Origin of the sequence: Actinoplanes sp. NPDC023936 (assembly GCF_040639325.1) — a bacterium.
Taxonomy (GTDB): Bacteria; Actinomycetota; Actinomycetes; order Mycobacteriales; family Micromonosporaceae; genus Actinoplanes.
Map to the genome: position 1 here is coordinate 51,206 of NZ_JBEZZR010000036.1, position 46,714 is coordinate 97,919.

Annotated in this window: 41 protein-coding genes; 18 read left to right on the plus strand and 23 right to left on the minus strand. The window is 72.1% G+C overall.

Features of this window, described 5'->3' with window-relative positions; all coding sequences use genetic code 11:
• Positions 1-256: 256 nt before the first annotated feature.
• Positions 257-481: a hypothetical protein gene (locus AB0F72_RS33315; protein ID WP_360439864.1), complete on the minus strand. Its 225-nt coding sequence runs from the start codon at positions 479-481 to the stop codon at positions 257-259.
• Between the two features lie 149 nt (positions 482-630).
• Between AB0F72_RS33315 and AB0F72_RS33320 the strand changes: the two genes are divergently transcribed.
• Positions 631-1,422, plus strand: coding sequence for an NAD-dependent deacylase (locus tag AB0F72_RS33320; RefSeq protein ID WP_360439867.1), 792 nt, complete (start codon positions 631-633; stop codon positions 1,420-1,422).
• Here AB0F72_RS33320 and AB0F72_RS33325 read toward each other — a convergent pair.
• From AB0F72_RS33325 to AB0F72_RS33340, 4 genes are all read right to left on the minus strand, one after another.
• Complete coding sequence (locus AB0F72_RS33325) at positions 1,367-2,839, minus strand: long-chain fatty acid--CoA ligase (protein WP_360439870.1); 1,473 nt, start codon at positions 2,837-2,839, stop codon at positions 1,367-1,369. The two genes, AB0F72_RS33320 and AB0F72_RS33325, sit on opposite strands and share 56 nt — an antisense overlap.
• 6 nt (positions 2,840-2,845) lie before the next feature.
• The gene (locus AB0F72_RS33330) at positions 2,846-3,304 is read right to left on the minus strand and encodes a MaoC family dehydratase (protein WP_360439873.1); all 459 of its coding nucleotides are present in this window, start codon (positions 3,302-3,304) and stop codon (positions 2,846-2,848) included.
• Positions 3,301-4,188, minus strand: coding sequence for an amidohydrolase family protein (locus AB0F72_RS33335; RefSeq protein WP_360439978.1), 888 nt, complete (start codon positions 4,186-4,188; stop codon positions 3,301-3,303). Before AB0F72_RS33335 ends, AB0F72_RS33330 begins: the two co-directional genes overlap by 4 nt.
• Before the next feature lie 92 nt (positions 4,189-4,280).
• Complete coding sequence (locus AB0F72_RS33340; protein ID WP_360439981.1) at positions 4,281-5,177, minus strand: SDR family oxidoreductase; 897 nt, start codon at positions 5,175-5,177, stop codon at positions 4,281-4,283.
• Positions 5,178-5,323: 146 nt separating this feature from the next.
• Here AB0F72_RS33340 and AB0F72_RS33345 point away from each other — a divergent pair, with 146 nt between their 5' ends.
• Positions 5,324-5,758, plus strand: coding sequence for a MarR family transcriptional regulator (locus AB0F72_RS33345; RefSeq protein ID WP_360439876.1), 435 nt, complete (start codon positions 5,324-5,326; stop codon positions 5,756-5,758).
• A 603-nt stretch (positions 5,759-6,361) separates the two neighbouring features.
• On the opposite strand, the gene AB0F72_RS33350 is transcribed toward AB0F72_RS33345, so the two are convergent.
• The 3 genes from AB0F72_RS33350 to AB0F72_RS33360 are packed head-to-tail and all read right to left on the minus strand — an operon-like array spanning position 6,362 to position 9,926.
• Positions 6,362-7,723 (minus strand): amidase family protein, encoded by a 1,362-nt coding sequence (locus tag AB0F72_RS33350; RefSeq protein WP_360439879.1) that lies wholly within the window; start codon positions 7,721-7,723, stop codon positions 6,362-6,364.
• 44 nt (positions 7,724-7,767) lie between these two features.
• A complete protein-coding gene (locus tag AB0F72_RS33355) occupies positions 7,768-9,474 on the minus strand; it encodes a CocE/NonD family hydrolase (RefSeq protein ID WP_360439882.1) in 1,707 nt (568 codons plus the stop codon).
• Complete coding sequence (locus tag AB0F72_RS33360) at positions 9,474-9,926, minus strand: DUF3237 domain-containing protein (RefSeq protein ID WP_360439885.1); 453 nt, start codon at positions 9,924-9,926, stop codon at positions 9,474-9,476. Before AB0F72_RS33360 ends, AB0F72_RS33355 begins: the two co-directional genes overlap by 1 nt.
• An 87-nt stretch (positions 9,927-10,013) precedes the next feature.
• Here AB0F72_RS33360 and AB0F72_RS33365 point away from each other — a divergent pair, with 87 nt between their 5' ends.
• Entirely contained in the window at positions 10,014-10,646 is a 633-nt protein-coding gene (locus AB0F72_RS33365) for a TetR family transcriptional regulator (RefSeq protein WP_360439888.1), read from the plus strand.
• Here AB0F72_RS33365 and AB0F72_RS33370 read toward each other — a convergent pair.
• Genes AB0F72_RS33370 through AB0F72_RS33390 form a run of 5 tightly spaced genes read right to left on the minus strand, consistent with a single transcriptional unit; the run spans position 10,588 to position 15,698 of the window.
• A complete protein-coding gene (locus AB0F72_RS33370; RefSeq protein WP_360439891.1) occupies positions 10,588-11,364 on the minus strand; it encodes an ATP-binding cassette domain-containing protein in 777 nt (258 codons plus the stop codon). The genes AB0F72_RS33365 and AB0F72_RS33370 overlap by 59 nt on opposite strands.
• Positions 11,361-12,308 carry an ABC transporter ATP-binding protein gene (locus AB0F72_RS33375; RefSeq protein WP_360439894.1) on the minus strand — a complete coding sequence of 316 codons (948 nt, stop codon included), beginning with the start codon at positions 12,306-12,308 and terminating at the stop codon, positions 11,361-11,363. Before AB0F72_RS33375 ends, AB0F72_RS33370 begins: the two co-directional genes overlap by 4 nt.
• On the minus strand, positions 12,305-13,129 hold the full coding sequence (locus tag AB0F72_RS33380) for an ABC transporter permease (RefSeq protein ID WP_360439897.1): 825 nt from the start codon (positions 13,127-13,129) through the stop codon (positions 12,305-12,307). The genes AB0F72_RS33375 and AB0F72_RS33380 overlap by 4 nt, the downstream gene beginning before the upstream one ends.
• Positions 13,126-14,067, minus strand: coding sequence for an ABC transporter permease (locus AB0F72_RS33385; RefSeq protein ID WP_360439900.1), 942 nt, complete (start codon positions 14,065-14,067; stop codon positions 13,126-13,128). Before AB0F72_RS33385 ends, AB0F72_RS33380 begins: the two co-directional genes overlap by 4 nt.
• On the minus strand, positions 14,064-15,698 hold the full coding sequence (locus AB0F72_RS33390) for an ABC transporter substrate-binding protein (RefSeq protein ID WP_360439903.1): 1,635 nt from the start codon (positions 15,696-15,698) through the stop codon (positions 14,064-14,066). Before AB0F72_RS33390 ends, AB0F72_RS33385 begins: the two co-directional genes overlap by 4 nt.
• Positions 15,699-15,878: 180 nt before the next feature.
• Between AB0F72_RS33390 and AB0F72_RS33395 the strand changes: the two genes are divergently transcribed.
• The 4 genes from AB0F72_RS33395 to AB0F72_RS33410 all read left to right on the plus strand — a co-directional run bounded on the left by AB0F72_RS33395 (position 15,879) and on the right by AB0F72_RS33410 (position 25,690).
• Positions 15,879-18,140, plus strand: coding sequence for an EAL domain-containing protein (locus AB0F72_RS33395; RefSeq protein ID WP_360439906.1), 2,262 nt, complete (start codon positions 15,879-15,881; stop codon positions 18,138-18,140).
• A gap of 465 nt (positions 18,141-18,605) precedes the next feature.
• The gene (locus AB0F72_RS33400) at positions 18,606-20,204 is read left to right on the plus strand and encodes an MFS transporter (RefSeq protein WP_360439909.1); all 1,599 of its coding nucleotides are present in this window, start codon (positions 18,606-18,608) and stop codon (positions 20,202-20,204) included.
• A gap of 11 nt (positions 20,205-20,215) precedes the next feature.
• On the plus strand, positions 20,216-20,818 hold the full coding sequence (locus AB0F72_RS33405) for a TetR/AcrR family transcriptional regulator (RefSeq protein WP_360439911.1): 603 nt from the start codon (positions 20,216-20,218) through the stop codon (positions 20,816-20,818).
• A gap of 48 nt (positions 20,819-20,866) precedes the next feature.
• Entirely contained in the window at positions 20,867-25,690 is a 4,824-nt protein-coding gene (locus AB0F72_RS33410) for a DUF4011 domain-containing protein (protein WP_360439914.1), read from the plus strand.
• On the opposite strand, the gene AB0F72_RS33415 is transcribed toward AB0F72_RS33410, so the two are convergent.
• Positions 25,641-27,449: a polysaccharide biosynthesis protein gene (locus AB0F72_RS33415; protein WP_360439916.1), complete on the minus strand. Its 1,809-nt coding sequence runs from the start codon at positions 27,447-27,449 to the stop codon at positions 25,641-25,643. The two genes, AB0F72_RS33410 and AB0F72_RS33415, sit on opposite strands and share 50 nt — an antisense overlap.
• 145 nt (positions 27,450-27,594) lie before the next feature.
• On the opposite strand from AB0F72_RS33415, the gene AB0F72_RS33420 reads away from it, so the two are divergent.
• Genes AB0F72_RS33420 through AB0F72_RS33465 form a run of 10 tightly spaced genes read left to right on the plus strand, consistent with a single transcriptional unit; the run spans position 27,595 to position 38,492 of the window.
• Positions 27,595-28,992 carry a polysaccharide biosynthesis tyrosine autokinase gene (locus AB0F72_RS33420; protein WP_360439918.1) on the plus strand — a complete coding sequence of 466 codons (1,398 nt, stop codon included), beginning with the start codon at positions 27,595-27,597 and terminating at the stop codon, positions 28,990-28,992.
• Positions 28,989-29,762 (plus strand): TylF/MycF/NovP-related O-methyltransferase, encoded by a 774-nt coding sequence (locus AB0F72_RS33425; RefSeq protein ID WP_360439921.1) that lies wholly within the window; start codon positions 28,989-28,991, stop codon positions 29,760-29,762. The genes AB0F72_RS33420 and AB0F72_RS33425 overlap by 4 nt, the downstream gene beginning before the upstream one ends.
• 1 nt (position 29,763) lies before the next feature.
• Entirely contained in the window at positions 29,764-30,573 is an 810-nt protein-coding gene (locus tag AB0F72_RS33430) for a transketolase (protein WP_360439924.1), read from the plus strand.
• Positions 30,570-31,541, plus strand: a complete 972-nt coding sequence (locus tag AB0F72_RS33435) for a transketolase C-terminal domain-containing protein (protein ID WP_360439927.1) — start codon at positions 30,570-30,572, stop codon at positions 31,539-31,541. The genes AB0F72_RS33430 and AB0F72_RS33435 overlap by 4 nt, the downstream gene beginning before the upstream one ends.
• Positions 31,516-32,625 carry a DegT/DnrJ/EryC1/StrS family aminotransferase gene (locus tag AB0F72_RS33440; RefSeq protein WP_360439930.1) on the plus strand — a complete coding sequence of 370 codons (1,110 nt, stop codon included), beginning with the start codon at positions 31,516-31,518 and terminating at the stop codon, positions 32,623-32,625. The genes AB0F72_RS33435 and AB0F72_RS33440 overlap by 26 nt, the downstream gene beginning before the upstream one ends.
• Positions 32,626-32,629: 4 nt before the next feature.
• Positions 32,630-33,625 carry a glycosyltransferase family 2 protein gene (locus AB0F72_RS33445; RefSeq protein WP_360439933.1) on the plus strand — a complete coding sequence of 332 codons (996 nt, stop codon included), beginning with the start codon at positions 32,630-32,632 and terminating at the stop codon, positions 33,623-33,625.
• Positions 33,622-34,659: a DegT/DnrJ/EryC1/StrS family aminotransferase gene (locus AB0F72_RS33450; protein ID WP_360439936.1), complete on the plus strand. Its 1,038-nt coding sequence runs from the start codon at positions 33,622-33,624 to the stop codon at positions 34,657-34,659. The genes AB0F72_RS33445 and AB0F72_RS33450 overlap by 4 nt, the downstream gene beginning before the upstream one ends.
• Positions 34,652-35,956, plus strand: a complete 1,305-nt coding sequence (locus AB0F72_RS33455) for a GNAT family N-acetyltransferase (protein ID WP_360439939.1) — start codon at positions 34,652-34,654, stop codon at positions 35,954-35,956. Before AB0F72_RS33450 ends, AB0F72_RS33455 begins: the two co-directional genes overlap by 8 nt.
• A complete protein-coding gene (locus AB0F72_RS33460; RefSeq protein WP_360439942.1) occupies positions 35,953-37,248 on the plus strand; it encodes a hypothetical protein in 1,296 nt (431 codons plus the stop codon). The genes AB0F72_RS33455 and AB0F72_RS33460 overlap by 4 nt, the downstream gene beginning before the upstream one ends.
• On the plus strand, positions 37,245-38,492 hold the full coding sequence (locus AB0F72_RS33465) for an O-antigen ligase family protein (RefSeq protein WP_360439945.1): 1,248 nt from the start codon (positions 37,245-37,247) through the stop codon (positions 38,490-38,492). Before AB0F72_RS33460 ends, AB0F72_RS33465 begins: the two co-directional genes overlap by 4 nt.
• Before the next feature lie 416 nt (positions 38,493-38,908).
• Here AB0F72_RS33465 and lexA read toward each other — a convergent pair whose 3' ends face one another.
• The 9 genes from lexA to AB0F72_RS33510 form a co-directional block, all read right to left on the minus strand.
• Complete coding sequence (lexA, locus tag AB0F72_RS33470) at positions 38,909-39,532, minus strand: transcriptional repressor LexA (RefSeq protein WP_360439948.1); 624 nt, start codon at positions 39,530-39,532, stop codon at positions 38,909-38,911.
• 35 nt (positions 39,533-39,567) lie between these two features.
• Entirely contained in the window at positions 39,568-39,966 is a 399-nt protein-coding gene (locus tag AB0F72_RS33475; protein ID WP_360439951.1) for a hypothetical protein, read from the minus strand.
• A 127-nt stretch (positions 39,967-40,093) separates the two neighbouring features.
• Positions 40,094-40,426: an MFS transporter gene (locus AB0F72_RS33480; protein WP_360439954.1), complete on the minus strand. Its 333-nt coding sequence runs from the start codon at positions 40,424-40,426 to the stop codon at positions 40,094-40,096.
• Positions 40,423-40,992 carry a helix-turn-helix domain-containing protein gene (locus AB0F72_RS33485; protein WP_360439957.1) on the minus strand — a complete coding sequence of 190 codons (570 nt, stop codon included), beginning with the start codon at positions 40,990-40,992 and terminating at the stop codon, positions 40,423-40,425. Before AB0F72_RS33485 ends, AB0F72_RS33480 begins: the two co-directional genes overlap by 4 nt.
• 90 nt (positions 40,993-41,082) lie before the next feature.
• On the minus strand, positions 41,083-42,042 hold the full coding sequence (locus tag AB0F72_RS33490) for a branched-chain amino acid ABC transporter permease (protein WP_360439960.1): 960 nt from the start codon (positions 42,040-42,042) through the stop codon (positions 41,083-41,085).
• Positions 42,039-42,899 (minus strand): branched-chain amino acid ABC transporter permease, encoded by an 861-nt coding sequence (locus AB0F72_RS33495; protein ID WP_360439963.1) that lies wholly within the window; start codon positions 42,897-42,899, stop codon positions 42,039-42,041. Before AB0F72_RS33495 ends, AB0F72_RS33490 begins: the two co-directional genes overlap by 4 nt.
• The gene (locus tag AB0F72_RS33500) at positions 42,896-43,576 is read right to left on the minus strand and encodes an ABC transporter ATP-binding protein (protein ID WP_360439966.1); all 681 of its coding nucleotides are present in this window, start codon (positions 43,574-43,576) and stop codon (positions 42,896-42,898) included. Before AB0F72_RS33500 ends, AB0F72_RS33495 begins: the two co-directional genes overlap by 4 nt.
• The gene (locus AB0F72_RS33505; RefSeq protein ID WP_360439969.1) at positions 43,569-44,348 is read right to left on the minus strand and encodes an ABC transporter ATP-binding protein; all 780 of its coding nucleotides are present in this window, start codon (positions 44,346-44,348) and stop codon (positions 43,569-43,571) included. Before AB0F72_RS33505 ends, AB0F72_RS33500 begins: the two co-directional genes overlap by 8 nt.
• Positions 44,345-45,502, minus strand: coding sequence for an ABC transporter substrate-binding protein (locus AB0F72_RS33510; protein WP_360439972.1), 1,158 nt, complete (start codon positions 45,500-45,502; stop codon positions 44,345-44,347). The genes AB0F72_RS33505 and AB0F72_RS33510 overlap by 4 nt, the downstream gene beginning before the upstream one ends.
• A gap of 95 nt (positions 45,503-45,597) precedes the next feature.
• On the opposite strand from AB0F72_RS33510, the gene AB0F72_RS33515 reads away from it, so the two are divergent.
• On the plus strand, positions 45,598-46,401 hold the full coding sequence (locus tag AB0F72_RS33515) for a PaaX family transcriptional regulator C-terminal domain-containing protein (protein ID WP_360439975.1): 804 nt from the start codon (positions 45,598-45,600) through the stop codon (positions 46,399-46,401).
• Positions 46,402-46,714: the final 313 nt, after the last annotated feature.

Consider the following 46,714-nt stretch of genomic DNA (forward strand, 5'->3'; position numbering starts at 1 on the left):
AGCACCGAACCCACCCGAGCGTGTGGAATCCGGGCACCCTCCGCACCCCAACTCCACACACAGCACCGAACCCACCCGAGCGTGTGGAATCCGGGCACCCTCCGCACCCCAACTCCACACACAGCACCGAACCCACCCGAGCGTGTGGAATCCGGGCGCGCTCCGCACCCCAACTCCACACACACGAACCGGCGCCACCGAGCGTGTGGAATCCGGGCGCGCTCCGCACCCGAAGTCCACACGCGGGAACTGGGGGTCAGGATCTCGTCAGCCAGGTGATCATCATGATCAGCAGGAACAGGGCGCCCGCCGCCAGCGTCACCACGGCGACGAGCGTGCTCACCTCGGACTCGGAGCGTTCCGGTCGCGCGCCCGGCGCGGTCAGACCCTCCACCGCGGACCACACCCACGCGCCGGCCACCCGCATCCGCCGCTTCCAGTGTCGCCGGGAACGCGTGGCCCGGGCAGGCGTCAACGGCATTCCACTCCGGACATATGACCACACCTCCACGCACCGCCTCACTCGTCCGGTCAACGACCCATGTGCGGATCAGTGATGCGGGCCGCCGTGTCGCACTGCGACACTTCCGAGCGCAGACAGTGAAAAGCGGGGACAGCGAAAGGGGACGCATGGCCGACATCGTGCAGGCCGCGAAACTGCTGGGCGACGCCCGGCGGGTGGTGGTCTTCACCGGCGCGGGCATCTCGGCGGAGAGCGGCGTGCCCACCTTCCGGGACGCGCTCACCGGCTTGTGGGAGCGGTTCGACGCGCAAGCGCTCGCCACCCCGCAGGCGTTCCAGGATCAGCCCGACCTGGTCTGGGGCTGGTACGAGTGGCGCCGCCACCGGGTCAGCACCGTGACGCCGAACGCCGGGCACCAGGCCGTGGCCGCGATCGAGAGGCTCGTCCCGGACACCGTCGTGATCACGCAGAACGTGGACGACCTGCACGAACGCGCCGGCTCACGGGACCCGGTGCATCTGCACGGCAGTCTTTTCGCACCCCGTTGCTCGGGCTGCGGCGAAGCCGTTGCGGTGCCGGCAGCCACGGAAGAGCCGGACGAGGGACGCCGGGTGCGGCCGCCGACGTGCGTACACTGCAATTGTCTTGTTCGTCCGGGTGTGGTGTGGTTCGGTGAGGCGCTGCCGGAGGCGGCGCTCGAAGCCGCGGCCCGCGCCGCCTCCGCGTGTGACGTCCTGCTGACCGTCGGGACATCCGGGAGGGTCTATCCGGCCGCCGAGATCCCCCGTCTCGCGGCGCGGGCCGGCGCCGCTGTCGTCCAGGTCAACCCGCATCCCACTCCGATGGATCCGGTAGCGCTGGTCAACCTCCGGGGCAGCGCCGCCCGGATCCTGCCCGAGCTGGTCACGAAGGCCTGGCCGGAGCCGGCAGCGGACGATCCCGCAGCGGCGCCTTCCTGACCTTGTTGGACCCGGTGCGCGGCAGGTCGTCCACGATGTCCACATAGACCGGAATCTTGTATTTCGCCAGCCGCCCGGCCAGGAACGCCGGCACATCCGCGGGTGCAAGATCAAAACCTTGCGTGGGTACGACGAAAGCCCGCCCCACCTCACCCCACTTCTCGTCCGCGACCCCGATCACGGCCGCCTCCGCCACGCCGGGATGCTCGAAGATCGCCGCCTCCACCTCAGCCGGGTAGACGTTCTCCCCGCCGGAGATGTACATGTCCTTGGTCCGGTCGACGATCCGGAAGTGCCCCCGTTCGTCGACGACCGCCAGGTCCCCGGACCGGAACCAGCCACCCGGCTCGAACGCGGCGGCCGTCGCCACCGGGTCGTTCCAGTAACCGGGCGTCACGTTGGGTCCGCGCACCAGCACCTCGCCCGGCTCACCCGGCGGCGCGGCGCACCGGACGTCCGCGAAGAACACCGGCAGGCCCGCCGAACCGACATGCTCGCGACTTTCCCGCGCTTCCAGGAACGTCGCTCCCGGTGCGGTCTCGGTCATCCCGTACCCCTGGCAGAAGGCCAGGCCCCGCTCCTGATACGTCCGGATCAACGCCTCCGGAACGGAGGCGCCGCCGGTCATCAGGCTGCGCACCGACGACAGGTCGGCGGCCGGCCAGCGGGGTGACCGGCTGAGCCCGGCATACATCGTGGAGACGCCGAACATCCAGGTCACCCGGTGCCGGGCGATCAGGTCGAAGCAGCCGTCCACGTCCCAGCTCGGCATGATCACCGACGTGCCGCCCTTGAGGAACGTCGGCAGCAGGCACTGGTTGAGCGCGGCCACGTGGAACAGCGGCGCACTGACGAGCGTCACCTCGTCGGCCGCCACGTCCACGGCGACCAGCAGGTTGTAGCAGTTCCAGACGATGTTGCCGTGGGTGAGGGTGGCGCCTTTGGGGTGGCCGGTGGTGCCGGAGGTGTAGAGGACGCAGGCGACGTCGTCGAGGTCGACGGGCTCGTCGAAGGGCTCCGGCGTACCGGTAGCGGCAAATTCCTCGTACGCCGATAAATCGATCTTGATCGGTAGCTTCGACGGCGTCGGGATCGCGTGGATCAGCGCCACCGCGCCACTGTGCTCCAGCTGGTAGCCGATCTCCGGCGGGGTGAGCCGGACGTTCAGCGGCACGAAGATCGCGCCGAGCATGTGCGTCGCGAACATCGTCTCCACGAAGGCCGGGTGGTTGGGACCCAGATAGGCGACCCGGTCCCCCCGCTTCACCCCGTCACGGCGCAACGCCGAGGCCAGCCGGCAGATCCGCTCGTACAGGGCGGCGAACGTGACCGGCCGATCCTCGAAGATCAGTGCCGTGTGGCCGGGCGACATCGCCGCCCGGCGCCCCGGCCACGATCCCAGTCCGTGGTCGTTCACGGTGGGTCAGGCGTAGTGCCGGTAGACCGGCTGCGCCACGCACGCCGGCTTCGACGAGCCGTCCACCTCGACGGTGAAGTCGAACGTGCTCTGCACACCGTTGCCGGGCACGTCCTCGACGCTGACCACCCGGGCGGTCAGGCGGATCTTGGAGCCGACCTTCACCGGGGTCGGGAAGCGCACCTTCTCCAGGCCGTAGTTCAGGCCCATCGTGACGCCCTCCACCGTGAGCAGCGAGCTGAACAGCGGGATCACCAGCGACAGCGTGAGGTACCCATGGGCGATCGGCCCGCCGAACGGGCCCTGGTTGGCCCGCTCCACGTCGACGTGGATCCACTGGTGGTCGTCGGTGGCGTCGGCGAACGTGTTCACCCGCTCCTGGGTGATCTCCAGCCACTCGGACGAGCCGAGCTCCTGGCCGACGAGCGCCTTCAGTCCGTCGAGGCCGTTCACGGTCGTGGTCATTTCTCGTTCTCCGTTCGATGCGCTGGAAATAGCAGGCGTGCGGCATTGGTTTTGAGGATCTTGGGCCGTACGGCGGGCTTGATCTCGAGCTTCTCGAAGTCGGCCAGCCAGCGGTCCGGGGTGAGGACCGGGTAGTCCGAGCCGAACAGCACCTTCTCCTGCAGCAGGCTGTTCGCGTACCGGACCAGCTGCGGCGGGAAGTACTTGGGCGACCAGCCGGACAGGTCGATGTAGACGTGCTCCTTGTGGGTGGCGACGGCCAGGGCCTCGTCCTGCCACGGGAACGACGGATGGGCCAGGATGATCCGCAGGTCCGGGAAGTCGACGGCGACGTCGTCGACGAGCATCGGGTTCGAGTACTTCAGCCGGATCCCGCCGCCACCGCGCACGCCGGCACCGATCCCGGTCTGTCCGGTGTGGAAGAGCGCGACCGCGCCGAGCTCCTCGATCGCCTGGTAGAGCGGATAGGCGAGCCTGTCGTCCGGCGCGAAGCCCTGGATGCTCGGGTGGAACTTGAAGCCGCGGACGCCGTACTCCTCGACCAGGCGGCGCGCCTCCCGGACACCGGCCCGGCCCCTGTACGGGTCGATGCTCGCGAACGGGATGAGCACGTCGGCGTGCTCGGCGCAGTCCTCGGCGATCTCCTCGTTCGAGATCCGCGGGTGCCCGGTGGCATGCTCGGCGTCGACAGTGAAGACCACCGCGGCCATCCGCCGGGACCGGTAGTAGTCAGCGGTCTCGGCGATCGTCGGCTGCCGGTGGCCGTGCGCCTTGAAGTAGTCCTCGGACGCGCCGAGCAGCGCGGGGCTCAGCGACCCGCGGCCGTCCCGGCTGACCTCGGCGTGGGTGTGCACGTCGAGGGCGACGAGCTGCTCCAGGTTCACAGCGGCGCCCGGGGTGGTCTTCTCGGAGCTCGTCGGGGCGCCTGGGGTGCGTTCCTCGGGGCTCATCGCGCCCGGGGTGGTCTTCTCCGAGCTCATCGGGGCGCCTGGGGTGCGGGGATGCCGTAGGTCTCCGGCGCCGAGCCGACGCCGGTGGCCCAGCTGTCGGCGATGGCCGCGGCGCTCCAGCCGCCGTCCGCGAACGCGACGCTCTTCTCCGCCGGGTGCGACCAGAGCGCCAGCCGGTCCCCGCCGATGCCGATGGCCTGGCCGGTGACGTCCTTCGACGCCTCCGAGGCGAGAAAGACGATCAGCCCGGTGACGTCCTCGACGGTGCCCAGGCCCTCGTCGCGGCGCAGCCAGGCCGGGAACGGGGTGCCGGTCCGCTCGGACTCCTCGATCACCGGGGCGAACGCCGGAATGGTCTTGGTCATCTCGGTGGCGGCGACCGGCACGACCGCGTTGACGGTGATGCCCGCACGACCGAGTTCGAGCGCCCACGTACGGGCCATCGCGGCGATGCCCGCCTTCGCCGCCGCGTAGTTGGTCTGACCGAAATTGCCCCGCTGCCCGGCCGGCGAGGAGATCAGGATGAGCCGCCCGCCGTCACCCTGCTCGCGCATCCGGATCGCGGCGGCACGGGCACACGTGAACGTGCCGCGCAGGTGCACGCCGATCACCGCGTCGAAGTCCTCGTCGGACATCTTCCAGAGCACCCGGTCACGCAGGATCCCGGCGTTCGTGATCAGCACGTCGAGCCGGCCGAAGGTGTCGACCGCGGCACTGACCAGCCGGTCCGCGGTCTCCGCGCTGCCGACCGCGGCGGCCACGCCGATCGAGCCGGGCACCTCGGCCACAGCGGCGTCGACCACCACCGGGTCCACGTCGTTGATCACGACGGACGCGCCGGCCGCCGCGAGCGCCTTGGCGTACGCGAGGCCGAGACCGCGCCCGCTCCCGGTGACAACGGCGACCCGGCCACCTAGATCGATGCCGTTCAGATCCATACCCATCAACCTCTCGCACGGACGGGCGACACGCCAGTCCCCGGCTCGCCGCTCCCTATCAACAGGAATCCTGTCGATCTAAAGTCTTGATGACGATCAGGTTTCCTGTCAATGGGGTAATCTGACGGTCCGTGCACGAACAAGGGGTGACCGCCATGCCGTCGATGCTCTACCTCGTCAAACAGCTTGAGCTGGCGGTCCGCGCCCGCCTCGACGAGGTGGTCCGGTCGTCCGGCATCACGGCACTGCAGTACACGGCGCTGACAGTCCTCGAACGCCACGACGGCCTGTCCGCCGCCCAGCTGGCCCGCGACTCGTTCGTCACAGCCCAGTCGATGGCCGACATGGTCCGCGCCCTCGAATCCCGAGGCCTGATCCGCCGCGAACGCAACACCGGCAACCGGCGCGAGCTGCTGATCCGTCTCACTCCGGAGGGCCGCGCGCTGCTCGCCGCGGTCAGCGACCCGGTGGCCGAGCTGGAGAATCGCATGACCAGCAAGATGTCCCCCGCCCAGACGGCCGACTTCCGGCAGTCCCTGATAACCGGATGGCAGTCCCTGACCTGACCGCTCCCGATCCTGACCGCTTTCGATCCTGACCGCCCGAGCCGGCCCGCACCACCGCGCAAATCGCCAGTCCCACCGCGCCCGCGACCCGCCCTCGCCGCGCCGCGCCCCGGATCCGCCCGGCCCGCCATGCGCCGAGATCCGAGCCGTAGCCGACGCAGGTTCCCGGGCCGAACAACATGCCTGCACTACGGCTCGCCCACCCCAGCCGTAGCCGACGCAGCTTCCCGGGCCGAACAACATGCCTGCACTACGGCTCGCCCACCCCAGCCGTAGCCGACGCAGGTTCCCGGGCCAAACAACATGCCTGCACTACGGCTCGCCACCCCGAGCCGTAGCTCACACAGGTTCCCCGCCCGAACAACCTGCCTACGCTACGGCTCGCGGAACCCAGCCGTAGCTGACACAGGTACCCGGGCCAAACAACCTGCCTGCGCTACGGCTCGCGAGCCTCGCCGCCCGCCGAACCAACCAGCCGGACCAGCCAACCAGCCAGCCGGACCATCCAGCCGGACCAGCCGGCCGGACCAGCCGGCGGGCAGCGCTGCCCACACGACACCGGGCGCCAGCCGGACCAGCTGGATGGCCGGGCGGCGGCGCTGGTCAGGACGGGTCGATCGGGGTCACCGCCGGGAACGCCGCCTCGATGTCCCGGGCCGCCGCCAGCGCCACGTGTTCACCGTTCTGGCGGGCGAGAACCTGCACCCCCAGCGGCCTCCGCCCGTCCACCCCGGTCGGGACGGCGACGGCCGGCAGACCGAGGAAGTTGGCGGTCACCAGCAGACGGTGCGAGCGCCACAGCTCGGTAGCCGCGGCCGGCCCGCTCAGGTCGTACCCGATGATGGGCATGGCCTGCGTGGTGACCGGCCCGAGCACGACGGGGTATCGGGCGTGGAACGCCCGCCAGGCCGCCGCGTGCACGAAACGTTCCGCCCACGCGCCCTGGTAGGCCGCCGATGTGTCGAGTAGCTGCACGTCCGCGATGTTGTCCCGGAAGTAGCGGACCGTCCCCTCGGAGAGTGGTCCCGGGAACACCCCCGGCGTGAGCAGCATCGGCGCGTTCTCGGTGGACGACAGCTGCCGCCACAGGGTCGCGCACCTGTCGATCGCGGGCGGCTCGGCCTCCTCGACCTCCCACCCGGCCGCGGCGAGGGCGTCGGCCGCCGACCGCACGGCGGCGGCGACGATGGGGTCGACTCCCCAGCCCGCCGGATCCGCTGTCACTGCCACCCGACGAATGCCGTCATATCCGGAAAAATGGGGAACGGTCAGCGACAGCGGGTCGAAGTCGTCCGCCCCGTGCATCACCGAGAACAGCAGGTCCAGATCGTCCACACTCCGAGCGAGCGGCCCGTTCACCGCCATGTGCTGCAGCGACAACGGCAGCGGCTCGACCGTGCGCGACGGCGCCGGCACCCGTCCCGCCGACGGCCGCAGCGCCACGATCCCGGCCGCGTGCGCCGGCAACCGCAACGACCCGCCGTAATCGTTGCCGACCCCGGCCGCGGCCATCCCGGTGGCGACGGCGACCGCGTCCCCGCCGCTGGATCCGCCCGGGACGCGCGCCGGGTCCCACGGGTTGATCGTCCGTCCGAACAGGTCGTTGTCGGTGTCCCAGCGCAGCCCGATGTCCGGCATGTTCCCCCGGCCGGCCGGGATCGCCCCGGCCGCGAGCAGCCGGTCGACGAACGTGGCGTTGGCCGCCGGGACGGCGTCGGCCGCGAACGGGAGCCCGGACGTGGTCGCCGACCAGGTGAGATCGATGTTCTCCTTCACGGTGATCGGCACACCGGCGAGCGGACCGGCCTCGTGTCCGGAAGCGATCCGGTCGTCGAGGGCCGCCGCGGCTTCCCGGGCGCGGGCGTCGAGTGTCACCGTCACCGCGTTGACCGACGGGTTCACGGCGGTGATCCGGGCCAGGTGCGCCTCGACGACCTCGGCAGCGGTGAAGCGCCCGTCGCGCACGCCAGCCGCGATGGTAAACGCTGACATTTCGGTAAAAGTCATTGTCAAGCCGCCTTCTCCAGCACGGTAACTGTCAGGAACGTCGAGCCGACATGCAGCCACTGCCGATTCGGGACCGTCTTGCCGGCCAGCCACCGATGCTCCCCGGTCCCCGGCGCCGGCACGAACTCCGGCGCGTCACTCGACGCCAGCGTGAGCCGTAGCGCGTGCCCCGCCGCGAGCCGGTATCCGAGGTGGCCCATGTCGATCGTGACGGCGAAGGCCGTACCCGGGTCAATGATTGTTTGTTGTCCGCGAGCGATCATCCTGGCCGATCCGTCGGGCGCGACGTCCAGCAGCCGGGCGAAGAGATCCATCTCCGGACCGTCCGAGCCGGTCACGGCGTCGAGACGCACCGGGCCGGCGAGGTCGAGCGGCGCCGGGACGGCCGACGACGAGAACACCAGCACGTCCGGGCGCGCGGCGAGGTCACGCTCGTCGGGGCACTCGGCGAGGAACGCGAACGCGTCACCCACCGGCGAGGGCACCGGATCAGCGGCGTCGTGCGTCCAGGAGACGATCTCCGCGGACCCGGCGGACCCAGCGGACCCAGCGGCCCCCGCGGACTCCGCGGACCCGGCGGGTGATGGCGGCGAGAACGTGAGGGTCCCGCCGGGCGCGTCACCCACTGCCGCTTCCCCGCCGGCCAGGCGCCACCGGCGAGGGTACGCATCCTCGGGCGGCCACTGAGCGCAGGAGCGGAACGACGCGTCCCCGGACCCGGCCAGCTGCCAGCGCACCCCGGGCAGCTCACGGTCCTCCCCGCGCAGGAACACGTCGAAGAACTCCACGGCCGGGTCGAGATAGCGGGGCAGGAACGACGGGTCGGTGTTCGGCACGCCGGGAGTGAAATGGCTGTTGTTCTCGTGGTCGATCGCCTCGAGGCGCAGGTACTCGTTGCGCGCCCAGGCCGGCCGCGCGGCGATCTCCCGGTGGTCCGACCACTGCCACGGCGCGCAGTTGTCCCACCAGCCGATCGTCATCAGCACCGGCACGGCGGGCGCGTCGAACGGGCTGCCGGCCGGGAACCGCCGCAGGCTGACCGGGTACGGGAACCACAGGTCGTAGGAGGCGGACCGGCTGCCGACCGCGGTGAAGAACTCCTCGACCTGCGCCGCGAGGGGCCGCTGCGACCAGTCGATCTGCCAGTCCAGGATGTCCCGGTCGTGGAACATCGACAGCGGATAGAACCGGTGCACCGACATCTCCACGTCGCGGGTGCGCCGGCCGGGCGCCGGGATCGGCAGCTCGCCGAGCCGGGTGCCGGTGACCCGGGGGACCATCGCCCGCAGCGCCCGATGCCCGGTCGACGCCGCCGCCCACTGGGTGAACCCGTAGTAGGAGTCGCCCCACATCCCGACCGTGCCGTCCGACCAGTCCTGATTGATCACCCAGTCCAGGGTGTCGTACCCGTCGTAGGCCTCGTTGACGAAGAGCAGCGTCTCGCCCTCGGAGCGGAACTTGCCGCGCACGTCCTGCACGATCATCCGGTATCCCCGCGCGGTGAAGTAGGCAGCGATCCGGGACATGAACGTGTACTCGCCCGACTTGTCGTACGGCAACCGGGTGAGGATCGCCGGGCCGGGGCCACAGTCCGGGGCCGGCAGGTAGACGTCGGTGGCGAGCCGCACCCCGTCGCGCATCCGGACCATGTGCTGGGTGGCGTCCGGCGACACCGGGCCGGGCCCGATCCGGGAGAAGGAGACGCTCATCAGAGCACCTCGAAGAACCGGATGCAGACCTGGCCGCGCTCTCCCCGGGCCAGCCCGACGAACACTGTCGACGCCAGCCACGCATGAGCCGGAGCGGCGGTCTGGAAAACCGGCGAAGTGCGGTAATAGTATGAGGTTTCCGGCAGGTCCTCGCCGGCCTCCACCCGCGCGTCCACCTCCGGAGACGCCCGCCAGAAACCACGGTTCCGGATATCGATCACCGAGCCGTCGGAGGCCTCCAGCAGATAGTGCGCGTCGAGCGACGTCACCTGGCCCCGCGTCGTCGACCAGTCACCACCGCCGGCCAGCACCCGTCCGGAGAGCTTCGGGCCGGACACCGTCCCGCCGGTGATCGGGGTGAAATACATGCCGTCACCGATGTCCAGCGACGCGGCGACATCGACTCGCGCCTCGAAGGCGAAGACCAGCTGGGGATCGGGGAGCTCGAACATCAACGTCCTCGTTTTCTTTTCGGAAATGACAATCAACTAAGCTGAGTCACCGGAGCGGGAGCACCGGAGCTGACGAGGGGAGCCGGGATGGGACGCCCGAGCATGGCGGCCGAACGGACCGAACAGATCATGCAGGCCACCGGCCGGTGCCTGCGGAAGAACGGCCTGGCCGGCACCACGCTCGAACGGGTCGCGGAGGAGTCCGGGCTGAGCCGCAGCCACGTCCGGCACTACGTCGGCAACCGGGACGACCTGCTGCGCGGCTTCGCGGCCTGGCTCTACACCGGCTATCAGGCCGAGTTCATCGACCGGATCGCCGGCGCGCCCGACCGCGAGAAGCTGGCGATCATGATGGATTACCTGTTCAGCATCGGCTTTCTGCCGATCAGCGACGACGACACCGTGATCCGCGAGCTGATCACGGCGGGGATCGCCGACGAGAGCATCCGGTCCACCATGCAGAGCCACTACACGCGGGCGATCCAGGCCGTCGAGGACGCGATCGCCGCCGAGCACCCGGCGGCGATGCCGGGAGCGCGGCGCACTGTCGCCTACGGAGTGTGGTGCCTGGCGATGGGCAACTCGATGATGGCCGAGCTCCAGCTCCCGGTCGCCTCCGGCGGCCTGGTCCGCACCGCTGCCGAGGCGCTCCTGGAAAGGCTCAGCCACGGGTCACCGCCCGCGCCGGCGTCCAGCCGGGACGCGGCACCGACGCGATGAGCCGCCGGGTGTACTCGTCGGACGGCGTGTCGAGCACGGTGGCGACCGGCCCCGACTCGACGACCCGGCCCCGGCACATCACCACGACGTCCTCGCAGACGTGCCGCACCACCGACAGGTCGTGGGTGATGAACAGGTAGGCGACCCCGGTCGCCGCCCGCGCGTCAACGAGCAGGTTCAGGATCTGCGCCTGGATCGACACGTCCAGCGCGGCGACCGCCTCGTCGAGCACCAGCAGCTTCGGGTTCGCGGCGAGCGCCCGGGCGATCGCCACCCGCTGCCGCTGCCCGCCGGAGAGGTGCCGCGGCAGCGCAGTCCCGAGCCCTTGGCCGAGCCCGACCAGGTCGAGCAGCTCGGCGATCCGCGCGGCCCGGCCGCGCCGGTCCCGAGCGCGATCATGGTGGGCCAGGACCTCGTCGAGGCAGTCGCGCACGGTCTGCCGGCGATCCAGGGAGAGGTACGGGTCCTGGAACACCATCTGCACGACGGATGCCCGCTGACGCCGTCCCAGGCCGGCCCTGCCGTCCAGCAGGACCGAGCCCGAGGTGGCCCGTTCCAGGCCGGTGACGATCCGGGCGCACGTGGTCTTCCCGGAGCCGGACTCCCCCACCACCGCGAGCGAGCCACCGGCCGGGACGGTGAAGCTCACCCGGTCGACCGCGACAAAGTCCTTGAAGACCTTCCGCAGGTCACGGATTTCCAGAAGCGGCGTGCTCACGAGTCCTCCCGAACCAGGTGACAGGCGGCGAGTCCGGCGCCGATCGGCAGCAGCACCGGCCGCTTGTCACGGCAGCCGTCCGTGGCGAGCGGGCATCGGTCGGCGAAGACGCAGCCGGCCGGCGCGGTCAGCGCGGACTGCGGCACTCCGGGCACGGTCCGCAGGCGTTCGCCCGGCGGCACGGCGCCGGGCCGGGATTCCAGGAGCGCCCGGGTGTACGGGTGACGCGCCCCCGCGTGCAGCTGACCGGCCGGCAGGATCTCCACGACCTCCCCGGCGTACATCACCGCGATCCGGTCGCAGACCGCCGCTGCCAGTTCCAGGTCGTGGGTGATGAACAGCAGCGCGGCGGACCGCCGGTGCCGCTGCTCGTTGAGGATCGCCACCACCTCCTCCTGGGTGGTGACGTCGAGGGCGGTGGTCGGCTCGTCGGCGAGGATCAGCTTCGGCTCGGTCAGCAGGGCGGCCGCGATCACCACCCGCTGCAGGAGGCCGCCGCTCAACTCGTACGGACGCTGGCTGAGCCTGCGCTCCGCGTCGCCGACGCCGACCTCGGAGAGCAACCCGGCAGCGCGCCGCGTGGCCTCGGTCCGGCCGATCCCCTGGTCCCGCAGGACCTCGGTGAGGAAGTCACCGACGGTCCGCACCGGGTTCACCGTGGCGCGCGGGTCCTGGAAGACCATGGCGACGTCCCGGGACCGGAAACGCCGCAGCTCAGCGGGGCTCATCGCATGCACGTCGATCCCCTCGAACCGCACCGACCCGTCCACGGTCGCCCCGTCCGGCAGCAGCCGCACCACACTCTTGACCGTCATCGACTTGCCCGATCCGGACTCGCCGACGAGACCCACGGCCTCACCGGCCCGCACCGAGAGCGTCACGTCCCGCAGGATGGGCCGCTCGCCGAGCCGGACACCGAGGTGCTCGAAATCCAGCAGCGTCATCGCACGTCACCGCCGAACCGCAGAGCGAGCCGTTCGGCGACGGCGGTGAACGCCACCACCGTGATCACCACGGCGATCGCGGCGTAGAGGGACTGCTGCGGGAATCCGGCCAGGATCGACGGCTGACCGTTCGCGATCATCAATCCCCAGTCCGCGGCCGGTGGTTGCAGCCCGAGGCCGAGGAACGAGATCGAGGCGAGGTCGATCATCGCGTACCCGAAGCCGATCGCGGCCTGGACCAGCAGCAGCGGCGCGAGGTTCGGCAGCAGGTGCCGCCGGCAGATGTGCCAGCCGGAGAAGCCCTGCACGCGCAGCGCCTCGATGTACGGCAGGGAGCGCTCGCGCAGCGCCGCCGCCCGCATCACCCGGGCGATGACCGGCACGAACGCCAGCGACAGCGCCACCACCGGCGTGATGAAGCCGGTGCCGAAGAGCGCGGCCACGGTGATCGCCAGGACCAGTCCGGGGAACGCGAACAGCACGTCGAGCGCCCGGGAGACCAGGTTGTCGAACCAGCCGCCGAACCAGGCGGCGGCGACCGCGAGAGCGGTGCCGGCCGTCCCCGCGGCGAGCACCACGACGAGCGGCCCGAACAGGCTGGTCCGGGCGCCGGCGACGAGCCGGGAGAACAGGTCGCGGCCGAGGTCGTCGGTGCCGAGCGGGTGCGCGGCGGAGATCGGCGCGTAGGCGTTGAGCGGATCGACGGCGTTCGGGTCGTGCGGCGCGATCCACGGCGCCAGCAGCGCCGTCGACGTGGCCAGCACGCAGACCACCGCGGCCACCGGCAGCGCCCGGCGCGGCGTCTTCACCAGGAGTTTCATCCGCGCTCCCTCAGCAGACGTGGGTCGAGCACCGCGTTGAGCACGTCGACGAGCGTGTTGACCAGCACGAAGACGGCGACCAGCAGCAGCGCGAGGGCCTGCACCACCACCATGTCCTGCCGGGCGGCGCTCTGCACCAGCAGCGAGCCGAGCCCGCTCACCCCGAACGCCTGCTCGGCGACGGCGGTGCCGGCGAAGAGCCCGGCCACGGTGACCCCGGAGACCGCGAGGATCGGCGGCGCCGCGTTGCGCAGCACGTGCCGGCCCAGCAGGTGCCCGCGGGGCAGGCCGCGGGCACGGGCGGCGGCCACGTGGTCGGAGGCGAGCTCGGCGCGCACCTCGGTCCGGGTGATCCGGCTGACGTAGGCCAGGTAGCCGCCGCTGAGCGCGAGCGCCGGCAGCGTGAGGTGGTGGATCCGGCCGGCGAACCCGGTCCCCGAGCCGTAGACCGGGAACCAGGCGAGCTTCGTGGCGAACACCCAGATCAGCAGGATCGCCGCGACGAACGCGGGCGCCGCCATCAGCACCGTCGTGGTCACCGTGAGCACGCTGTCCACCCGCCGGCCGGCCACTCCCGCGACGAACCCGGAGGAGACGCCGAGAATCAAGATCAGGAGACTGGCGCACGCGACCAGAAGCGCCGTGGTCGGCAGTCGTGCCGCGATCAAACCCGTGACCGGCTGCTTCAGCACCATCGAGTCGCCCGGATCACCGGTCAGCAGCCCGGACAGCCAGTGCCAGTACTGCGCCAGGAACGGATCGTCGAGGTGGTACCGGGCCCGGATCTCGGCCAGTGCCGCCGGGTTGGGCTGGTGCCCGCCGGCGAGCAGGGCGGCCGGGTCGCCGGGCGCCAGGTACAGCGCCCCGAAGATGACCAGGCTGGCGACCGCCACGGTGGCGACCAGCGCGGCCAGCTTGCGCCCGAGGAACCCGATCACGCCGCCCCCACGAGCGCCGCCCACGGTGAGCTGATGTAGGAGAAACTGGCCGGCGCGCCGGTGATCCGCTTGTTCAGGTAGAGCCGGTTGTAGGAGCCGGCCAGCGTGATCTGCAGCTTCGCCGGCCCGTAGATCGCCTGCGCGGCCACGAACTTCTGCGCCGACACCACCGGGTCGGTCGCCGAGACGGCCGCCTCGATGTTCGCGGTGACCTCGGGGTTCTCGTAGTTCGTCCAGTTGAACGTCTCGCCCTTGAGCACGAAACCCGGCGCGTAGTAGAGCGCGCCCGGCACTTCGAGGTACCCGGTGGTCGCGATCAGGTCGATGCCGGCCCGCAGCGACGGGTCGTAGAACATCCCGGCGTACTCGGCCGGCTGCAACTGCTTGATGGTGATGTTCAGGCCGATCTGCCGCGCGGCGGCCTGCGCGATCGTGGCCGTCTGGAGCAGCGACTGGTCGCCGGCGGCCGTCGCGATCACCAGATCGGTGCGGCTCGGGGCGGCCTCGGCGACGAGCTTCTTCGCGGCCTCCAGGTCGGCCGCGGTGGTGTCCGGCAGCGCCGCGTACCCGGCGTCGTAGACGTCCTTGGCCGGGCTGCCGTGCCAGGAGAGCGGCGGGGTGAAGGTCTTCAGCGGCGAGCCCGCGCCCTTGAGCACGCTGGTGATGAAGCTGGTCTTGTCGATCGCCAGGTCGAGGGCCTGCCGGATCCTCGGGTCGGCGGCCGGCCCCTCGGCGGTGACCGGGCCGAGGCTGAACGACTCGGTGCTCGGCCCGAAGTAGAGCGTGCCGGTGCCGGAGCGCTGAAGCGCGGCGATGCTGCCGACCGGCGCGCCGTAGACGCCGTCCACCTCGCCGGCGAGCAGCGCGCTGGTCAGCGTGCTGCTGTCGGTGAGCGGGACGAACGTGAACGTGGCCGCCTTCGCCTTGCGGCTGGTGTCCCAGTAGCCGTCGTACCGCTTCAGGGTGATCTTCTGACCGCTGCTCCACTCGCCGAGCTGGTACGGCCCGGTGCACATGAGCCCGCCCGCGGCGGTGCCGAACCCGGCCCCGGCCTTACCGGCGAACTTCTCCTGGATGATCGCGCCCGGCACACCGGCCATGTCCGGTACGAACTGCACGTCCGGCTTGCGGAACGTGACAGTGACCTCCAGCGGCCCGGTCTCGGCGACGGTGGCGACGTTGGCGTAGACGTGGGCCGCGTAGGAGCCCACCTTCGGGTCCATGTTGCGCTTCAGGCTGTAGGCCACGTCGGCGGCGGTGAGCGGCGAGCCGTCCCAGAACGTCACGCCGTCGCGCACCGTGATGACAACGGTGGTGGGGCTCTTCTGGGTCACCGCGCTGGCCAGGCCCGGTGCGGTGGAGAAGTCCGGCTCCAGGCGCAGCAGGCTCTCGCAGAGATTCGTGACGACCGTGTTCGCCGAGTAGTCGCCGGTGCGGGCGGGATCGAGTGAGGACGGCTCGCCGGACGGCAGCGCCCAGGTGACCGTGTCGACCTCGCCGGTCGCGGCCGGTGTGGTCTCGACCAGCTCGACGGCGCTCGCTCCGGTCGAGGGCGCCTCGCCGCTGCCCGAGCAGGCGGTCAGAGTCAGGCCGAGGAGCAGGGCGGCACCGGTTCTATATACAGGCTTCAATGCAACTCCCGGAACGAATGCGCGGCGTTGACCGCCTCAGGCTTCCGCTCCGGCTATAGATTGTCAATCCTGGAAATCAACTATTAACTGCCCCTGTACAGCCAGCTACAACGCGGTAGTCTGCGCTGACGAAGAACTCTTGTCACTCCGCGCGCCGCCGCGACGGCCGATCAGAACGGCATGGGTGCGACGCAGTCCGCCGGACTGGTCCGGCATCTGTGGTGGATCTACCTGGTCGTCACGTCGGCGGCCGCTGCCGGGTACCTGATGGCCCCGCTCAACGCCGCCACCCGGTGGATCTACGTGGCGGTGAACGGCACGGCCCCGATCGCCACCTGGTACGGCCTGGTCCGGCACGCGCCGCACCGGCGGCTCGGCTGGCAGCTCATCGTGGCCGGGCTGGCCGCCTCGGCCCTCGGCGACGTGCTCTTCGCGAGCTACCCGGCACGCGGCCTGACCGCGCCCTTCCCGTCCGCCGCGGACGCGCTCTACCTGCTCGGGCACCTCGCGATCGCGGCCGGCGCGGCGGCCCTCGCGGCACGCGCCGGCCGGACCGCGTTCATCGACGCGGCGATCATCGTGACGCCGCTCGCCAGCCTCGCCTGGATACTCGTGCTGGACCCGATACACACCCTCGGCGGCACCCCGCTCGCCCAGTTCGTCGCGATCGCCGCGCCGGCCAGCACGCTCTTCGTGGTGTACTGCGCGCTTGCCCTGGCGCTCGGCATCCACCTGCGCACGCTGGGCGCCCGCGCCCTGCTCCTCGGCCTGCTCGCCTGGTTCGTCTCGGACACGCTCTACACCCAGCAGAGCCTGGCCGGCACCTACGCCGAGGGCAGCCCGCTGGACCTCGGCTGGATGGCGATGCCGATCCTGATCGCCACGGCCGCCCTGCACCCGTCGATGGTCGTCACCACCCCGCGCCGCTCCGCGCTGGTCATGCTCACCGTGCCGCGCGCGGTCACGCTCTTCAGCGCCTCGCTCGTGCTGCCCACCCTGCACCTGTTCTGGAACCCGGAGCCGGACACGCCGCTGATCGTCGGCGCCTCGATCTCGATGTCGCTCGTCGCGATCCGGCTCATCTCACCGATCCACGAGCTGGCCCGGCGCGCCGCGCACGACCCGCTCACCGGCCTGGCCAACCGCAGCCTGCTGATGGACCGGCTGGCTCTCGCCCTCAGCTCCCTGCCGGCCGGCGGCGCCACCCGGACCGGCCTGCTCTTCTGCGACCTGGACCACTTCAAGATGGTCAACGACAGCCTCGGCCACGACGCCGGTGACCAGCTGCTGGTCGCCATCGCCGACCGGCTGCGCGACACGGTCCGCAGCGACGACCTGGTCTGCCGGCTCGGCGGCGACGAGTTCGTCATCCTGATGCCGGCGGTGACCGAGGAGGAGGCCGACGACATCGCCGCGCGGATCGCCGACCGGCTGGCCGAGCCGCTGCGCCTCACCGACGGCAGCGAGTTCTTCGCGTCGCTCTCGATCGGCCTGCGCACCACCGGCGAGAGCGGCGACGACCCGGACGCGCTGCTGCAGGACGCCGACATCGCGATGTACCAGGCGAAGTCCTCCGGCCGGGGCCGGACCGTCCGCTTCGACGTGCGGACCCGCGCGGAGGCGGCACGACGGCTGCGCCGGGACGCCGACTTCCGCCGGGCGCTGCACCACCCCGGCGAGCTGTTCTGCGTCTACCAGCCGGTCTACCGGGTCGACGACGGCCGGCTCAGCTCGGTGGAGGCCCTGGCCCGCTGGCACCACCCCCGGGACGGGGTCCTGCCGCCGGCCGAGTTCGTGCCGATGGCCGAGGCGACCGGGATGGTCGCCCCGCTCTTCGCGGCCGTCCTGGAGCAGGCCCTGCACGAGCAGCGCACCTGGTACAACCGGACCGGCGGCTGGATCCCGATCGCGGTGAACCTGTCACCGCGCCAGCTCGACGCCACCACCACCGAGGCGGTGCTCACCGCGCTGCGGCGGGCCGGCACCCCGGCCTTCGCGCTCACCCTCGAGCTCACCGAGACCGGCCTGGCCGAACCGGAGACGGTGGAGGCCGCCCTGGGCCCGCTGCGCCGCGCCGGGGTGAAACTCGCGGTCGACGACTTCGGCACCGGGTACTCCTCGATGGCCCGCGTCGCCGACCACGGCTGGGACATCGTGAAGATCGACCGCACGTTCGTCTCCGGCATCGCCTCCGACCCGGCCCGCCGCTCCCTCGCCGACGCGATGGTCGGGATGGCGCACGCCCTCGGCATGGTCTCGGTCGCCGAGGGCGTGGAGGACCCGGCGGACATGGCGGTCCTGCGCGAGCTGGGCTGCGAGTACGCCCAGGGCTTCCTGCTGGCCCATCCGCTGGACGCGACCGAGATCCTCGACCACATAGCGGCCGCCGAGCAGAACCGCCTGGCCCTGACCGCCGCCGCCCACCCGCCACCGCACCACTGACAACCTCCGCGTGTGGAATTCGGGTGCGGAGCGCGCCCCAACTCAACACGCAACCCCGGGTGCCACCCCGCGTGTGGAGTTCGGGTGCGGAACGCGCCCCAACTCAACACGCAACCCCGAGTGCCACCCCGCGTGGGGAATTCGGGTGCGGAACGCGCCCCAACTCAACACGCAACCCCGAGTGCCACCCCGCGTGGGGAATTCGGGTGCGGAACGCGCCCCAACTCAACACGCTGCGCCTGGCGCCGGGGCCGGCGGCGGGTCGCGCCGGGCCGTGGTCGTCAGTCGCGGGGTGCTTCGGGACTGGTGGGGCTGCGGGTGGGGACTGCTCGGCGCGTACCGGAAAGGAGGTTGTGATGGGGGTTACTTTCGATACGAGACCGTTCCGTTTCGCTGGACGGCTGGTAGGTTGCGTTGTGATACGGAACAGTTCCGTATCGGAAATGGTTTCGGGGGCGCCAGTCCATGAGTACCCACGTTCAACCTCAGGCCGGGCATCCCCGGCGCTGGGCCATTCTCGGCGTGCTGGTGATCAGCCTGCTCGTGGTCGTTCTCGACAACACCGTGCTGAACGTCGCGATGCGCACGATCGCCGACCCGGAGCACGGCCTGGGCGCCAGCCAGAGTGAGCTGGAGTGGGCGATCAACTCGTACACCCTGGTCTTCGCCGGGTTGCTGTTCACCGCCGGCATTCTGGCGGACCGGCTGGGGCGCCGGATCTCGCTCGTGTTCGGCCTGATCGTTTTCGGCCTGGCGTCGCTGTTCTCGGCGTACGCCACGAGTCCCGACATGCTGATCGCGGCGCGTGCCGTGATGGGCCTGGGCGCCGCGGCCGTCATGCCGGCCACCCTCTCGATCATCGCGAACGTGTTCGATCCGAAGGAGCGCCCGCGCGCCATCGGCGTCTGGGCCGGCGCGGTCGGCCTGGCCGTGGCGATCGGCCCGGTGCTCGGCGGCGTGCTGCTGGAGCACTTCTGGTGGGGCTCGGTCTTCCTGATCAACGTGCCGATCGTGGTGGCCGGTGTGGCGCTGGTGTTCGTGCTGGTGCCGGAGTCGCGGGACCCGAAGCCGAACCGGATCGACGTGTTCGGCGTGCTGCTCTCGATCGTCGGCCTGACCCTGCTCACCTACGGCGTGATCAAGGGCGGTGAGGACGGTTTCGGCGAGCCGCTGGCCTGGGGCACGCTGACCGCGGGTGTGCTGATCATGGTGGCGTTCGTGCTCTACGAGCGCCGGATCACCTTCCCGTCGCTGGACGTGCGGCTCTTCCGGAACCGCCAGTTCTCGGCGTCGACCGGCATCATCGGCCTGGTCTTCTTCGCGGCGATGGGTTCGATGTTCTTCGGCGCGTTCTACCTGCAGATGGTCCGCGGTTACGGCCCGCTCGCGTCCGGCGCGCTCTTCGTGCCGTTCGCGCTCGGTCAGATGATCTTCGCGCCGCTCAGCGCGAACATGGTCAAGAAGTTCGGCCCGAAGGCGGTCAGCACTGTCGGCCTGGTCCTGGTCGCCGGCGCGCTGGCCCTCTGGGTGTTCATCGGCGCCGAGACCCCGATCTGGATCGTCGCGGTGGCGTTCTTCGTGCAGGGCGTCGGCATGGCCAACGTGATGCCGCCGGCCACCGAAGCGATCATGTCGGCGCTGCCGCGGGAGAAGGCCGGTGTCGGCTCGGCGGTCAGCAACACGATCCGCCAGCTCGGTGGCGCGCTCGGCGTCGCGGTCCTCGGCGCGGTGGTGTCCTCGGTCTACCGCAGTCACCTCGAGGCGCCGGCCGGGCTGCCGGACGCCGCCGCCGACCTGGCCCGCGAGTCGATCGCCGGCGCCTACGCGGTCGCCGGGGAGGCCGGATCCGCCGCGCCCGCGCTGCTGACCGGCGCCAACGAGGCGTTCGTCACGGCGATGCACTACGCGTCCGTCGGCTCGACGGTGTTCGCGCTGCTCGGCGCCCTGGTCGCGGCCCTCTGGCTGCCCGGCAAGCGCCCCGCGGACGAGCCGGCCCCGACCGTGGCCGAGAGTCTCGCCGAGGAGCCGGGCCTGGAACTGGCCGGCGCGGAAACCACTCGGTAACAATGAACGCCATGAGCACCAGCACCGACGCCGGCCAGGAGCGCAAGGCTCCTGGCCGGCCCCGTAACGCCCAGGCCGACGAGGCCATCCTCGACGCGGTGCTGGCGCTGATCAGCGACGGGCAGAGCGCCGCCGCCGTCTCGATCGAGGCGGTGGCGGCGAAAGCCGGCGTCGGCAAGGCCACCATCTACCGCCGCTGGCCGAACAAGGAGGCGCTGATCGCCGACGCGGTCCGCGCCATGAAAGGCCCGCTGCCGGAGCTGGCCGGGGAGTCGGTCCGGGAGGATCTGATCTCCCTGATCAAGGCCAACCGCACGCCGCGCGCCCTGCGCTACGGCAAGGTCACCGCCTGCCTGCTCCCCGAGCTGATCAAGGACGACGGGCTGGCGCGGATGCACCATGCGGTCGTCGAGCCGCGGCGCGAGGTGATGCGGGAGGTGCTGCGGCGCGGCGTCGCGACCGGCGAGCTCCGCGCCGATCTGGACGTGGAGATGACCGCGCTGATGCTCTCCGCCCCCTCGATGATCCAGTCGATGCTGCGCCTGCAGGACCTGGTGCCGGACGAGGGGTTCGCGGAGAAGCTGGTGGACGCGGTGCTGGGCGGGGCCCGCTAGTTCCTGATTCGCCAGCGAAAAAGGGTTCACTTACGTTGCAATCGGTGCATGAGAGATGACCCGTCCGAATCCGCACAGGCTCGGACCGAGGTTCGGGCGGCGCTGCACGCGTGGCGGGACAGCCTCGTCGACCTCGGTGACACCAACCGGCTGATCAACTTCCCGACCGACCACCCCGACCTCGTCGAGATCGTCGGACCGGAGCCCGCGGCCCTGGTCCGATCGCTGCACGCCGGCGCCGAGTGCCCGCTGGCCGGCACCGGCGCCGACCCGCAGCAGCACGCCGCCACGGACGACCTGCTGCGCACCGAGATGCCGGACCTGGCGCTCGACGCGGCGCTGCGCCGGATGCTGAAGAAGTCCCGGCAGGAGTACCTGGACCGGGGCGTGTCAGTGCTGCACCTGGTGCTCGGCCTGCTGCGCTGGCGGGACGAGGAGGAGAACCCGTTCGCCAGCCCGATCCTGCTGATGCCGGTGGAGCTGGTCACCGCCGGTCCGGGCGACCCGCCCCGGCTGCGGCTGCGCGACGACGAGACAGTGGTCAACCCGGCGCTCGCGATCCGGCTGCGCCGCCTCGGCATGGAGGCGCCGGCCGTGGACGGGCACGCCGAACCGGACGTGTCCCGGGTCTGGGACGGGCTGCAGAGCGCCGTCGCGCGCCGCCGCGGCTGGCACGTGGAGCGGACCGTGCTGCTCTCCTGCCTGACCTTCCACAAGGAGGCGATCTACCGGGACCTGCTGGTCAACGAGGACCGGATCCTGTCGCACCCGGTGGTGCAGGCGCTGGCCACCACGAGCGGGCGGCAGACCGGCACGTTCCGGTTCGCCCCGGTCCCGCCCGCGGTCGTCGACCGGGTCGCCCCGCCGGAGCACGTGCCGCTGGTGCTGGACGCCGACGCGTCGCAGCGGGCCTGCATCGCGGCCGCCGTCGCCGGGCACAGCTTCGTGATGGACGGGCCGCCCGGCACCGGCAAGTCGCAGACCATCGCCAACATGATCGGGTGCCTGCTGCACGCCGGTAAGCGGGTGCTGTTCGTCTCCGAGAAGGCCGCCGCGCTCGACGTGGTGCACCATCGGCTCGTCGAGGCCGGGCTGGACCGGTACGTCCTGGAGCTGCACGGGCACAAGGCCGGGCGCAAGGAGGTGGCGACCGCCCTCGCGGCCGCCCTGGACGACGGGCCCGCGCCGGTGGACGGCCTGGACGCGGCCGACCGGCGGGGCACCCGGGAACGGCGGGAGCAGCTCAGCGCGTACGCGACGGCGATGAACGAGACCCGGGCGCCGCTCGGCCGCAGCCTGCACAACGTGCTCGGGGTCTGCGCCCGCCTCCAGGACGCCCCGGCCGCGCCGGTCCCGGTGATCCAGCCGGACGCGGTGACCCCGGAGTCGGTACGCCGGGTCATGCAGGCCACCAACCGGCTCGCCACCGCCTGGCGCACCGTTGTCGACCGCGACGATCTGCCCTGGCGCGACGTGGTCACCCGGGATCCCCTCGACCCGGCCCTCTCCGCGGCGGAGAGCGCGCTGGCCGGCCTGACCCGCGCGGTGCACGCCGACCGGGTGCCGGTGGAGGCGTTCGGGCTGAGCGGCACCGAGGACGCCGGGACGCTCGCCCGGCTCGCCGCGCACGCCGCCGCGCGTCCGCCGCACGTCCGCGACGAGTGGCTGACCGCGCCCGCCCTGGACGACCTCCGGCAGGCCGCCGAGGCGCTGGGCCGGGACCTCACCACGGTCCGGGCGGCACGGGAGGCGGCCACCCGGCGGGCCGGCGCCTCCTGGTCGGCGCTGCCCGAGGCGGCCGGGCTGCCCGAGGTGCCGGACCTCAGCGGGCTCACCCCGCCGGCGGTCGACCTGGAACCGCTCACCGCCGCCGAGGCCGACCGGCACGCCAAGCTCTGCACCGAGGCCGCCGACACCCTGGAACGCCACCGGGCCGTCGTGGACCGGATCACCGCGAAGCTGGGCCTGCCGAACGCGGTGAAGGTCGCCGACATCGGCCGGGTGGCGACGATCGCCGAACTCGGCGGGCGCCCGCACCGGCCCGAGCCGTTCTGGTTCTCCCCGGGCGTGGCCGGCACCGTCGCGGCCGGTGCGCCGGCGCTGCGCCGGGCCCTGGAGAACCTGCTCGCCGCGGAGATGCGGGCCCGGCCGTTCTTCGCCGAGGCGATCCTGACCCAGCCGGTCGAGGAGCTCGCCGACCGGTTCGCCCGGGTGCACCGGGGGTGGCGCAAGCTGCTCGGGGCGTACCGGCGGGACCGGCGGATCATCGCGGCGTTCGTGATGCCCACGGCCGCGGTGCGCGACGCGCTGCCCCGGCTCGAGACGGCGGTGGCCTGGCAGCGGGCCCGGCAGGACCTGACGGCCGCGGAGTCCGCCTACGGCGCCGCCCTGGGCCGGTACTGGCAGGGGCCGGGCACCGACTTCCCGGCGATCGACGAGGCGCTGGGCGTCGTGGAGACGGCGTTGCGGGCCGCGCCGCCGGCGTCGGTTCCGGCGGTGGCCGCGTACGTCTGCGCCCCGGACCCGGACCCCGAGCTGATCCGCCTCGCGACCGCGGCCCGGGACGCGGTGCTCGCGAAACAGGCCGGCCTGCCGGACCTCTCCCAGGGGCCGATCGACGCGGCGATCGAGTGGCTGCGGGCGAACGCCACGGCCCTCGCGGCGATCGCGGCGACGGTGCACACCTACGACGTGGCGACCGGGCGGACCCTGGACTACGCGGAGGTGCGGCGGCTGAGCCGGCTCCGGCAGGAGGTCGCCGAGGCGGAGGCGTCGATCGCCGGGAACGCCGGGAGCTACGTGGCGGCGTTCGGTGACGCGTACCGGGGTGGGGAGACCGACGAGGCCGCGCTCGCCGCCGCGGTGCGGTGGACGGCCGCCACCCGTGCCCTGCTCACCGGCGCCGACCAGCCACTCACCGCCGCGCAGGCGAAAGCGCTGCACGACCTGCGGCCGGTGACCGGGCTGGACCGGCTGGCCGAGCAGTGGACCCGGGCCCGGCAGTCGGTGCTCGACGCGTTCGGCCCGGCGCGCCGCGCGGAGCTCGCGGCCGAGCTCGGCGACCCGGACCGGGCGGCGGCGTTCCTGCGGCGGATCCGCGGCGACGCGGACGGCCAGGAGGAGTGGTTCGCCGCCCTGGACGCCCGTGCCGTGCTCAGCGGCCACGGGCTGGACCCGGTGGTGGAGTTCTGCGCGGACCGCCGGCTCGACGCCGAGCAGGTGCGGCCGGCCGTGGAGCGAGCGCTCTTCCGAGCCTGGGCGGACGCGGTGATCCAGGCCGACCATCGGCTGCGCCCCTGGCGGTCGGGCGACCGGGACCGCCTGGTCGCCGAGTTCCGCGCGCTGGACAGCAGGCTCGCCGCGGCGGCCGTCGGCGACATCGCCGAATCCGTCGCCGCGCGCCGGCCGGACGGCGACAGCCCGGCCGCCGGCCTGCTCCGCCGCGAGGCCGTGAAGGCCAGCCGCCACCTGCCGGTCCGCGAGCTGATCGGCCAGGCGCGGGAGCTGGTGCTCGGTCTGCGGCCGTGCTTCCTGATGTCGCCGCTCACGGTCAGCCAGTCGCTGCCCGCGGACATCCGCTTCGACGTGGTGATCTTCGACGAGGCGTCCCAGGTCACCCCGGCCGACGCGATCAACTGCATCTACCGGGGCGCCGCGCTGATCACCGCGGGCGACGACCGGCAGCTGCCGCCGACCAGCTTCTTCGACCGGACGCTGGGTGGGGCCGAGGAACCCGAGCAGGAGCTCGCGGTCCTCGACTTCGAATCGGTGCTGGAGCTGGCGAAGGGCTGCGGCGCGTTCGCCAGCCTGGGCCTGAACTGGCACTACCGCAGCCGGCACGAGGCGCTCATCGCGTTCTCCAACCACGCGTTCTACCAGGGCCGGCTCAGCGTCTTCCCGAGCGCGAACACCGGCGGGCCGGACACCGGCGTCACGCTGCTGCCGGCCGGCGGGGTCTACCGGCGCAGCAGCACCCGGGACAACCCGGTCGAGGCGGACCGGGTGGCCGAACGCATCGTGCACCACTTCACCACCCGGCCCGGCCTGTCGCTCGGCGTGGTGACGTTCTCGGTGGCGCAGGCCGAGGCGATCGAGCGGGCCGTCGAGGTGGTCGCGGCGGGACGGCCGGAACTGGAACGCATCCTCGACGACGACCGCCTGCACGGCTTCTTCGTGAAGAGCCTGGAGGCGGTGCAGGGCGACGAGCGGGACGTGATGATCTTCTCGATCGGGTACGGCTACGACGAAGCCGGCAAGATCAGCGCGAACTTCGGGGCGCTGAACCGGCCGAACGGCTGGCGGCGGCTCAACGTGGCGATCACCCGGGCCCGGTACCGGGTGGAGATCGTCACGTCGATCCTGGCGCGGGACGTGCCGGAGACCGACAACGAGGGCGTCCGGCTGCTCGCCTCGTACCTGGAGTACGCCGAGCGGGGACCGGCAGCGCTGGACGTCGCGGTCCCGGCGGCGCCGGCCGACGGCGCGGACGGCCCGTTCCAGGAGTCGGTCATGGACACCCTGCGGTCCTGGGGTTATCCGGTGCAGGCGAACCTGGGCTGGGCCGGTGGGCGGGTCGACCTCGGCGTGCGGCGGCCGGACCGGCCGGAGTTCGGGTACCTGCTCGGGATCCGGTGCGACGGGGGCGCCTACGGCGGATGCACCGCCGCCCGGGACCGGGACCGGCTCAGTGAGCAGGTGCTGCTCGGCCTCGGCTGGAACCTGCACCGGATCTGGTCGATCGCCTGGTACCGGGACCGGGCCGGCGAGGAGGCCCGGCTGCGCGCGGCTCTGGAGGTGGCCGCCGGCAGCCCGCGGGCCAAGCTCACCGAACGGCGGAACCTGGTCGCGGTGCCGTCGCCGGCCGGCTCGTGAGCTCGTCGAGCTGGGCGATCAGCTGTTCCGGACCGGCCGCCGGGTCGATCCGGAACAGCTGCGCGGCGTCCAGCGGCGGCACCGCGACGTGCGAGATCAGCGGGTGGAACGGGCGGTCGTCGTGCTCCCCCGCGCCGAAGAGCGTCTCCGCCAGCTTCTCCCCCGGCCGCAGCCCGGTGTAACGGATCTCCACCGGGCTGCGGGCGAGCTGGACCATCTGCCGGGCCACCTCGGCGATCCGGACCGGGTCGCCCATCTCCAGCACCAGGGCCTCACCGTCCCGGCCGATCGCGGCGGCCTGGATGACCAGGTGCACCGCCTCCTGGGTGGTCATGAAGTACCGGGTCACGTCGGGGTGGGTGACGGTCACCGGCCCGCCGTCGGCGATCTGCGCGCTGAACGTGGTGAAGACCGAGCCCCGGCTGCCGAGCACGTTGCCGAAGCGGACGCTGAGGAACATCCCGGGCCGCCGGCTCGCGGTCCACGCGGTCAGCCGCTCGGTGATCCGCTTGGTGTAGCCGAGGACGCTCGTCGGGTCGGCGGCCTTGTCGGTGGAGATGTTGACGAACCGTTCCACCTCCGCCGCCGCGTCCAGCACGTTGAGCGTGCCGAGCACATTGGTCTTGAGCGCCTCGCCGGGATGACGCTGCAGCAGCGCGAGGTGCTTGAGCGCGGCGGCGTGGAACACCACCTGCGGCCGGCGGGTCCGGAAGATCGTCCGGATCCGCTCGGCGTCGCGCAGGTCGGCCAGGATCACCGCCGGGTCGTCGAGGCGCCCGAGCGGGTCCAGCGACAGCTGCACGGCCTGCAACGCGCTCTCGTCCCGGTCCAGCATCATCAGCTCGGCCGGCTCGAAGCGGTGGATCTGCCGGCACAGCTCGGAGCCGATCGAGCCGCCGGCGCCGGTCACCAGCACCCGCTTGCCGGTCAGGTACCCGGCGATGGCGTCCAGGTCGGTCTCGATCTGGTGCCGGCCCAGCAGGTCGGTGACCTGCACGTCGCGGATGTCGTCGACGGCGACCGGGTGGTCCATCAGCTCGCTCATCGACGGCACCACCTTGAAGGTGGCGCCGGCCGCGACGGTCCGGTCCCGGACCGCGCGGACCAGCTCGGCCTCGGCGTTGGCGACAGCGAAGACCAGCAACCCCGCTCCGGTACGGTCGAGGACGGCCGGAATGTCGTCCCGGGCGCCGAGCACCGGCACCCCGGAGATGTGCAGGCGGCGTTTGCGCGGGTCGTCGTCGATCAGCCCGACCGGCAGGTACCGGCTGTTCGGGTCGTGCAGCATGGAGCGCACCAGCAGCGTCCCGGCCTCACCGGCGCCGAAGAGCAGCACGGGCGCGGCGGTGCGCTGGTCGGGCCGGCGACGGCGCTGCCGCCGGGCCCGCTGCGCGTAACGAACGGCGAGCATGAGTACGAGGGCGACCGCCCCGCCGGCGAGCGGGGCGAGCGGCGGCACGGGCCGGCGGGAGATCAGCACGTCGAGCACGAGCAGCACGGCGGCGGTGCTGCCGGTGGTGATCGCGGCGGCGCGGACCTCCTCGAAGCTCGCGTACGGGTACCGGCCGCGGTACAGGTGCCGGGTGTGCCCGATGGCGAGCTGCAGGACGACGGCGAGCGCGGCGGCGAGCAGGAAGCCGGTGAGCCGCCGCCGGTCCAGGTCGGTGCCGTACCGGGTGAGGATCGCGGCGAACAGGCCGGCGATCCAGGCGGCCGCGTCGGCGGCGGCCGCTTGGAGGTTCCAGGCACGTACCGGCATGGTCGTCCTCCCGCGCGGCAAACGACCGGTCCCCGAGACTTTATCACCATATTTAGGGTGAAAAGCGGACTTTGTTGATACCACCTCTTCCGGAGGAAGCCTGGACCTATCGTCACAGACAGCCAGCGGGACGGGGAGGTCTGCCATGGGCCTGCGCGACTACCTCGGTGTCGCCAAAAGACACTGGTGGCTGGTGGCGACCTGGGTCCTCGTCGCGCTCGGCGCCGCCCTCGTCGTGAACCTCCGCACCACCCCGGTGTACGCGGCCCGCGTCACCTTCTTCTTCACCGCCCCGATGGCCGCGGCCGCCGAGCTCTACCCCGCCAGCATGTTCAGCACCAGCCGCCTCGCCACGTACGCCGCCCTGCTCGGCAGCGACGAGATCGCGGCGCCGCTCGCCGCCCTGCCGGAGGTGAACCTGACCGCCGCCGAACTGGCCGAGCGGATCAGCTCCGAGACGATCGCCGACACGGTCCTGATGGAGGTCACGGTGGAAGACCCGTCGCGGCGACGTGCCCTGTTCGTCACGGAGAAACTGGCCGTGCTCTTCAAGGACGCCGTGGAGAACCTGGAACGGCAGCAGACCTCCTCGGCGATCCGGGTCGAGGTGGTCGACGGGCCGCATCTGGAACCGGATCCGGTCGAGCCGCAACCGCTGAACAACTACGCCCTCGCGCTGATGGGCGGCCTGATCATGGGGGCCGGGTCGGCGGTGCTCCGGGAGATCGCGGACAGCACGGTGCGCAGCGCGGACGCCCTGCAGGCGCTCACCAGCGTGCCGGTGCTAGCCCGGATCCCGCTCGACGGCCGGGTTCCGGCCCGGGCCGGGCCGTTCGTGTCGGCGAGCGACTCGCCCCGTACCGAGGCGCTGCGCCAGGTCCGTACCCTGCTGCAGTCGGCCGCCGCCGAGCAGTCGCTCAAGACGCTCGCCGTCACCAGCGCGGTCCCCGGCGAGGGCCGGTCGGCGACCGCGTGCAGCCTGGCCCTGCTCTTCGCCGAGACCGGCCAGCGCGTCCTGGTGGTCGACGCCGAGCTGCGCCGGCCCCGGCTGGCCCGCTTCCTCGGCCGGGAGACCACGACCGGCCTGAGCACGGTGCTCAGCGGCAGCGCCACCGTGGAGCAGGTGATCCAGCCGTGGGGCGCCGGCCTCTGGCTGCTCGCCGGCGGGCAGAGCCCGCCGAACCCGAGCGAGCTGCTCAGCTCGCCGCGGATGACCGAGGTGGTCGACGAGGTACGCCGCCGCTTCGACGTGGTGATCTTCGACTGCCCGCCGCTGCTGCCGGTCACCGACGGCGAGGTCATCGCCGCCCGCGCCGACGGCACGCTGCTGGTGGTTCGCTACGCCGGCACCACCGGCGCGGAGATCACCGGCGCGGTCCGGGCGCTGCGCGGGGTGAACGCGACACTGCTCGGCTGCGTGCTGAACATGGTGCCGCTCAAGGGCCCGGACGCGTTCCCGCGCTTCGAGCAGTACACCGCGAAGCCGACGGCCCGCCGGGGTGGCCGCCGCCGGGCTCCTCGCCTTCTGGAGATGGCGGCATGAGCACCGACCGGCCCACCGCTGACCGGCCCGTTGCGGCGCCGGGCGGCCTGAGCACCGCCGCCGAGCGGCAGGTGCCGGGCCGGATCGCGGAGATCTTCGCCGGCAGCCCGGACGACCTGCCCACCCGGCTGGCGAACCTGGCCCGGTACGCCCGGCGCGCCCAGGTGACCCGCTTCGCCGCTCTGTACGAGCTGTTCAAGCTGGCGCTGCCGGTGAAGGGCTCGATCGTCGAGTGCGGTGTCTTCCGGGGTGCCAGCTTCATGACCTTCGCCCAGCTCAGCGCGGCTCTGGAGCCGACCAACCTGACCCGGCGGATCTACGGGTTCGACTCGTTCGGCGGCTTCCCGTCGGTATCGGAGGCGGACCGGCCGGAGACCACCGAGGTCCGGGCCGGCGACCTCGCCGCGGACAGCTATGACGAGCTGAACCGGCTGCTGGAGGTCTACGACACCGACCGTTTCCTGGGTCACCTGCCGAAGGCCCGGCTGATCCGCGGCGACGTCACCGAGACGATCCCGGCGTTCGTGGCGGAGAATCCGCACCTGGTGATCAGCCTGCTCTTCCTCGACCTCGACCTGTACGAGCCGACCCGGGTGGCGCTCAGGGAGTTCCTGCCCCGGCTGCCGCGCGGCGCGGTGCTCGCCTTCGACGAGCTGGACAACCCGCTCTGGCCGGGCGAGACGTCGGCGGTCCTGGACGAGGTCGGGCTGCACCGCCTGGAGCTGCGGCGGTTCGAGTTCGATCCGTACATCGGGTACGCGGTGATGTGACGTGGACTCCCTCTCGCTGGCCCGCGCCGTCCGCGCCCACGTGCTCCGGATGACGAGCACCGGCCGCAGCTCGCACGTCGGCTCCGCGCTCTCCTGCGCCGACCTGCTGGCCGTGCTCTACGCCGCCGTGCTGCGGGTCGACCCCGAGCACCCGGAGTGGCCGGACCGGGATCGCGTGATCATGAGCAAGGGGCACGCCGGCGCCGCGCTCTACGCGGTCCTCGCCGAGTGCGGGTTCTTCGACGCGGCGGTGCTGCACCGGCACTACCAGAACGGCTCGTTCCTGTCCGGGCACGTCAGCCACGTCGGCATCCCGGGCGTCGAGTTCTCCACCGGCTCGCTCGGCCACGGCCTGCCGGTCGGCGCCGGGCTGGCCTGGCGGGCCCGGCAGACCGACCGCGAGTGGCGCACCTACGTGCTGCTCGGCGACGGCGAGTGCGACGAGGGCAGCGTCTGGGAGGCGGCGATGTTCGCCGGGCACCACGAGCTGGCGACCCTGGTCGCGATCGTCGACTACAACCGGATGCAGTCGCTCGGCACGACCGAGGAGACGCTGCGGCTGGAGCCGTTCGCCGACAAGTGGCGCTCGTTCGGCTGGGACGTGGTCGAGGCCGACGGGCACCACCACGCCGAGCTGCTCCCGGCGCTGCGGGTGCCGCGGACCACCGAGCGGGCCCGGCCACGCTGCGTGCTGGCGCACACCGTCAAGGGCAAGGGCGTCTCGTTCATGGAGAACCAGGTGCTCTGGCACTACCGGCCGCCGTCGGCCGAGGAGCTGGAACGGGCGCTGGCGGAGGTGGGCGCCGGATGAGGAACCGGTTCTTCAGCGGCCTGCTGACCGCCGCGCTCGTCGACCCGGACCTGGTGCTGATCACTGCGGACCTGGGGTTCGGCGCGGTGGACGAGTTCGCCGCGGCCCGGCCGGGACAGTTCGTCAACGCCGGGGTGGCCGAGCAGAACATGGCCGGGCTGGCGGCCGGGATCGCCCTGGCCGGCGGCCGGGTGTTCACCTACTCGATCGCGAACTTCCCGACCCTGCGCTGCCTGGAGCAGATCCGCAACGACATCTGCTACCACCACGCGGACGTGACGGTGGTGGCGGTGGGCGGCGGGCTCGCGTACGGGGCGCTCGGCATGTCGCACCACGCCACCGAGGACCTGGCGATCATGCGGGCGCTGCCCGGGATGGCGGTCGCGGCGCCCGGCGACCCGGCCGAGGTGGACGCCGTCCTGTCCGACCTGCTGACCGGGGGCGGGCCGGCGTACCTGCGGCTCGGCAAGACCGGCGAGCGCACCCTGCACCCGGGCGGGGTGTCGGCGCCGCGCGGCACCTCGATCCCGGTCGCCCTTTTTGATCAAGAAGGCTCCGATCAGAAGGGCGAGGTGCTGCTCTGCTCCACCGGGGCGATCCTCGACGCGACCTGCGACGCCGCGCAGCTGCTGCGGGCCAGGGGGATCCGGGCGGACGTGCGCTCGTTCCCGTGGCTCGACCCGTTCGACGCCGCCACGATCCGGCAGGCGGCCGGCGAGTACGAGGCGCTGGTCACCGTCGAGGAGCACTCGATCGTCGGCGGCCTGGGCAGCGCGGCCGCCGAGGTGCTCGCAGAGTCGGCCGGAGGGACGCCGCTGATCCGGATCGCCCTGCCACCGACCTCGTCCTCGGTCGTCGGGGACCAGCAGTACCTGCGCGCCGCGTTCGAGCTGGACGCCGAGTCGATCAGCCGGCGCGTCCGCAACCACCTGGAGGCGAACCGTGGACTGGCGAGTCAGATTCGTTGACTACCCCGAGCAGTGGCGGCGGCAGCGGGCCGAGCTGCTGCCGATCATCGAGGACACCATCGCGCGGGGCGACCTCATGCTCCGCCAGCAGCTGCACGACTTCGAGGAGCATCTGGCCGCGTTTAACCACTCGGCCCGCGCGGTCGGGGTCAGCAACTGCACCGACGGGCTGCGGCTGCTCGCGCACGCGCTGGACATCGGGCCGGGCGACGAGGTGGTCACGGTGGCGCACACGTTCATCGCCACGGTCTCGCCGTTCGTGCTGCGTGGCGCGAAGCCCGTCTTCGTCGACATCGGGCCGGACCACCTGATGGACACGACGCAGCTCGCCGCGGCGATCACCGAGCGGACCCGGGTGGTCATCCCGGTGCACCTCAACGGCCGTACCGTGGACATGCACGCGGTCGGCAAGGCCGCCGCGTCCGCCGGGGCGGTGATCGTGGAGGACGCCGCGCAGGCCCTGGGCGCCACGTTCGACGGCCGGACCGCCGGCACGTTCGGACTGGCCAGCACGTATTCGTTCTATCCGGCGAAGATGCTCGGCGCGCTCGGTGACGCCGGCGCGGTGCTCACCGACGACCAGGACCTGGCGAACCGGCTGCTGCGGCTGCGCGACCACGGCCGGGTGCAGAAGGCCGAGATCGACGGCTGGGGCTACAACTGCCGGCTCGACAACCTGCAGGCCGCGATCCTGGACTACCGGCTGGGCAAGCTGCCGGGGTGGATCGAGCGGCGGCGCGAGCTGGCCCGCCGGTACGACGAACGCCTGCGCGGCATCGACGGCCTGCGCATCCCGGTCGGGCCGGACGCCGACCCGCTGCGCCGCGACGTCTACCAGAACTACCCGGTCACCACGGACCGGCGGGACAGTCTCGCCGAGCATCTGCGCGCCGACGGCATCGAGACGCTGATCTCCTGGCCGATCCCGCTGCACCACCAGCGCGGGCTGGGCCTGGACCACTGGAAACTGCCGCGCACCGAGGAGCTCTGCCGTCAGGTGCTGTCGCTGCCGATGCAGGTCGAGCTGGAGGACTGGCAGATCGACCACGTCGCGGACAGCATTTACCGATTTTTCGGGAAATAGTCTGATGAGCCTACCGTTTCTCAGCGTCGTCATCCCGTGCTGGAACGAGTCCCGCTTCGTGGCCGCGTTCCTCGACTCGGTGTTCGCCACCACCTACCCCGCGGACCGGATGGAGGTGCTGCTCGTCGACGGGATGAGCGAGGACGGCACCCGCGAGATCGTCCGCCAGTACGCGCTGCGCGACCCGCGGCTGATCCTGGTCGACAACCCGGGGCACAGCAAACCCGCGGCCCTCAACCGCGGCATCCGGCGGGCCAAGGGCGACGTCGTCGTCCGGCTCGACGTGCACGCCGAATACCCGCCGGACTACCTGGAGAGGTGCGTGCGGGGCCTGGTCGAGCACCCGCAGGCGGACAACGTCGGCGGGGTCCGGATCTCCCGGGCCCGCGACGACACGCTGCTGGGCCGGGCCATCGCGCTCTCCACCACCAGCGTGTTCGGCGCCGGCAACTCGAAGTACCGGGTTGGCGCCTCCGGGCCGCAGTGGGTCGACACCGTGTTCGGCGGCTGCTACCGCAAGACCGTCTTCGACCGGATCGGCCTCTTCGACGAGCAGCTCACCCGCGCCCAGGACCGGGAGTTCAACCACCGGCTGCGCGCGTCCGGCGGCAGCATCCTGCTGCTTCCGGAGATCACCTGTACGTACTACGCGCGCAGCGACTTCCGCGAGTTCTGCTCGTGGACGTTCGAGGCCGGCTACTGGCCGTTCCGGGCCAGTCGCACGGTGGGCCACTGGATCGGGTCCTGGCGCAACGTCGTACCGATGGGATTCGTCCTCGCCCTCGCGGCCGGCGCCGCGGCGGCGCCGCGCAGCCGCACGGCCCGGCGTGCGACCGGCGCGGTGCTCGCCACCTACGGGCTCACCGCGCTCACCTTCGCCGCACGCCTGGCCCGGCAGCACCGGGACCCCGGCCTGATCGTGGCACTGCCGCCGGTCTTCCTGGCCACTCACGTGATCTACGGAGCCGGCTCCCTCAAAGGCGTCCTGGAGCGGACATGAGCGAAATCCTGCACTACTACCGGGGCCGCGTCGCCCTGCACGCGATCCTCGAAGGCCTCGGCGCCGGACCGGGCGACGAGGTGGTCGTCCAGGCCTACACCTGCGCCGCCGTGGTCGAGCCGCTGCTGCGCCTCGGGGTGCGCCCGGTCTACGCGGACATCTCCCGGCACACCTTCGGCCTCGACCCGGACCGGCTCCCGGCGCTGCTCACCCCGCGCACCCGGGCCATCGTCGCGCAGCACACGTTCGGCATCCCGGCCCCGATGGCGGCGATCACCGCGATCGGCCGGGAACGCGGCGTCCCGGTGATCGAGGACAGTGCCCACATGACGCCCGGCACCGTCGCCCGCGCGGACTCGGTCGCCTCGTTCTGGTCGTTCGAGTGGGGCAAGCCGGTGGTCGCCGGCGTCGGCGGGACGGCGGTCGTGCACGATCCGGGGCTGGCCGCCGAGATGCGCCGCGGTTACCACCGGTACACCCCACCTCCGCCGGTCCGGGAGGCGATGATGGCCGCCGAGTACCTCGCGTACCGGGTGGCGGCCGGCACCGGCATGCTGTGGCGGCTGCGCGCGCTCTACCGGCGGCTGTCCCGGGCCGGCGTGGTCACCGGCTCCTACTCCCCCGACCCGCTGACCAGCCCGGAGTACGGCTGGCGGATGAGCCGGAGCGTCCGCCTGCGGCTGCCCTCCCGGATCGTCGCCGGCCACGCCGAGGCGGCCCGGCGCCGGTTCGCCACCGGCCACGACCTCGGTTACGTGCCGCACCGGATCCCGGTGGTGGTCGGTGACAAGGACCGGGTGCTGCGGGAGGCGGCCGCGGCCGGGCTCGAGGTCGGCGACTGGTTCACCACGCCGGTCCACCCGCTCACCGGAGCCGACCTGGCCGCCGCCGGGTACCGGCCGGGGAGCTGCCCGGACGCCGAGTGGGCCGCCGCCCACGTGGTCACCCTTCCGGTACGCGCCGGCACCCGTCCCGCCGACCTGGACAAGGCCCTGACCCTGCTCGCCCGGATCGAGGCGAGGGTCCATGCCTGAGCGTTTTCGCGTCGTCAGCGGGCCGTTCACCGAGCGGCAGATCGCCGCGGTGGCCCGCCTGCACGCCGCCGAGGTGCCGGACGGCTTCCTCTCCTCGCTGGGTGAGCCGGTGCTGCGCCTGCTCTACCGGCACGTGGCCGGCAGCCGCCTCGGCGTGGTGCTGCTCGCCGAGAGCGTCGACACCGGCCGGCCGCTCGGCTACATCTGCGGCGCGATCGACACCTCGGCGTTGTTCGCCGAGTTCGCGCGGCGGCGGTGGGCGTCGGCCGTGCCCCTGCTGGTGCCGCGGCTGATGCACCCGGCCCGCGCCCGGCGGATGCTGGAGACGCTCGCCTATCCCGGATCCTCGGATCCGGGCCTGCCGCGGGCCGAGATCCTGAACTTCGTGGTGACGCCGGCGATGCGCGGCCGCGGCGTGGCGGCGCTGCTCTTCGAGGATCTGATGGGCTGGTTCCGGCAGCACGGCGTGCCGGCGGTGAAGGTGGTGACCGGCGAGCGGCAGGAGCGGGCGCAGGGCTTCTACGAGAAATCCGGGAGCGTGCTGCACGGGCACACCGCGATCCATCGCGGAGTCCAAAGCCGGATTTATGTTCATAAGCTGGTAGGAGATGGTTACGCTCCGAAGGTGACCCCACGCTACGACGCGATCAAGCGGGCCATGGACGTCGCCGTCGCCGCGGTCGTGCTCACCGCCACCAGCCCGGCCGCCGCCGCGGTGGCCTGGCGGATCAAGCGGGAGGACGGCGGCCCGGTCCTCTACCGGGGCACCCGCATCGGCCGGTACGGCAAACCGTTCGCCATGCTGAAGTTCCGCAGCATGGTCGTCGACGCGTCCCGGCTCGGCGGGCCGTCCACCGCCGACGACGATCCGCGGCTCACCCGTACCGGGAAGTTCCTGCGCCGATGGAAGCTCGACGAGCTGCCGCAGCTGGTCAACGTGCTGATCGGCGACATGAGCCTGGTCGGCCCGCGCCCGCAGGTCGCCTCCGACGTGCAGCGTTACACCGCCGAGGAGATGCGGCTGCTGGACGTGCGGCCCGGCGTCACCGACTGGGCGTCGATCGTCTTCCACGACGAGGGCGCGATCCTGGCCGGGCACGAGGACGTGGACCGCGCCTACGACGAGCTGATCCGGCCCGGCAAGATCGCGCTCGGTCTCGCGTACGTGGAGAATCGCGGTCTCCGCACCGACCTGCGGATCATCGCGCTCACCGCGCTGGCCCTGCTCGGGTACCGCCGCACCACCGAACTGCTGCAGCGCGACGTTCCGCTCGACCTGGCGCGCATCCGGCGTTGAGACTGCTCCGGGCGGTTCCCCGCGCGGTGCGGCGTGACTACGCCGCCAGTCTGCTGTCGCAGTGGTTCGTGCTCGGCATCGGGCTGTTCCTCTTCTACGTGGTGGCGCGGCGCGGCGGCGTGGCGGGTTTCGCCTACTACCAGATCGCGCGCGGGGCGGTCAGCTCGTTCCAGCCGCTCGCGATGATCGGTCTCGGTCAGGGCCTGCACCGTTACCTGCCGCGAACCACCACCGGCACGGAACGGCTCGCCCGTCAGGCCTTCGGCATCCAGGCCACCGTCACGGCCGGGCTCACGCTGCTCGGCATCGCGCTCGGCCCGCAGCTCAGCCGCGTGCTCGGTCTCCAGGGCGGCACCCTCGCGGTCGCCGCCATCATGGTCATGCTGATCGGCAACTGCCTCTGCTCGACAGCCGTCGCCGCGCTGCGCGGCAGCCATCAGGTCGCCCGGGCGAACACCATCTCCGCTGTCGGATTCGGGCTCGTCCCGATCCTGGCCGTCCCCGCGGCCGGCCCCGTCGAGAACTTCCTGCTGGCACAGGGCGCGGGCATGACGCTGGTCGCCGCCTGGGGAACGTTCACCGTCCGGCACCGGTCGCCGGCTCCGCCGGCTCCCGCGTGGTCCCGGTCCGAGCCCACCTTGCGCACCCTGATGGGGTACGGGCTGAGGCGCCTGCCCGGAGACATGGCTCTGCCGGCGCTCTTCACCTATCCCACCTTCGCCGTCGCTGTCGCGCTGCCCGGCGGCCCGGAGGCGGGATTCGTCGGTTTCGCCTCCTCCGCGGTGACGCTGATCTGTTCACTCTTCGGCACGCTGACACCGGTCCTGTTGCCCCGGCTCAGCCGCTTCTTCCAGCACAGCGAAGGTTCCGCCCCGAGTGGTTCCGGTCAGCCCGGCGGAGACGCCACCCGCTCGATGCTGCTCCAGCTTCCGCTGTACGCGGCCCTGCTCGCCGCCGTCGCCGTCGCGTTCGTCGCCTCCGCCGCGCCCACCCTGGTCACCGGGTTCCTCGGGCCGGAGTTCACCGGCGCGACCGGCGTCCTGCGGCTCGGCGTGCTCTCGGCGATCCCGCTCGCCATGTTCTACGCGGCCCGGCCCACCCTGGACGCGCTGCTCGACCGCCCGGTGATCAGCCGGCTGCTGCTCGGCTGCCTCGCCCTCCAGGTGGCCGTCACCCACGTGGCGCAGCTGACGCTCCCCGCGCCGCACGCCGCGCTCCTCGCGCTCTGCGTCGCCGCCACCGTCCTCGGCGTCGGCGCGCACCACCTCGTCGTCCGGGCGCTGCGGCCATGACTGCCCCGGCTCTCGCCTCCGCTGATGAGCGTCCCCACCCCGGCGGGGTGGTCGTCCTCGCGTTCATCGCCACGCTGGCCGGCCGGTTCGTGCTGACCCGCCTCGGCCTGGACGTCCCGATCCTCAACGACGTGCGGGTGCTGCTCTACCTCCTCCTGATCATGTGCCTGCTGCTGGAGTCGCACCGGCTCGGCCGGACCGCGGCCGCCGGCGGGTACTGCCTCATCCCCGTCTTCGGCCTGCTCGGGTACCAGATCGTGTCGGCTTCCTGGGCGCCGTCCAACGCTGTCACCGGCCCGATGATCGGCGACCTGGCGGCCACCGCGTTCCTCATCCTGGTCTACTACTTCCTGGCCCGCTGGGACCGCGACCACGTCGCCCGGTTGACCCTGCACCTGTTCCACATCGCCGCCTGGGTCTACTTCCTGGCTGCCGCGTCCGGGCGCGGCCACGCCTCGAACGGCCGGTGGGCCGCGCTCGGCGGCGGCCCCAACGTCTTCGTCCGGATCATGATCCTCGGCTGCGTCACGTCGCTGTACCTCTACGCCCGCAGCGGCCAGAAGCTGTACTGGCTGGCGCCGATCCCGGCCTTCCTGTTCGGCGCCCTCGCCTCCGGCTCCCGCGGCGGCATGGCGGCGCTCGGCATCACCGCCGTGGTGGCCGTCCTGGCGATCCGGCCCAGCCTGCGCTGGAACCGGATCGCGAAACCCCTCGGGTTCCTGGTCGTCCTGTCGATCATGGTGGCGCTGACCGCCGGCCCAGTGATCGCTGACTTCGTGCAGACCCGCTTCGTCGAGGCCACCGTCGGGCAGGGCTACACCTCCGACCGCGACGTGCTGTTCTCCTGGGCGCTGCGGCTCTTCTGGCAGCGTCCCCTGCTCGGCACCGGCATCAACGGCTTCCACGCCATCGCGAACCTCGGCGAGGGCGAGCGGTACGTCCACAACCTCCCGCTGTCGGTCGCCGCCGAGGGCGGTTTCGTCGGCCTCTCGCTGCTGGGGCTGGCGTGGTTCGGGCTGTGGCACGCGTACATCCGGACGCCCCGGGCCGAGCGCAGCCTGGAGGCCCGCGCGTCCGCCTACTGCGGCATCTACATCGGCGGGACGTCCCTGTTCTCCGGCGACTACTTCGACGCCCGCATCATGTGGATCATGCTGGTCCTGGCCGCGGTCCGCCCGGCCCGCCCCCGGGGAGCCCGCACCACGTCCGACGTCAGCCATCCCTGGAGCCGGGTATCGACGTGACAGCTCTCCCGGCGCGCCGCCCACCCGGCCCGGCCCGGCGCCGCCCGCCAGCCGTGGCAGCCCAATCCCCACGGTGAGCGACAGCCCCACCCCGGGCTCACCGTGCGCCCGCGCCCCGTCCAGCCCTCTGAACTTGGCTTCGCTCAGGGCCGGGCGGCGATGTCAGCGGTTCAGCCTCGATGAAGGCACACGCATCGTCATCGTGGACCCTGGCCTACGCGATAGCAGCGATGGAAACACACGCACCGCTTCGGTGCGCCCTCGTCGCGGCCAACACGGCTTTCGGTGCGCCCTCGTCGCGGCCGGCACGCGCTTCGGTGCGCCCTCGTCGCGGCAACCGCCGCCCGGGGGCCACCACACGTCACAGATCCAGGCAGTCCGGGGCTGCTCGACGGGTCCAAGATCTCGAAGAGCGCCTACAACCGGCGGATCACGCAGACGACCTTGCCCAGCACCGTCGCCTCATCACCCGGGATGATCGGGAAGAGCGGGTTCCGAGGCACCAACTCCACCCTGCTCGCCCGCCGCCGCAGCACCTTCACCGTCGCCTCGCCCTCGATCATCGCCGCGACGATGTCGCCGTTCTCAGCGACCGGCTGCTGGCGCACCACCACCACGTCCCCGTCGCAGATGGCGGCGTCGATCATCGAGTCGCCCTTGACGTTGAGGGCGAAGAACGTGCCGTGCCCCACCATCCCGGCGGAGACGGTGAGGTGGTCCTCGACGTTCTGCTCGGCGAGGATCGGCGTGCCGGCCGCGATGTCGCCGAGCACCGGCACGCTGATCGTCCGGTCGGCGGACGGGCCGCGCACGTCGACGGCACGGGACCCGTGGGGCTGCCGGCGGAGCAGGCCGTGCCGTTCGAGGACCTTGAGGTGGTGGGTGACCGAGGAGGGCGACACGAGCCCGACGGCGGCGCCGATCTCGCGGACGGTCGGCGGGTAGCCCCGGTCGCGGATCGACTCGTGGATCACGGCGAGGATGCGCTCCTGCTTCGCGGTGATGGGGCGCTTCGGCGCGTCACCACTGTCGATGCTCATGTGCCGCACCTTACCCGAATATTAGATCAGATGTACTAACCGTGACCGAAAGTGCTCGTTCGGGGGACAGCCGGGACGGCCGGGATCGGCGGCGCGCTCCGGATCACCGGGCTGAGAGTGGCCGCGAGCGCCGCGCCGAGCATCACCGCGGCGAGCGTCCAGGTCGCCGCGACCGGGCTCAGCACGGTGAGCATCAGACCCGCGCCGAGTGACGCGACGGGCATGACTCCCCAGGTCAGCGTCGCGCCGGCGCTCATCACCCGGCCCAGCAGGTCGTTCGGGACGAGCAGCGTGGCGTAGCTGAAAATGACCACGTTCCACATCGGGCCGACGAAGGCGCACAGCGCGCCGACCACGCCGAGCCCGACCGGTCCGGGTGCGAGCGTGAAGAGCGGGAGCAGCGCGGCCCACACCCAGTTGATGCCGATGATCACGGTTCGGGGCGTCAGGAGGCGGTGCAGCCGGGCGGCCGCGAGCGCGCCCGCCAGGCCTCCGGCGCTGTAGATCCCGAGCTCCGTTCCTGCAGGTCGCGCCGGAGGAAGAGCAGGCTCACCGCGGCGATCAGGTAGGAGATCCCGTCGACCAGAAACGGCAGCGCGCGGTCCACGCCGAAGAGAGCGGCACCGTGAGCAGTGTCAAACCGGCCACGATCTCGCTGGCCAGCAGGATGCGCCAGCGGTCCCAGCGGTCGACGAGCGGCCCGGCCGGCAGGTTCGCGAGCAGGTGCGGCAGCGTCCCGGCGGCGCCGACGAGACCGGCGTCGGCGGGCGAGCCGGTGGTGGTGAGCACGAGCAGCGGGGTGGCGGTGGCGCTGATCTGCGCGCCGAGGCCGGACACCACCTGCCCGCCCCAGAGCAGGGTGAAGTCCCGGTTGCGCCAGAGCGACACGCTCACGCCGGCTCCGCGGGCGTCGGGAACGCGTGGAACAGCACGGTGATCGGGCGGCTGCCCTCGGGCAGGTCGGCGGGGCGCCGGTGCCAGCGGTTGAGGAAGTCGAGGTACTCCGCGCCGAACCGGGCCAGCTCGTCGGCCGTGAGGTGGGTGGTGGCGAACGAGTGCTCGGCCGCCGCGGCGAAGTCGCCGTACGCCGCGCGGTTCGTCAGGTACGCGGTGAGGTCCCGGTCGGCGCGGTCCAGCCACTGGCGGCCGATCCGCTCGACCACGGCCGTCACGTCCGGGTCGCTGAGGTCGCGGGGCAGGCGCAGGTCCTGCGGGACGAACTTCCAGTACTTGCGGCGACCGGCGGACCGCTCGGTGTCCTCCTCGACGAACCCGTATCGCGCCAGCTGCCGCAGGTGGTAACTGGTGGCGCCGCGGTCCGCGCCGAACTCCGCGGCCAGGTCCGCCGAGGTGGCCGGGCCGCGTCGCTGGAGGCGGGTGAGCATGCGCTGGCGGAGCGGGTGGGCGAACGCCTTCAGCGTGTCCACGTCGGACAGCAGGCGCGGCGGGATATCGACCATGATGAGAAGATACGGATGCAAAGGCTTCTTCTCAATAGAACTGTAAAGAATCCTTTCAGCGGGCCGGGAGCAGGATCAGCCCGCAGCGTTTCACCGATCGGCGGCTCGCGCGGTGCGGCGGGTGGCCGCGGCTCGCAGGGCCGGCACCACCCCGCGCGGCAGGAACAGCACGCACCCCACCAGAAGCAGCGCGTACACCGCGTACGACAGCACGCTCGGCGCGTAATCGGGCATGCCCGGCATGGTCCCCAGCGTGTTCAGGACCTGGACCAGCACCACGATCAGCACCGCGCCGACGACCGGGCCGGCGAGCGTTCCGAGGCCGCCGACCACGGCCATCACCACGTACTCGATGGAGAGCAGCACCGGGAACGAGCCGGGCGCCAGATAGCCCAGGTAGAACGCGTAGACCCCACCGGCGAGACCGGCGAACGCGGCCGACAGGGCGAAGACGGTCAGCCGGTAGCCGCCGACCGGGACGCCGCTGGCCGCCGCCGCGATCTCGCTCGTCGCGGCGGCGCGAAGGCCGCGGCCCGGGCGGGAGGAGACCACGTTGCGCGACACGAGCAGGGCGATGGACAGGACCAGGAGCGCCAGGTACGCGTACCCGATGTCGTCCCGCAGCGCGACATCGCCGACCGAGAACCGGGGTATCCCCTGGAGGCCGATCGCGCCGCCCGCCCAGTCGGCCTGCGCGAGCAGGGACAGCAGGATGAGCTGCACCGCCAGGGTGGCGAACGCCAGGTGGTGGCCGCGGAGCCGGAGCAGCGGGAAGCCGATGAGGACCGCCGCCACGGCAGCGACCATCGGTGCGGCGAGCAGGGCCGGCACGGGCGGGACGCCGCGCACCGCCAGCAGGCCTGCGGTGTAGGCGCCGATCGCGTAGAAGGAGGCCTGTCCGAGCGAGACCTGTCCGGCGTACCCCATCAACAGGGAAACCCCGACGGTGACCGCGGCAGCGAGGGTGAGCAGCACGAACGTCGCGAGGTGCCGTTCCGGCAACAGCAGCGGGAGGGCGAGGGCCACACCGGCGGCGACGGCCAGCCTCATGACGCGGTGGCGGGGACGGGACCGCTGCGGGCCGACTGGATGATCATGACGGTGAGCATCAGCACGAGCGCGACCTCCACCTGATAGGCGCCGCCGCCGTACCCCGCGACGAGTGTCTGCGCGACGCCGAGCAGCAGGCCGCCGGCGAGGGCGACGACGGGACGGGTCAGTCCGCCGAGGACGGCCGCGGCGAAACCGTTGACGATCAGGGCCACGTCGCTGTCGAACGTGACCTGCTGGACCGGGGTGGTGAGCACCCCGGCGAGACCGCCGAGCGCGCCGCCGAGGACGAACGCATGGAGGCCCATCCGGCGCACGGAGATGCCGACGACCTGCGCGGCGTACCGGTTGGAGGCGCACGCGGAGAGCGCCTTGCCCAGGTCGGTGCGGCTGAAGAACCACGCCAGGCTGGCGAAGACCGGACCGGTGACGGCGAGGATCAGCAGGTAGTGGGCCTGCAGCCGGGCGCCTGCCACCTCGGCCACGCCGGGCACGCCCGGGTAGGAGCGTGGCTGATCTCCCCAGATCAACACCTCGATCGCGTACGCGAGGACGCCCAGCCCGAGAGTGACGATCAGCGACGTCCCGGGGCTGGTGCCGGGCCGCCCGATCGCGACGACGCCGACGATCAGCCCGGCGGCCGCGCCGAGGAGCACCCCGCCGAGCTCGGCGACCCCGTGCGGCAGGCCGGCGCCGAGCAGTGAGCTGGTCAGCATCGCGGCGAGCACCGCGAACGCGCCCTGCGCGAAGTTGACCACCCGGGTCACCCGATAGATCGCCACGAGCCCGCTGGCGACCAGCGCGAACCCGGCGCCGAGGCCGAGCCCGGTGACCAGGTAGCCGACGAGGTCGCTCATGACGCCGCCACGTGCCCGCCGAGGTACGCGGCCGTCACCCGGGGATCCCGGGCGAGTTCCGCCGAGCGTCCGTGCAGCGCGACGCGGCCCGCCTCCAGCACGTACGCCCGTTCGCACAGCTCCAGGGCGAGGCGCGCGTTCTGCTCGATCAGCAGCACGGCCAGCCCGCGTGACGTGTGCAGCTGCCGGAGATGGCCGACGAGCATCGTCACGACCAGCGGCGCCAGGCCGAGGCTCAGCTCGTCGATCACGAGCACGTCCGGTTTCGCCATCAGCGCCCGCCCGATCGCGACCATCTGCTGCTGCCCGCCGGAGAGCGTCCCGGCCCGCCGCCGCCGGATCCCGCCGAGCTCCGGGAACAGCTCGTAGACGGCGCTCGTGTCCCGGCCGTGCCGCCCGTTGCGCCACCCGCCGAGCCGCAGGTTGTCGTCGACGCTGAGGTCGCCGAACATCTCCCGGCCCTCCGGGACCTGAGCGAGCCGGCCCCGCACGGTGACCGTCCCGGCGTCCGGCCGGAGCAGGCCGGACACCGCCTTGACCAGGGTGGACTTGCCGGCGCCGTTGGCGCCGATCAGCGCCACCATCTCCCCCGCGCCGACCGTGAGGCCGACGCCGTCGAGCGCGGTCGCCCCGGAGTACCGCACGGTCAGCCCGACGACCTCGACGATGTCACTCATGGGCCGCGCCGGTCTTCTCCGTCGTGCCCAGATAGGCCGCGATCACCGCGGGGTCGGCCCGGACCTCGGCCGGCGTCCCCTCGGCGATGACCCGGCCCAGGTCGAGGACGGTGACCCGGTCGGCGAGGCGCATCACGAACGCCACGTCGTGCTCGACGAGCAGCATCGTGAGGCCTTCCGCGCGCAGCTCGCCGATCAGCGCCGCGAGCCGCTCCCGTTCGCCGGCCCGCAACCCGGACGCGGGCTCGTCGAGCAGCAGCAGCTTCGGTTCCGCGCAGAGCGCCCGGGCCAGCTGCAACGCGCGCTGCTGACCGAGCGGCAGCTCCTCGGCGGGCCGGTCCGCCCAGTCGGCGAGGCCGGTCCGGTCCAGGCAGGCCAGCGCGCGGGAGCGGATCAGGCGCTCGTCGCGGCGGTGGGCGGGCAGCCGCAGCGCGCCGGCGAGGAAGCCGGCGCGGGTGGTGGCGTGCGCGCCGACCATCACGTTCTCGCACGCGGTCATCCCGGCGAAGATCCGGGCGGCCTGGAAGACCACGCCGACGCCGAGCCGGGCCCGCCGGTGCGCGGGGAGCCGCTGCACCGGCACGCCGCCGAGGCTGACCGTGCCGGCGTTCGGGGCGAGCTGGCCGCCGATCAGGGCGAACAGCGTCGACTTGCCGGCGCCGTTCGGGCCGATCACGGCCCGCAGCTCGCCCGGCTCGACGGCCAGGCTGACGTCGCGGACGGCGTAGACGCCGCCGAACGCCCGGGAGACACCCTCGACGGCGAGTCTCACGAGAACGCGGCCCTGGAGAACTCGGTGGGCACGAACTTCCCGCCCTCGATCGTGTTGATCGAGATGAAGTCCGTGGTCAGCCCGCTGTGGTCGGTGGCGGAGTAGGCGTAGGTGCCGTTCGGGGTGGTCAGCGTCAGCGATTCCAGGGCGTCCCGGACCTTGACCCGGTCGGTGCCGCCGGCCTTCTCGATGGCGGCGGCGAGCAGTTTCACGCCGCTGTAGCCGTCCTGCGCGAACTGCGGCGGCGGGTATCCGTGTGCCGCCTGGAAGGACGTGGTGAGCTCGTCGACCGCGGTCTTCAGCTCACCCGCCGGCAGGTACGAGCCGACCACGCCGACGGAACTGGCGATCTGCACACCCTCGGCGGCCGGTCCGGCCGGGTCGAGGAACAACTTGCTCGCCTGCGAGCCGGTCAGCATCAGCGGGATGTCCAGGCCCTGTGCCGCGTACTGCTTGGTGAACGCGACGCCGGGCGCGCCGGTGCCCCAGAACATCAGGGCCTGGGCGTCCGAGGCCCGCACGTGGGTGAAGACCGCGCCGAACTCGGTCGCCGTGGTCTGGAACTCCTCCACCGGGCCGAGCGTGACGCCGTACTGCTGCGCCTTGGCCTGCAGACCCTTGGCGCCGGCGACCGCGTAACTGCTCTTCGTGTCGTACGCGACGGCGAGCTTTGTGATCTTGCTGGCCTGGTAGTACTTCAGCGCCGCCTCGGCGTAGGTCGCTGAGGTGGCCGGCACGACGAAGACGTACGGATGAATGGGGTTGATCTGCTCGTCGGCCGGGGTGAGCGAGACGTAGGGGATCTCCTCGCGGTCGACGAGCGGGATGGTCGCGAGCGCGGAGTTGCTGAACGGCGACCCGATGATCGCGTCGGAGTCCTCCTTGAGCTCGTTGAAGGCCAGGACGGACTGGTCAGGGAGGCTCTTGTCGTCACGGACGGTCAGCTCGATCGACCGGCCGCCCAGGCCGCCGGCCGCGTTGATCTTGTCGACGGCGAGCGCGACGGACTTCTGGTTCTCGGTGCCGAGCGGTGAGTAGTTGCCGGTGAGCGAGACGATCTGGCCGATCCGGATCGGATCGTCGCCGCCGTCGCCGCCGGAGGCGCCGCAGCCGGCCAGCGAGACGGCAAGGACGAGGACGAGGGCTCTTCGCACGATGTACCTCCTCAGCATCATTTCCGAGGGGTTACGAGACATCGAAGTTAGGCTCTCTCTACACGGCCGTCAATATTTTGCCTAATATCTTCGCCATGCCGCCTCTTCGGCCCCAGACATTGATGTTCATGCTGCTCGGGGACTTCGTCCTCGACCAGGACGTCTGCGTCTTCTCGGGCAGCGTGATCGACGTGTTCGACCGGCTCGGCATCTCGTCGCACGCGACCCGCTCGACGCTGGCCCGGATGGTGAACCGCGGGCTGCTGCGCCGCCAGCGCGACGGCCGGCGGATGTACTTCGGACTCACCGAACGGTCCACCGCGATCCTGCACGACGGGCGGACGCGGATCTGGCGTACCGGCGCGGTCAACGACGCGTGGGACGGCGACTGGACGCTGCTCTGCTTCTCACTGCCCGAATCATGGCAGCGGCAACGCCACGACCTGCGGTCCCAGCTGGCCTGGGCGGGATTCGGACCGCTGCAGGGCGGCCTGTGGATCGCGCCCGGCACGGTGCCGGCGCAGGACATCGTGACCGGCCTGGGCCTCTCCGCCCACGCGCGCGTGTTCCACGCGCGCGCCGACTCGCTCACCGACATCGCCGGGATGGTCCGGGACGCGTACGACCTCACGGGTCTCGCCGCCCGCTACGCCGAGTTCCTGTCCCGCTGGGACGGCCCGGCGCCGTTCGCGGACCCCCTGGCCGCCCGCCTCAGCCTGATCGCCGAGTGGCTCGGCGCGATCCGCCGCGACCCGCGTCTCCCGGTCGAGCACCTGCCGCCGGACTGGCCGGCGGCACGGGCCCAGAAACTCTTCCAGGGTCTGGAGTCGGCACTGATCGAGCCGTCCCGGGAGATCGCCGGCCGTTTGCTGGACCTGATCCCGGACACCGCCCGCTGACTCGGGCCCCCGAAATCCGGGGGCGTGGGCTTGCGGATCCAGGGCGCGGGCTCGCCGGATCCGGGGCGCGGGCTCGCGGGCGGGTCCCACGGTTCGAGCCGGTCCGCGGGTCCAGCGGTTCAAGCGTGCTGGCCGGCCGGGTCCGACGGGTCGGGCCGTTGACGGCACCTGTTCAGGCTCGGTGAGGGCACACGCAACGTCAGCGTGCGCTTTCATCCACGCCAGGGAGCCTGTTGCTTTTTGGCTACGGTGGTTACGGGTGACTAGCCACTTTGATCCATGTTTGTGATCATTTAGGGGTGGCGAAGTGGTA

What these genes read in the sequence shown, in the direction of transcription:
- AB0F72_RS33315 (WP_360439864.1), bottom strand. Translation starts at nt 481, where the DNA reads ATGCCGTTGACGCCTGCCCGGGCCACGCGTTCCCGGCGACACTGGAAG.
- AB0F72_RS33320 (WP_360439867.1), top strand. Translation starts at nt 631, where the DNA reads ATGGCCGACATCGTGCAGGCCGCGAAACTGCTGGGCGACGCCCGGCGG.
- AB0F72_RS33330 (WP_360439873.1), bottom strand. Translation starts at nt 3,304, where the DNA reads ATGACCACGACCGTGAACGGCCTCGACGGACTGAAGGCGCTCGTCGGC.
- AB0F72_RS33355 (WP_360439882.1), bottom strand. Translation starts at nt 9,474, where the DNA reads ATGAGCGTCTCCTTCTCCCGGATCGGGCCCGGCCCGGTGTCGCCGGAC.
- AB0F72_RS33360 (WP_360439885.1), bottom strand. Translation starts at nt 9,926, where the DNA reads ATGTTCGAGCTCCCCGATCCCCAGCTGGTCTTCGCCTTCGAGGCGCGA.
- AB0F72_RS33365 (WP_360439888.1), top strand. Translation starts at nt 10,014, where the DNA reads ATGGGACGCCCGAGCATGGCGGCCGAACGGACCGAACAGATCATGCAG.
- AB0F72_RS33375 (WP_360439894.1), bottom strand. Translation starts at nt 12,308, where the DNA reads ATGACGCTGCTGGATTTCGAGCACCTCGGTGTCCGGCTCGGCGAGCGG.
- AB0F72_RS33380 (WP_360439897.1), bottom strand. Translation starts at nt 13,129, where the DNA reads ATGAAACTCCTGGTGAAGACGCCGCGCCGGGCGCTGCCGGTGGCCGCG.
- AB0F72_RS33395 (WP_360439906.1), top strand. Translation starts at nt 15,879, where the DNA reads ATGGGTGCGACGCAGTCCGCCGGACTGGTCCGGCATCTGTGGTGGATC.
- AB0F72_RS33400 (WP_360439909.1), top strand. Translation starts at nt 18,606, where the DNA reads ATGAGTACCCACGTTCAACCTCAGGCCGGGCATCCCCGGCGCTGGGCC.
- AB0F72_RS33405 (WP_360439911.1), top strand. Translation starts at nt 20,216, where the DNA reads ATGAGCACCAGCACCGACGCCGGCCAGGAGCGCAAGGCTCCTGGCCGG.
- AB0F72_RS33410 (WP_360439914.1), top strand. Translation starts at nt 20,867, where the DNA reads ATGAGAGATGACCCGTCCGAATCCGCACAGGCTCGGACCGAGGTTCGG.
- AB0F72_RS33415 (WP_360439916.1), bottom strand. Translation starts at nt 27,449, where the DNA reads ATGCCGGTACGTGCCTGGAACCTCCAAGCGGCCGCCGCCGACGCGGCC.
- AB0F72_RS33420 (WP_360439918.1), top strand. Translation starts at nt 27,595, where the DNA reads ATGGGCCTGCGCGACTACCTCGGTGTCGCCAAAAGACACTGGTGGCTG.
- AB0F72_RS33425 (WP_360439921.1), top strand. Translation starts at nt 28,989, where the DNA reads ATGAGCACCGACCGGCCCACCGCTGACCGGCCCGTTGCGGCGCCGGGC.
- AB0F72_RS33435 (WP_360439927.1), top strand. Translation starts at nt 30,570, where the DNA reads ATGAGGAACCGGTTCTTCAGCGGCCTGCTGACCGCCGCGCTCGTCGAC.
- AB0F72_RS33445 (WP_360439933.1), top strand. Translation starts at nt 32,630, where the DNA reads ATGAGCCTACCGTTTCTCAGCGTCGTCATCCCGTGCTGGAACGAGTCC.
- AB0F72_RS33450 (WP_360439936.1), top strand. Translation starts at nt 33,622, where the DNA reads ATGAGCGAAATCCTGCACTACTACCGGGGCCGCGTCGCCCTGCACGCG.
- AB0F72_RS33455 (WP_360439939.1), top strand. Translation starts at nt 34,652, where the DNA reads ATGCCTGAGCGTTTTCGCGTCGTCAGCGGGCCGTTCACCGAGCGGCAG.
- AB0F72_RS33465 (WP_360439945.1), top strand. Translation starts at nt 37,245, where the DNA reads ATGACTGCCCCGGCTCTCGCCTCCGCTGATGAGCGTCCCCACCCCGGC.
- lexA (WP_360439948.1), bottom strand. Translation starts at nt 39,532, where the DNA reads ATGAGCATCGACAGTGGTGACGCGCCGAAGCGCCCCATCACCGCGAAG.
- AB0F72_RS33485 (WP_360439957.1), bottom strand. Translation starts at nt 40,992, where the DNA reads ATGGTCGATATCCCGCCGCGCCTGCTGTCCGACGTGGACACGCTGAAG.
- AB0F72_RS33490 (WP_360439960.1), bottom strand. Translation starts at nt 42,042, where the DNA reads ATGAGGCTGGCCGTCGCCGCCGGTGTGGCCCTCGCCCTCCCGCTGCTG.
- AB0F72_RS33495 (WP_360439963.1), bottom strand. Translation starts at nt 42,899, where the DNA reads ATGAGCGACCTCGTCGGCTACCTGGTCACCGGGCTCGGCCTCGGCGCC.
- AB0F72_RS33500 (WP_360439966.1), bottom strand. Translation starts at nt 43,576, where the DNA reads ATGAGTGACATCGTCGAGGTCGTCGGGCTGACCGTGCGGTACTCCGGG.
- AB0F72_RS33515 (WP_360439975.1), top strand. Translation starts at nt 45,598, where the DNA reads ATGCCGCCTCTTCGGCCCCAGACATTGATGTTCATGCTGCTCGGGGAC.